Annotated in this window: 52 protein-coding genes and 3 pseudogenes (2 of these 55 running past the window's edge); 24 read left to right on the top strand and 31 right to left on the bottom strand. The window is 63.7% G+C overall.

What is annotated here, in order from left to right; all coding sequences use genetic code 11:
* From AC4FWB_RS16095 to AC4FWB_RS16065, 7 genes are all read right to left on the bottom strand, one after another.
* On the bottom strand, positions 1–1103 hold the 5' portion of the coding sequence (locus AC4FWB_RS16095; protein WP_491027187.1) for a molecular chaperone GroEL. It extends 529 nt beyond the left edge of the window; the window shows 1103 of its 1632 coding nt (coding positions 1–1103); the start codon lies at positions 1101–1103; its stop codon lies beyond the left edge, outside the window.
* Positions 1104–1179: 76 nt separating this feature from the next.
* Positions 1180–1974 (bottom strand): iron-sulfur cluster assembly protein, encoded by a 795-nt coding sequence (locus AC4FWB_RS16090; RefSeq protein WP_491027186.1) that lies wholly within the window; start codon positions 1972–1974, stop codon positions 1180–1182.
* A 5-nt stretch (positions 1975–1979) separates the two neighbouring features.
* Positions 1980–3002, bottom strand: coding sequence for an amidohydrolase family protein (locus AC4FWB_RS16085; RefSeq protein WP_491027184.1), 1023 nt, complete (start codon positions 3000–3002; stop codon positions 1980–1982).
* 85 nt (positions 3003–3087) lie between these two features.
* Positions 3088–3456, bottom strand: coding sequence for an MmoB/DmpM family protein (locus AC4FWB_RS16080; protein ID WP_040968968.1), 369 nt, complete (start codon positions 3454–3456; stop codon positions 3088–3090).
* Positions 3457–3473: 17 nt separating this feature from the next.
* Positions 3474–4532 carry an aromatic/alkene monooxygenase hydroxylase subunit beta gene (locus AC4FWB_RS16075; RefSeq protein ID WP_491027182.1) on the bottom strand — a complete coding sequence of 353 codons (1059 nt, stop codon included), beginning with the start codon at positions 4530–4532 and terminating at the stop codon, positions 3474–3476.
* Between the two features lie 53 nt (positions 4533–4585).
* Complete coding sequence (locus AC4FWB_RS16070) at positions 4586–5644, bottom strand: NADH:ubiquinone reductase (Na(+)-transporting) subunit F (protein WP_491027180.1); 1059 nt, start codon at positions 5642–5644, stop codon at positions 4586–4588.
* 103 nt (positions 5645–5747) lie between these two features.
* Positions 5748–7421, bottom strand: a complete 1674-nt coding sequence (locus tag AC4FWB_RS16065) for an aromatic/alkene/methane monooxygenase hydroxylase/oxygenase subunit alpha (protein ID WP_491027179.1) — start codon at positions 7419–7421, stop codon at positions 5748–5750.
* A gap of 561 nt (positions 7422–7982) precedes the next feature.
* Between AC4FWB_RS16065 and AC4FWB_RS16060 the strand changes: the two genes are divergently transcribed.
* From AC4FWB_RS16060 to AC4FWB_RS16015, 10 genes are all read left to right on the top strand, one after another.
* A complete protein-coding gene (locus AC4FWB_RS16060) occupies positions 7983–8438 on the top strand; it encodes a hypothetical protein (protein WP_491027178.1) in 456 nt (151 codons plus the stop codon).
* Positions 8438–8779: a hypothetical protein gene (locus AC4FWB_RS16055; RefSeq protein ID WP_491027177.1), complete on the top strand. Its 342-nt coding sequence runs from the start codon at positions 8438–8440 to the stop codon at positions 8777–8779. The genes AC4FWB_RS16060 and AC4FWB_RS16055 overlap by 1 nt, the downstream gene beginning before the upstream one ends.
* Complete coding sequence (locus AC4FWB_RS16050; RefSeq protein ID WP_491027175.1) at positions 8776–9900, top strand: WD40 repeat domain-containing protein; 1125 nt, start codon at positions 8776–8778, stop codon at positions 9898–9900. The genes AC4FWB_RS16055 and AC4FWB_RS16050 overlap by 4 nt, the downstream gene beginning before the upstream one ends.
* Positions 9901–9932: 32 nt before the next feature.
* Positions 9933–10106 (top strand): hypothetical protein, encoded by a 174-nt coding sequence (locus tag AC4FWB_RS16045; protein ID WP_491027173.1) that lies wholly within the window; start codon positions 9933–9935, stop codon positions 10104–10106.
* 755 nt (positions 10107–10861) lie between these two features.
* Complete coding sequence (locus AC4FWB_RS16040) at positions 10862–12277, top strand: LLM class flavin-dependent oxidoreductase (protein ID WP_491027172.1); 1416 nt, start codon at positions 10862–10864, stop codon at positions 12275–12277.
* Positions 12274–13506 carry an acyl-CoA dehydrogenase family protein gene (locus AC4FWB_RS16035; RefSeq protein WP_491027171.1) on the top strand — a complete coding sequence of 411 codons (1233 nt, stop codon included), beginning with the start codon at positions 12274–12276 and terminating at the stop codon, positions 13504–13506. The genes AC4FWB_RS16040 and AC4FWB_RS16035 overlap by 4 nt, the downstream gene beginning before the upstream one ends.
* A 10-nt stretch (positions 13507–13516) precedes the next feature.
* The gene (locus AC4FWB_RS16030; RefSeq protein ID WP_491027170.1) at positions 13517–14953 is read left to right on the top strand and encodes an LLM class flavin-dependent oxidoreductase; all 1437 of its coding nucleotides are present in this window, start codon (positions 13517–13519) and stop codon (positions 14951–14953) included.
* Positions 14950–16092, top strand: a complete 1143-nt coding sequence (locus AC4FWB_RS16025; RefSeq protein ID WP_491027168.1) for an LLM class flavin-dependent oxidoreductase — start codon at positions 14950–14952, stop codon at positions 16090–16092. The genes AC4FWB_RS16030 and AC4FWB_RS16025 overlap by 4 nt, the downstream gene beginning before the upstream one ends.
* 30 nt (positions 16093–16122) lie before the next feature.
* Positions 16123–17367: an acyl-CoA dehydrogenase family protein gene (locus AC4FWB_RS16020; protein ID WP_491027166.1), complete on the top strand. Its 1245-nt coding sequence runs from the start codon at positions 16123–16125 to the stop codon at positions 17365–17367.
* A gap of 4 nt (positions 17368–17371) precedes the next feature.
* Positions 17372–18583: a GNAT family N-acetyltransferase gene (locus AC4FWB_RS16015; protein WP_491027165.1), complete on the top strand. Its 1212-nt coding sequence runs from the start codon at positions 17372–17374 to the stop codon at positions 18581–18583.
* A gap of 10 nt (positions 18584–18593) precedes the next feature.
* Here AC4FWB_RS16015 and AC4FWB_RS16010 read toward each other — a convergent pair whose 3' ends face one another.
* The 21 genes from AC4FWB_RS16010 to AC4FWB_RS15910 all read right to left on the bottom strand — a co-directional run bounded on the left by AC4FWB_RS16010 (position 18594) and on the right by AC4FWB_RS15910 (position 40398).
* Entirely contained in the window at positions 18594–20231 is a 1638-nt protein-coding gene (locus tag AC4FWB_RS16010; protein ID WP_491027164.1) for an ABC transporter ATP-binding protein, read from the bottom strand.
* Positions 20228–21064 carry an ABC transporter permease gene (locus AC4FWB_RS16005; RefSeq protein ID WP_491027163.1) on the bottom strand — a complete coding sequence of 279 codons (837 nt, stop codon included), beginning with the start codon at positions 21062–21064 and terminating at the stop codon, positions 20228–20230. The genes AC4FWB_RS16010 and AC4FWB_RS16005 overlap by 4 nt, the downstream gene beginning before the upstream one ends.
* Before the next feature lie 3 nt (positions 21065–21067).
* Entirely contained in the window at positions 21068–22027 is a 960-nt protein-coding gene (locus tag AC4FWB_RS16000) for an ABC transporter permease (RefSeq protein ID WP_491027162.1), read from the bottom strand.
* Between the two features lie 32 nt (positions 22028–22059).
* Positions 22060–23427: an ABC transporter substrate-binding protein gene (locus AC4FWB_RS15995; RefSeq protein WP_491027161.1), complete on the bottom strand. Its 1368-nt coding sequence runs from the start codon at positions 23425–23427 to the stop codon at positions 22060–22062.
* Positions 23424–23633: a hypothetical protein gene (locus AC4FWB_RS15990; RefSeq protein WP_491027160.1), complete on the bottom strand. Its 210-nt coding sequence runs from the start codon at positions 23631–23633 to the stop codon at positions 23424–23426. The genes AC4FWB_RS15995 and AC4FWB_RS15990 overlap by 4 nt, the downstream gene beginning before the upstream one ends.
* A gap of 87 nt (positions 23634–23720) precedes the next feature.
* Positions 23721–25367 (bottom strand): ABC transporter substrate-binding protein, encoded by a 1647-nt coding sequence (locus tag AC4FWB_RS15985; RefSeq protein ID WP_491027159.1) that lies wholly within the window; start codon positions 25365–25367, stop codon positions 23721–23723.
* A 211-nt stretch (positions 25368–25578) separates the two neighbouring features.
* Entirely contained in the window at positions 25579–26322 is a 744-nt protein-coding gene (locus tag AC4FWB_RS15980) for an ABC transporter ATP-binding protein (RefSeq protein ID WP_491027158.1), read from the bottom strand.
* Positions 26319–27188: an ABC transporter ATP-binding protein gene (locus AC4FWB_RS15975; protein ID WP_491027157.1), complete on the bottom strand. Its 870-nt coding sequence runs from the start codon at positions 27186–27188 to the stop codon at positions 26319–26321. Before AC4FWB_RS15975 ends, AC4FWB_RS15980 begins: the two co-directional genes overlap by 4 nt.
* A gap of 3 nt (positions 27189–27191) precedes the next feature.
* Positions 27192–28094: an ABC transporter permease gene (locus tag AC4FWB_RS15970; RefSeq protein ID WP_491027156.1), complete on the bottom strand. Its 903-nt coding sequence runs from the start codon at positions 28092–28094 to the stop codon at positions 27192–27194.
* Complete coding sequence (locus AC4FWB_RS15965; RefSeq protein ID WP_491027155.1) at positions 28091–29104, bottom strand: ABC transporter permease; 1014 nt, start codon at positions 29102–29104, stop codon at positions 28091–28093. The genes AC4FWB_RS15970 and AC4FWB_RS15965 overlap by 4 nt, the downstream gene beginning before the upstream one ends.
* A 118-nt stretch (positions 29105–29222) precedes the next feature.
* Entirely contained in the window at positions 29223–29786 is a 564-nt protein-coding gene (msuE, locus tag AC4FWB_RS15960; protein WP_491027154.1) for an FMN reductase, read from the bottom strand.
* A gap of 145 nt (positions 29787–29931) precedes the next feature.
* Positions 29932–30951 (bottom strand): NADPH-dependent curcumin/dihydrocurcumin reductase, encoded by a 1020-nt coding sequence (curA, locus tag AC4FWB_RS15955; RefSeq protein WP_491027153.1) that lies wholly within the window; start codon positions 30949–30951, stop codon positions 29932–29934.
* Between the two features lie 50 nt (positions 30952–31001).
* Positions 31002–32033, bottom strand: coding sequence for an amino acid ABC transporter permease (locus AC4FWB_RS15950; RefSeq protein ID WP_491027152.1), 1032 nt, complete (start codon positions 32031–32033; stop codon positions 31002–31004).
* Positions 32034–32080: 47 nt separating this feature from the next.
* Positions 32081–33274, bottom strand: a complete 1194-nt coding sequence (locus tag AC4FWB_RS15945) for an amino acid ABC transporter permease (protein ID WP_491027151.1) — start codon at positions 33272–33274, stop codon at positions 32081–32083.
* Between the two features lie 6 nt (positions 33275–33280).
* Positions 33281–34315: an amino acid ABC transporter substrate-binding protein gene (locus AC4FWB_RS15940; protein WP_491027149.1), complete on the bottom strand. Its 1035-nt coding sequence runs from the start codon at positions 34313–34315 to the stop codon at positions 33281–33283.
* 478 nt (positions 34316–34793) lie between these two features.
* Positions 34794–35120 carry a hypothetical protein gene (locus tag AC4FWB_RS15935; protein WP_491027147.1) on the bottom strand — a complete coding sequence of 109 codons (327 nt, stop codon included), beginning with the start codon at positions 35118–35120 and terminating at the stop codon, positions 34794–34796.
* Positions 35117–35908 (bottom strand): ABC transporter ATP-binding protein, encoded by a 792-nt coding sequence (locus tag AC4FWB_RS15930; protein ID WP_491027146.1) that lies wholly within the window; start codon positions 35906–35908, stop codon positions 35117–35119. Before AC4FWB_RS15930 ends, AC4FWB_RS15935 begins: the two co-directional genes overlap by 4 nt.
* Positions 35902–36903 (bottom strand): ABC transporter permease, encoded by a 1002-nt coding sequence (locus tag AC4FWB_RS15925; protein WP_491027145.1) that lies wholly within the window; start codon positions 36901–36903, stop codon positions 35902–35904. The genes AC4FWB_RS15930 and AC4FWB_RS15925 overlap by 7 nt, the downstream gene beginning before the upstream one ends.
* A 9-nt stretch (positions 36904–36912) precedes the next feature.
* On the bottom strand, positions 36913–37944 hold the full coding sequence (locus AC4FWB_RS15920; protein WP_491027144.1) for an ABC transporter substrate-binding protein: 1032 nt from the start codon (positions 37942–37944) through the stop codon (positions 36913–36915).
* A 47-nt stretch (positions 37945–37991) separates the two neighbouring features.
* Positions 37992–39317: an O-acetylhomoserine aminocarboxypropyltransferase/cysteine synthase family protein gene (locus tag AC4FWB_RS15915; protein ID WP_491027143.1), complete on the bottom strand. Its 1326-nt coding sequence runs from the start codon at positions 39315–39317 to the stop codon at positions 37992–37994.
* Positions 39318–39345: 28 nt separating this feature from the next.
* The gene (locus tag AC4FWB_RS15910) at positions 39346–40398 is read right to left on the bottom strand and encodes an isopenicillin N synthase family dioxygenase (protein WP_491027141.1); all 1053 of its coding nucleotides are present in this window, start codon (positions 40396–40398) and stop codon (positions 39346–39348) included.
* A gap of 217 nt (positions 40399–40615) precedes the next feature.
* Between AC4FWB_RS15910 and AC4FWB_RS15905 the strand changes: the two genes are divergently transcribed.
* The 9 genes and pseudogenes from AC4FWB_RS15905 to AC4FWB_RS15865 all read left to right on the top strand — a co-directional run bounded on the left by AC4FWB_RS15905 (position 40616) and on the right by AC4FWB_RS15865 (position 49890).
* The gene (locus tag AC4FWB_RS15905) at positions 40616–40954 is read left to right on the top strand and encodes a BRA0787 family protein (RefSeq protein WP_491027139.1); all 339 of its coding nucleotides are present in this window, start codon (positions 40616–40618) and stop codon (positions 40952–40954) included.
* Between the two features lie 194 nt (positions 40955–41148).
* Positions 41149–41511 carry a DUF3088 domain-containing protein gene (locus AC4FWB_RS15900; protein WP_491027138.1) on the top strand — a complete coding sequence of 121 codons (363 nt, stop codon included), beginning with the start codon at positions 41149–41151 and terminating at the stop codon, positions 41509–41511.
* A gap of 184 nt (positions 41512–41695) precedes the next feature.
* Complete coding sequence (locus AC4FWB_RS15895) at positions 41696–42682, top strand: MsnO8 family LLM class oxidoreductase (RefSeq protein WP_491027136.1); 987 nt, start codon at positions 41696–41698, stop codon at positions 42680–42682.
* A 22-nt stretch (positions 42683–42704) separates the two neighbouring features.
* On the top strand, positions 42705–44054 hold the full coding sequence (locus AC4FWB_RS15890) for an LLM class flavin-dependent oxidoreductase (RefSeq protein WP_491027134.1): 1350 nt from the start codon (positions 42705–42707) through the stop codon (positions 44052–44054).
* Positions 44054–45283: a M20 aminoacylase family protein gene (locus tag AC4FWB_RS15885; protein WP_491027132.1), complete on the top strand. Its 1230-nt coding sequence runs from the start codon at positions 44054–44056 to the stop codon at positions 45281–45283. The genes AC4FWB_RS15890 and AC4FWB_RS15885 overlap by 1 nt, the downstream gene beginning before the upstream one ends.
* Positions 45280–45804, top strand: coding sequence for a GNAT family N-acetyltransferase (locus AC4FWB_RS15880; protein WP_491027130.1), 525 nt, complete (start codon positions 45280–45282; stop codon positions 45802–45804). The genes AC4FWB_RS15885 and AC4FWB_RS15880 overlap by 4 nt, the downstream gene beginning before the upstream one ends.
* A gap of 178 nt (positions 45805–45982) precedes the next feature.
* Positions 45983–47705, top strand: a pseudogene (locus tag AC4FWB_RS15875) (amino acid ABC transporter permease/ATP-binding protein).
* A gap of 111 nt (positions 47706–47816) precedes the next feature.
* Positions 47817–48758 (top strand): ABC transporter substrate-binding protein, encoded by a 942-nt coding sequence (locus AC4FWB_RS15870; RefSeq protein WP_491027128.1) that lies wholly within the window; start codon positions 47817–47819, stop codon positions 48756–48758.
* Between the two features lie 85 nt (positions 48759–48843).
* Complete coding sequence (locus AC4FWB_RS15865; RefSeq protein WP_491027127.1) at positions 48844–49890, top strand: LLM class flavin-dependent oxidoreductase; 1047 nt, start codon at positions 48844–48846, stop codon at positions 49888–49890.
* Positions 49891–49975: 85 nt separating this feature from the next.
* On the opposite strand, the pseudogene AC4FWB_RS15860 reads toward AC4FWB_RS15865, so the two are convergent.
* The 3 genes and pseudogenes from AC4FWB_RS15860 to ssuD form a co-directional block, all read right to left on the bottom strand.
* Positions 49976–50254 (bottom strand): annotated as a pseudogene (locus AC4FWB_RS15860) (hypothetical protein); the annotation flags it as partial.
* 214 nt (positions 50255–50468) lie between these two features.
* Positions 50469–51893, bottom strand: coding sequence for an FAD/NAD(P)-binding protein (locus AC4FWB_RS15855; protein ID WP_491027126.1), 1425 nt, complete (start codon positions 51891–51893; stop codon positions 50469–50471).
* Entirely contained in the window at positions 51890–53062 is a 1173-nt protein-coding gene (gene ssuD, locus AC4FWB_RS15850; protein WP_491027125.1) for an FMNH2-dependent alkanesulfonate monooxygenase, read from the bottom strand. Before ssuD ends, AC4FWB_RS15855 begins: the two co-directional genes overlap by 4 nt.
* A gap of 53 nt (positions 53063–53115) precedes the next feature.
* On the opposite strand from ssuD, the pseudogene AC4FWB_RS15845 reads away from it, so the two are divergent.
* The 5 genes and pseudogenes from AC4FWB_RS15845 to AC4FWB_RS15825 form a co-directional block, all read left to right on the top strand.
* Positions 53116–53277: pseudogene (locus AC4FWB_RS15845) on the top strand (carboxylating nicotinate-nucleotide diphosphorylase); the annotation flags it as partial.
* Positions 53278–53347: 70 nt separating this feature from the next.
* Positions 53348–54349 (top strand): biotin synthase BioB, encoded by a 1002-nt coding sequence (gene bioB, locus AC4FWB_RS15840; RefSeq protein WP_491027124.1) that lies wholly within the window; start codon positions 53348–53350, stop codon positions 54347–54349.
* On the top strand, positions 54346–55485 hold the full coding sequence (locus tag AC4FWB_RS15835) for an 8-amino-7-oxononanoate synthase (RefSeq protein ID WP_491027123.1): 1140 nt from the start codon (positions 54346–54348) through the stop codon (positions 55483–55485). The genes bioB and AC4FWB_RS15835 overlap by 4 nt, the downstream gene beginning before the upstream one ends.
* An 11-nt stretch (positions 55486–55496) precedes the next feature.
* Positions 55497–56132, top strand: a complete 636-nt coding sequence (bioD, locus tag AC4FWB_RS15830) for a dethiobiotin synthase (RefSeq protein WP_491027122.1) — start codon at positions 55497–55499, stop codon at positions 56130–56132.
* A protein-coding gene (locus AC4FWB_RS15825) for an adenosylmethionine--8-amino-7-oxononanoate transaminase (RefSeq protein WP_491027120.1) crosses the window boundary here: on the top strand, positions 56132–57044 show its 5' portion. Its footprint extends 353 nt past the window's final position; only the first 913 of its 1266 coding nucleotides appear in the window; it begins with the start codon at positions 56132–56134; its stop codon lies off the right edge, out of view. Before bioD ends, AC4FWB_RS15825 begins: the two co-directional genes overlap by 1 nt.

Here is a 57044-nt window from a genome sequence, read left to right as displayed (position 1 = left end):
AGCTTGGCCAGGCGCTCGCGCAGCTTGTCCTGCTCGATGTTCGGCGGCGCGGCCTCATATTGCCGCTGCACCTGCGCGCGCCGTGACGCGATCGCGTCATGGTCGCCGCCGCCGCGAATGATCGTAGTGTAGGACGAACTGGTCTTCACCCGGTCAGCGGTCCCGAGATCGTCGACCGTGATGTCCTCGATCCGGCCGCCGAGATCGCGGGCAATCACCTTGCCGCCGGTAATGATCGCCAGATCCTCCATCATCGCCTTGCGCCAATGGCCGTATTCCGGCGGATGGACGACGAGGTATTTGCCAGGCCCCTGCTTGCCGAGCAGTGTGACGACAACTTCCGGCGACACTTCCTCCGACACGATCAGGAGCGGCCGCCCGGCCTCGTCGGCGATGCGACGCGCAGCCTCGAGCGCTTGAGGCTCCTTGATCTTGAGATCCGTCATCAGGATGAAGGGCCGTTCGAGCACGGCCTCCATCTTCTCCTGGTCGGTGACCATGTGATGCGAGAGGTAGCCGCGATCGAAAGACATGCCCTCGACCACGTCGAGCGTGGTTTCTGTGGTTATGCTGAAGTCGGTGGTGATGACGCCTTCGGCGCCGACGCGCTGATGCGCTTCCGCCACGAGCGCGCCGAGCCTGGCATCGGTCGCGGCGATGTTGGCGACCGAGGTGAGGACGCCATTGCCTTTGGCAGGCTTGGCCGAAGCCTTGAGGGCTGAGACCACCGCTCCTACGGCAAGCTCGATGCCCTTGCACAGATCGACGGATTTGGCGCCGCGTTCATTCGCCTCGATGCCGCCCTGGATCAGCGCGTTGGCAAGCACGATGGCGGTCGTGGTGCCGTCGCCGGCGACCTCGTTGGTCTGCATCGACACTTCTCGGACGACCTGCGCGCCCATGTTCTCGAAGCGATCGTGGAGCTCGATCTCAGAGGCGATGCTGACGCCGTCGCGGGTCACCATCGGTGTCCCGATCGGCCGGTCGATCATGGCATTCATGCCTTTGGGACCGAGCGTAGGCTCGACAGCCGTCGCCAGTCGAAAAACGCCACGGGCAAGGGCACGACGGGCCTCTGAATTGTGAAGCATAATTTTGGGCATGACTCCTCCTTCCGCCTTACGGGCGGTTTGTTGGTTGGGGGCCTCGTGCGAAGGAGGCCGTTGCTTTCGGTTCTGCTTAAGCGACCGGCGCGCTTCGCTCCGGCACGCGATCCATGATGAAGTCGACCAGCGTCGGCTCCCCGTCGATCACATCCAGTTCCTTGTATCTTGCCTGCTTGAGCCCACGGCAAAGCGCGCCGTTGAACTCCATGTTGATGCGCACGGCGCGCAACTCCGCGAGATAGGCATCGAGGGCCTCGGACGGAATTTGCTGCCCCTCCCAGGTGACGAAGACGGGATCGCCCTGCCTGCGCTCCGGAAAGCGCTCGACAAGCGCTGCCCGGTATCTCGCTTTCTGGTTGACGTCGCCGGCCCCGAGACGGGCGACGTCATACGCTCCCAGGTCCATGCCGAGGATCTCGCAATCCGTCAGCCCTTGCTTCCTCAGACCAAGCAGCACGGCTTCCTGACGCCGCTTGAACGCCTTCTTGCTGAAGGTCTCGCGCAACGCGCCGATATCCTGGTCTCCGGCAAGCCCGGCGAATATTTCGCCAAAAGTCTTGCCGGCCTCGATGCCGCGATTGACCTCTTCCGCGAACATGTGGTCGTGCAGCTTGACGCGATAGGCGGGCGACCAGGAGAGCTGGTCGAGCGCCTGGCGCACGCCGTCGAGCATGAGGAAGGCGAAATTGGGCGAGCACCAATAGGTCGGCAGGCGGAAGTCGACCTCGACGCTGCCCTCGCCCGTGACCTCGGCCCGCTCGACGAAGCCCATCTCGGTGACCGGTTCGTCGAGCTCCGGGTCGTTGACCTCGCCGAGTCGCCGCCAGAGCTCCTTCTCGCGGCTGCCGGAAACGCTGGCGGTTGCCATGGTCCCTACTCCGCTGCGATGCTGAAGGGCGAGCTTGCGAGCGCCTTCTTCTTGGCATCGATGTCGATGTTGTAGAGGCGCGCGGCATTGAGGCCGAGGATCTTCTCCTTGGTCTCCGGCGTGAGATCGACGCCCCGCTCCTTCTTGATGTCTTCCGGCAGCTCGAAGGCCCAGAAGCGCTCGACCAGCCAGCGCGGCGTCCAGATCGCGTAATCGGAGCCGAACAGGATCTTCTCGGGTCCGATCCAGAACAGCAGCTCGGCGATGACCTCGGCGAAATAGCGGGGGCGCGAGTGGATGAAGGGAAGCGCCACCGCCAGGCCGCCATAGACGTTGGTTTCCTGCGTCGCGATCCAGCAGAAATCGTCAAGGCGCGGCAGCCCGCAATGCTCGACGACCCAGTTGAGACCCTGGAAATCGGTCGCCGCATGGTCGACGTCATGCACGTCGAAGGCGTCCTTGCTGAGCGGGATGATCGTCGGACCCTTATGGACGTGGATATTCCTGATGCCGAGCTTCTGGCACAGCTCGAAGCATTTGTAGGCATCGGGATCGGTCAGCCTCCAGCCCTTGGAGGCGCCGTTCCACTCGGCCGTGTACATCTTCACGCCCTTGATGTCGTAGGTCTCCTTCATGAAGTGGATGTATTCCAGCGCCTTCTCACCATCGCGCGGATCGAAGGCGCCGTTGACGATGAAGCGCTCCGGATAGCGCTTGGCGACCTCGGCGTTGCGCTCGATCGTGTTGAAGCCGTTCTTGTAGAAATCCTTCAGATAGGTCGACTGGACGATCGCCACGTCGTCCGGGCCGTCGATGAACAGGTCGCGGTAGAGATCGTCGGCGCTGTATTTCTCGAACTTGCCCTTCTCCCAGAGCTGCTCTTTCGGGCTCAGGCCCGTGTGATAGGCATAGAAGCAGTCGATGAACTGCTTGCCGTGGATGTTCTTCTGGTTTTCCGGGCTGCCGTCCCAGAAATGGGTGTGGCCGTCGACCACGAAGATATCCTTGCCTTCAGGTGTCCTGTACATTTCTGCCTCCGCAGTCGTTGTCTTATTGGGCGCCGTGTTGACGGGGGGCCGGCGCGCCGCGTCCAGGCAGCGCGCCGGGACTTCCTCAGATGTATTCGAAGACCTCATCCATGTTCCCGAACAGGATCACGGTGTTGTCGTCGATGCGCACCATGCGGCCGTAGTGGGTGGAGGTGTTGACCTCGAAGATCTCGGCCGTCATCTCGCGGCCGAGATATTCGCTGATCTCGTCCATCTTGAAGATCAGCTTGCCGTTGCCGTCGATGCGGATCATGGCCGGCTGGTAGGTGACGATGACCCCCGGCTTCTTGCCCATGAATTCGGCGATGGCGCGGGCCTCGACGGAGTCGTTCATGGTGACGCCGCATTGGTGCGAGATCGTCTGCTCGAAGGTGATGTCCTTCATCGACTTGAAGATGTTGGACTGCGAGGCGTCGCGTGCTGCTACTGACATGATCTTTTCTCCCCTGTTCAGCGCTTGAGGCCGAGTTCGCCGAGGATCCGGCCGATCCGTTCTTCGGATTGGGCGCGAACGTCGGTGAAGGAAACCGGCTTGGAATGCGGCATCGACCAGATCGGCTGGAGGCCGGTGGCTGCCTTGTCGGCGAGCACGCCGTGCTTGTTCACCCAACCCTGGAACAGCTTCCTGTTCGCCGCCCCGTGCTTCTCGTCGTGGGCGAGCAGGTAGATCAGGTCGATGGTGTTGGCGAGGTTGCGCTCGTAGTCGGCTTCGGCGGCCGAAATCACCGGCGGCGTGATGAAATCGTGGTTGGCCGCAGCCGCCTGCATGAGGAAGCCGGAGCGGAACAACTCGCCGACCAGCGGCTCGAAGACGATGTTGATGGCGAAGTACTGCTCGAGATAGTCGGTCGTGCCCATGATGGTCTCGACCGCTTCGCGCGTGCCTTGCCACACGCCATCCTCGAGCCAGTGCTTCTTGCCGAGCTCGTCGTCCCAGCCGGCGATGTCCATGCCGATCTCGGCGAGATAGAGCGTTATGTCCTGCGCGAGACGCAGCTTGTAGGAGGAGTTGGTCAGCGTCGCGTTGTTGATCATCTGCGTGTAGCCATAGCGCTGCGCCTGCATGAGCGACGTGCCCAGACCGAACTCGGCGTGCTTCCATGCCCCGAGATGCGCCTGCAGGAGCTTGGCCCAGACCTTGTCGAACGTCTTCGGAGCGCCGGCCCGGCGGGCGTTGGTAATGACGCTCTGCACCATCGTCTCGATCTTCGACTGGCGCTGGTAGTGCGTGCGTTCCCATTCCTGGTCGGGAGCGCGGAACGCATGCCAGTTCGAGCTCCTGGCGGCCGTGTTGTCCTTGACGTAGGCGCCCTTGCCGTTCGAGAAGTTGATGATCCAGTCCTGGATCAGGTAGCGCTCGGGGTCGGGCTGCACGTCGACCGTGACATCCTCGTAATGGGTGGCGCGCTGACCTTTCGGATCGAAGTACCGATACTTGCGGCTGTCCGAATCGGCGAAGATCGCGGCTCCCGCGGCTCCCGATCCTACTGAACTCGACGTTGCTACCATTGTCTTCACTCCCTTTGTTGCAGTTGCTCTGATGTCGTCGGCTCCGGCCCGCCTCAATGGGCCGGGGTGGCGTTGGACGATGTGGTGAACCGGTCGAAGAAGATGCGTTCGGTCTCGAAGCCGTTCATGAACAGCACCGGCTGCAGCGCATCGATCATCGGCGGCGGACCGCAGGCATAGACGTCGCCCTGCCCGTCGACCGCGAGCTGCTTGAGCTTGGCGTCGACGCTCTGGTGCACGAAACCGCGCTCGCCGTCCCAGGTCTCGCCGTTGACGTGCGAGAGAACGGGGATGAAGTTCAGCTCCGGGTGGCGGCCGGCAAGCTCGGCGATCCTGTCGAGATAGAACAGGTCGGCGGGCGTGCGCGCGCCGTAGAAGAAATAGACCTCCCGCTTCTCGCCGCTCTTCAGGTGATCGTTGAGGATCGACCAGACCGGCGACATGCCGGAGCCGGCGCCGACCAGGATCAGGGGACCTTGCCGCTCTTCACGTCGGAAACAGGTTCCATAGGGCCCGACGACGGTGACCTCGGCTCCGACGCGGATGCCTCCGGAATCGAGCTCTCCGGAGAACTTTCCTTCGGGGTATTTCTTGATGATGAAGGAGAGCTTTTGGGTTTGGTCCGGCGTATTTGCCATGGAGAACGAGCGCGTAATCGTCTCCCCTTTTTGCGTGGTGACTGTGATGTCGACATATTGCCCAGCCCAGAATTTTATCGGCGAGCCGAGTTCGATCTCGATGCCGCGGATGTCGTGGGTCAGATGCTCGAACTTGGAGATCCGGCCCTTGAACGTCTTCACCGCGATCGATTTCGCCAGGACCTCCTCGTCGTAGTTGAGGAGCTCGACCTGCATGTCGGAATAGGCGATCGACCGGCACAACAAGACGTGGCCGCTCTCCTTCTCCATGTCGTTGAGCGCGAAGGTCGAGTATTTCAGCATGTCGACTTCGCCTTCGAGCAGCACGCATTTGCAGGCCGAGCATTGCCCTTCCTTGCAGCCATGCGGCAGCGCGATGCCCTGGCGGAAAGCCGCATTCAGGACCGTTTCGCCGTTTTCGACCTCGAACTCGACGCCGACCGGCTCCAGGCGCACCGTATGAGCACCAGTCATCGATAACCTCCCAATTCCTCTCCGTTCCCGCCCTGCGGGGCGGGAAGTGGCTTTGCTCCGGAATGTCGCGGGGGTCGGAGATCCGGCCCCCGCGCACGGATGGTCAGTTGAAGGGCGTGATGGTGAAGCCCGCCCGGTACTCAGCGAGATGCTTCTCACGGTCCGCCGGCGACATGGCGCGGAGCGCCTTGAGCGGCGATCCGAGGATGTTGCCGCGCACGTCGTCGAGCGTCCACTGCTCGTCGGCGCCGAAGCGCAGGTGCGGCTGCGGGATCAGCGTCTTGCCGTCGGAGCGGACGAAGTTGAGGTCCTTGATGGCGTCCGCGAGGTCCCAGCCGTCATAGAGCGTCTCCCATTCGCGCTTGCCGCTGAAGCGGCCCATCGCGGGTGTCGGACGGCCCTGATACTCGTCGGCGAAGGCTTCGACGGCGGTCCAGCGGTCGAGCTCGTGGGCGAAGGTGTGCAGCTGCCCGTCGATCTCATCGACCACCATGTCCTCGCGGATCAAGCAAGGCACCAGGCATGACCAGCAGCGGTGCGGATAGACGTAGCCGACATCGCTGTTGAACAGCAGCACCTTCTCGCCCTTGTGGCTGAGCTTGGCGTACCATTTCCAGAAATCGCCGAACTCGGCGTACCAGCCTGGATATTTGTGCTCGAACCACTCGAAGTCCTTGTCGGTCTGCGCCTCGATGCGCCAGAAGTTGACCGGCCAGCCGACCGCGAAGAACTGGCCGACCTTGTGGACGTAGTTCTTCTTGGTGATGCGCTCCCAGGCGGCCTGGACGTCGTCATGATGGATCTTGATGCCGTATTTCTCGAGCGGCAGCATGTAGGTGCGGTAGTAATCCTCGTAGATCCAGCGGTGCCACATCTCCGCGTAGGATTCCTTCGACTTGTCGCGGTTGGTGGTGCCGTATTCGATGAAGGTGCCGATCGCGGCGTCGACGATGGCGTGGTTCTGCCAGAAGGCGTAGCGCATGTCGCGCTCGAGCAGCAGGTGATTCTCCGGCTCCTTCAGCGCTGCCATCAGCAGCGAGTGGCCGTTGCCGATGTGCCGGCTCTCGTCGGACTGCACCGACAGGAAGACGGTCGGCAGCGCATAGTCGCCGTTGCGCGCGGCTTCCGAAGGCATGGCTACGAAGAGAGTGTTGGTGAACGCCGTCTCGGCGACGACGGTCAGATACATGCAGGCGGCCGTCATGGTGTCGCCGGTGATGAAGCCTTCACCGAACTGGCGGCCGATCGTGGTCGCATAGCATTTGCCGAAGGCTTCCTCGGTGATGTCGAAGCCCGCCGGGTCGATATAGTTCTCCATGTACCACTTCTTCAGATTCATCTGGATGGTGGAGTGGCGGAACTCATCGACCATCTGCATGGTGAAGCCGGTTCTGAGGTCCTCGCCGGGCGCCAGCCGCGCCACCATCGCCATCGAGCGTGCGGCGGAAATTTCCGGGAAGGGAATGATGGCGAGGAAGAGCTTCATCCACTCCACCCAGCGCGGCTCGACATTGCGGAACATGTCGCCGCGAAGAGCGGCGTCGAGCGCGCCGTAGACGCGATTGTCCTTTTCCTCCTGCATGGGGAAATAGGAGCGCAGCACCTGCTTCATCGGATCGCGCGGCGCCTTGGCGATCTTGTAGTCGGTCGGAAACGTCATCGCTTCCTGGACATAGGTCGGGTTCCAACCGAGGTCGGAAATCTTCTTGGTCGCCTCGCCCACGGAAATACCGCGCTGCGAGGTAATCTTGTTAAGTGTCAACGACGACATCGTCATAAGCCTCCACCAGGTTGAGCCATGGATCCCTCGATCCAGGGCATGAGACGGCACACAACGCCGCCAGTGAGTTTGCGAACGGCATGACAAAGGGTTGCGCCCTCAGGCGCGACACAGGGTCCAACCATTCAAGTGGATCGCGGCAAAGGTTCTCGAGGTGGGCTGCGGGCACTGCGACACCCCAGTCGCATCTTGCGATGGGCGTATCGAAGCGCGTGTGCTGCTGCTTCCTCCGGTCCTTCGTTCTTTTGGCACCGCGTCGGAACGCGATGGGCTTCTTATGCGAATAGGTAAAGCAAGCCCCGTGCCAGTTTGAATTTTGAGCCTGCGGGCGCTCTTTGGCGGAGGCCGCCACTGGTTTAGCCGGCGAATTCCCGGACGACTGTAACGATATTTTACAGTTGTATATTACATATGTAATATTTGTATGTCTTTTGTGCGATGCAATATATACTTTTAGCGACTGCGATATAAATAAAATAATCGACCTCTATTCATTTCAGTCATTTCATACATTATTTGATGACCGATCTCGGGCGAGAGGCAGTGCCGAGAAAGACGATGCCGAGCGACAATGACAGCCCGGGCCTTCCCCGGCCCAACCAGTCGGACGACGTGACCGCCGAGCTCGTCAGGCTGATGCCGCGCGACCTCGTTTTCGTGATGCGGTTCATGGGCGAGAGCCAGCACCGTCTGCAAAGCCATTTCCAGGATTTCATCCGGGCCGAGCTTGCCGCCAGCGGCGTGACCGCCGAGACGCATCCGATGATCCATCTGTTCATCGAAAGCCACGCGATCCTGTTGCGCGACTTCGTGTTTTCCGGCGTTTCGCTGTCGCGCCAGTTCCGCATCGCCGAGATTGAGCATCTTACCGGCGACACCACGTCCATGATCCGCGTCGACATCTGGGACCAACTCAAGAGCCATATCGAAACCGCCGAAAAGCAGTTCCGGACACAGGTTGATGGTCTGCCGGGATTGCTGTCCGCGTTCGAAAAACCGACAGAGAAAAAGTGATGAGCGGCGACACGAGACACGACGCTGGACTGGCCGCGCTGGTCGCTCGCCGATTGGCTCTCGTCGCCGAAGTCTCGGCGCTCACCGCCGAAGCACAGCGGCTCAATCAGAAGCTCTCCGGTATCGAGATGGAGGTGCTGCGCCTGCAGCTCGAGATCGGCAGACATGGCGGCAGCACTGAACTGGTGCAGGATTTGCATGACGCTGAAGAGAGTGCCGCGGCCGCGAGGCAGGCATGCCTGAAGAGCGAGGACCGCATCGTGGCAGTCGAGGGCGAGGTCGCGGATGTGGACCGCGCGCTTGCGCAAGCGACGGGCGGCAGTGGTGGAGACAAGCCGTGAACCAGCAAGCAATGCAAAACCTGACGCCGTTCGACCTCCTGGCACGAAGCTGGCGGCGCCCGGAGGCGGTTGCCGATGTGTGTTTCAGCGCCGACGGCTCAACTGTCGCATTCGCGTCCGTGGACGGATCCGTCGCAATCGGCCAGACGGCTGATCAGGAACCACCGGAATCGCGGGTCAGGGTCAGCGGCGACCTCGGACAGACGACGATCCGACCACGCGAGAGGCAGCCGGCTCCACTAATCGCCACTCAAGTGTTGGGAGACGGTGACGCACCGATCACCAGCTATCTTCGCTCCGACTTCCTGGTCGGCACTGCAACCGGCGAGATAACACACCTGCGGGCCGACGGCCAAGTCTCGCAACCATCCATCAAGATCGAAGGACCGATCGTCGCTATCGCCCACAGCACCCCGACAGCCATGACGGCCATCAGCGATGGACATGATGTCTTCCTGTCGCGCGCCCGCGATGAAGTGGTGAAGCTGCAACAAGCGTCTTCGTCGACGGACGCAGTCGCGTTTTCGCCGGACGGGAAACGGCTCGCCTTCAATTCCGGCAACGGGACGTCAATCTGGATGGTCGACGGCAATCCCGTGCCGATACATGAATTTTCCACTCCCTCACGCCCGACTTCCATCCGCTGGAGTTACGACGGCTCATGGCTGGCATGCGGACTTGAAACAGGAGGCTTTGCCCTGTTCTGCCTGGCGGATGGCCGCTCAGGCATCGTCGGGGGATTTCCTTCGCCGGTCCGGACAGTGTGCTGGAGCACGCCAGGGAATGCGCTGTTTGCGTCGGGCGCGTTCCGCATCGCGGGCTGGTCGATGGCAGCCCCGCCGTTTGACGAAGCGACTTCCGGCGCGTTGGAAACGGGTAGGGCTGGGCTGGTTTCTGTCGAGACGTTGGCGGCGCACCCGGAGAGGAAGCTCATTGCCGCAGGCTACGCCAACGGCTGGATCACTGTCGCCCAGATCGGGTCGCGCGACGAACTTGTCGTGAAGACTTCCGGCAGCACGATTACCGCGCTGGCCTGGTCCGGCGACGGACGGCATCTGGCGGCAGGCATGGCGGATGGCACAGCGGCAATCGTCACCTTCCCGGCAATGCTTTTCAAATAGTCGAAGCGATCCGCATCAAGCAGGAGGATGGAATGCAGACCGAACTCACAGCCGAAGAGAAGAGCAAGGACGATTTTTTCGAACGCCTCGCCAAATTGTCGGAAGAGATGGTGGCCAAGCATGGCAAGGATTTCAGCATGGGGGCATTGGTGCTGGCTGCACGGTGGATTGCCGAAAACCGAGCAGGCCCTCTGAAGACCAATTGAGCTTCAAGGCGTTTTTGACGGGTCACCTTCCGAGTCGCGCTTTGGAAGCGTTTGTAGAATGTTTTCCTCCTGGCGGCGGCCGTGAAGCCATTCAGGTGAACCGCGACAAAACAGTCGACGCATCAAGGCGGTTTGTCGTCTCCGCCGAGGAGAATGCTGTGACATCTACGCTTTCGAGGCAACTGCGCTGCCATCAACGCGACCGGTAGCATCGTCACCCAGATGTCTACTTTCCCGGCGTGTGGCAAAAGTTACCTCCCGGCTGACATGAGGCGCCAAGCAGTCATTCAGGATCTTGCCTGCAGGGGGCGCTATGGACAATTTCCGCAATCGTCAATACGGACTGCCGTGGTGGCGTGTTCCAAGCCGGCGATCGGTCGCGCGATTGGGCTGCCTTCGGACGGATAACTAAAATTCGGGGATCCGAAGCATCCACAGGAATATTCTGTTGGTATTTTTGTTGGGTAGAATTATCAGTAATTAACGTTCAATTATCTGGAAACAAAGGCAGATTTCCATCACTTGGATTCCGCCTCTGGGCACCATCCCCTCTTCTCCCGACAAAATCCAGCTGTCCAGGTCGCACATCGCTCGAAGCGACTGCACCGCAAATTCTCTACTAAGACTATAGATTAGATTGTTTTTGCTCGCTTCGCTCGAAGCTCTCGTCGACTCTTCGTTCTTGCGACCATACTCGAAACGGCTCGACGAAACGCAGTTGCCGTGCACGTCGCTGTTTCGCGGACAGGCAGGACATGACAAGCAGATCCATTATCCTCAACGGCTTCACAATGAATGCCGTCTCCCACGTCAATTATGGCCTCTGGCGGCATCCTGACGATCGGACGTTCCGCTATACCGATCTCGATCACTGGATCGAGTTGGCGCAAATCCTCGATGCCGGCGGCTTCGACTGCCTGTTCATCGCCGACGCGTTGGGTCTGCTCGACGTCTATGGCGGCGGTCCGGCGGCGTCTCTGAGCGGTGGTGTGCAGTCGCCCGTCAACGATCCCCTGCTTCTTGTCGGAGCGCTCGCCGGCGCCACAAAGCGGTTGGGGTTTGGCATCACCGTCTCGACGACCTATGAGCAGCCATATCTGCTGGCGCGAAAATTCACTACGCTCGACCATATCAGCGAGGGGCGCGTCGCCTGGAACGTTGTGACCTCGCAACTCGACAGTGCGGCGCGCAATCTCGGGCTGGAAAAGCAGCTTCCGCACGACGAGCGCTACGACCGCGCCGACGAATTCCTGGAGGTCGCCTACAAGCTCTGGCAAGGCTCGTGGGAAGACGACGCGATCGTGCGCGATCGGGGCAGCGAGGCCAATCCGCATGGCCTCTATACCGATCCGGCCAAGGTGCATCCGATCGGCCATCATGGCCGGTATTACTCGGTGCCTGGCCGCCACCTTTCCGAGCCGAGCCCGCAGCGCGTGCCCGTCATCTTCCAGGCCGGCGGCTCGCCACGCGGCCAGCGCTTCGCCGCGCGCCACGCCGAAGTCGTTTTTGTCGCTGGCGCCGATGCCGGCGGCATCCGCCGCAACGTCGCCGAGATCAAGGCGCTGGCGGGGAAAGCCGGACGGGATCCGGACACGATCAAGTTCGTCAGCGCGCTCTCTGTTGTCACCGATGAGACGGACAGCGGCGCGCAGGCAAAATTTGCCGACTACCGCGCCTACTATGACGTGCGCGGCGCCCTGACCCATTATTCCGCCAGCACCGGCATCGATTACGCCGACCAGGATCTGGACGCACCGCTTCGCTACCAGGAAACCAATTCCAACCGGTCGCTGCTGAAGATGTTCGACGATCCGGCGTCCGGCAGGACGTGGACGCTGCGTGACGCGCTCGCGCCCGCGGGCGGTTTTGGGCGAGGCAAGGCCCTGGTGGGCGGCCCGGTCGCGGTCGCCGACCAGCTCGAACAATGGCTCGAGGAAACAGACACGGACGGGATCAACCTCATCCACATCGTCAACCCCGGCAGTTTCATCGACTTCGCCAACCACGTGGTGCCGGAGCTGTCCAGGCGTGGCCGCGTACGCGAGAACGCCAGAGGCACCTTGCGCGAGCGCTTGTTCGGCACGCCGGATGGCCGGCCGGACCTGACGCATCCAGCGGCTAAATTTGCTTTCCAGCCTGGATCGCAATCGGCCGGGGAGGCCGGACTATGACCGTGCACCAGGGATCGATAGAAGCGAACCTCTTCCAGTCCTGGATAGCCAGAGCGGAAGAAGTGGCGCGGGAACTCAGGCGCACCGGCGCCGAACGCGATCTCGCCGGCCTCGAACCGCGCGCCGAGATCGACCTGCTGCGCAGCGCCGGCCTGCTGACGATCTTCGTGCCGAAGAAATTCGGCGGTGGCGGCGCGACAGCCGCGCAGGTGCTGCAGATCGTCCGCATCATCGCCAAGGGCGACACGTCGGTCGCCCAGCTCGCGATGCTGCATCTGTTCGGCTCGGCGATCGGGCTCGCCGGCAGCAACGAGGCGCTCATCCGCAAGCGTGTCGATGGCTTTCTGCGGCATGGCTGGTTCCATGCCGGCATCGCCCAGGCGGCTTACGAGCCCTTGATCACCGCCAGCCGGTCCGGCGGCGGCTTCGTTCTCAATGGCGCAAAACCTTTTGCCAGCGGCGCGGCGGTGGCCGACACGCTGCAGGTATGGGTGCGTTTCGCCGCTGCAACGCGGATCGGCGATGAAGATGTCGGCAGCCATATCGCCCAGTTCATCGTGGCCAATCCAAGTCCGGGTCTCAGCTTCGGCAACGACTGGAACAATATCGGCCAGCGGCTGACGGTCAGCGGCAGCGCGACGCTCGAAAATGTCTTCGTCTCCGAGGAGGATCTTGTAGGCCACCGGGCTGAAGACGCCGTCCAGACGCCGGCGCAAACGTTGCATGTCGTCATCGGCCAGCAGGCCTTCGGAGAACTCCTTCTCGGCACGGCGCTCGGCGCGTTCGAGGAAGCAGCCGCCTATACGCGCGAGCGCTCACGGCCCTGGCTGACCTCGCCCGCGAAGACGGCCGGCGAGGACACGCTGATCGTCGAGCGTTACGGCCGGCTTTCGATCGCGCTCGCCTCGGCCGTCGCGCTCGCCGACGAGGCTGGACGCGTGCTGCAGCGAGCCGTGGAAAAAGGCGACCGTCTAACCGAGGAGGACCGCGGCGCGGCCGCGGCCATCGCCTACCAATCGAAAGTGCATTCGACCGAGGTCGCTCTCGAAGTGACGTCCCGCGTCTTCGAGCTGACCGGCGCCCGCTCGACGTCGCGCGGCCTCGGTCTCGATCGCTACTGGCGCAACGCTCGCACCATCAGCCTGCACGACCCGGTTCACTACAAGGTTTTGGAAGTCGGCGACTACGCGCTCAACGGCCGTCCTCCTCTTCCCACCTACTATTCATGACAGGCAAGCAATGACCCAGACATCGACTCCGGCCGGCAAGAAGCCGCTGATCCTGAACGGCTTCGGCATGACCGTGGTCGGCCATGTCTCGGCGGGCCTTTGGCGTCATCCTCGTGATAAGGCCGACACCTACACCAGCCTCGAATACTGGACCTCGCTCGCCAGGCTGCTCGACGATGGCGGGTTCGACGGACTGTTCCTGGCCGACGCGCTCGGCCATCTCGATGTCTTTGCCGGCACGCCGGACGCATCGCTGCGCACCGCCGCCCAATCGCCGGTCAACGATCCCTTGCTGCTCGTATCCGCCATGGCGGCGGCGACCAGGCATCTCGGTTTCGGCATCACCGTTTCGACGACCTACGAGCAGCCCTATCTTTTGGCGCGCAAGTTCACGACCCTCGACCATCTGACCAAGGGCCGCATCGCCTGGAACATCGTCACCTCGGTGCTGGAATCGGCCGCCAGGAACCTCGGCCTCGAGCGGCAGATCGACCATGACGAACGCTATGACCGCGCCCAGGAATTTCTCGACGTCGCCTACAAGCTCTGGGAAGGCTCCTGGGAGGACGGCGCGGTGGTGCGCGACCGCGAGCGCGGCATCTACACCGATCCGGCGAAAGTCCACCCGATCAACCATCACGGCCAATATTACCGGGTCCCCGACGCGCATCTCTCCGAGCCGAGCCCGCAGCGCACCCCGCTGCTCTACCAGGCCGGAACCTCGCCGCGCGGCAGAGAATTCGCCGCGCGCAACGCCGAGGTCGTCTTCCTGGGCGGCACCAACCATGCCGCGATTCGCCGCTCGATAGAGGCGATCCGCTCGCGCGCCGTCGAGCTCGGCCGCGCGCCCGACGCCATCAAATTCATCACGGCGGTGAGTGTCATCCCGGCGGCCACCGACGAAGAGGCGCAAGCCAAGTACAAGGACTACCTGTCCTACACCAGCATCGAGGCAGCGCTCGCCCTCTTCTCAGCCTGGACCGGCGTCGACTGGTCGACTTACCCGCTCGACCATCCGCTCGAATACATCGAGACCAATGCCGGACGCTCGGCTCTTGCCGGACTCACCGCGGTCGACGCGGCAAGGCGTTGGACGGTCGGCGACATCGCCGAATATATCGGCATCGGCGGCATTCACCCCAAGCTCGTCGGCTCGCCGACAACGGTCGCCGACCAACTCGAACGGCTGGCCGACGAGACCGGCGTCGACGGCTTCAACATCGCCTATGCGATCAGCCCGGGATCCTTCGAGGATTTCATCGAGTTCGTGGTGCCCGAGCTCAGGCGACGCGGGCGCATTCGCGGGCGGCCAAGCCAGCCCGCGACAATCCGCGAGCGATTCCAGGGAAGCGGCCAGCGGCGCCTTCGCGAGGATCATCCCGGCGCCCGCTATCGCGATCTTTCGGCGCTTGACGCGGGCAGTCAAACACGGACGGCGGCGGAATGAGCCTACATCTGCACTGGTATCTGCCGACCAATGGCGACAGCCGCGAGATCGTCGGCTCGGGCGACGACTCGCATGTGATCGGAGGGCCGTCGAGCTTCCGCAAGCCGACCATCGACTATCTTGGCGAGATTTCGCGAACGGCCGAGCTGCTTGGTTACGAGGCGGTGCTGACCCCGACCGGAACCTGGTGCGAAGACGCCTGGATCACCACCGCGGCACTCAGCCAGGTCACGAAGCGACTGAAGTTCCTTGTCGCCTTCCGGCCTGGGCTGGTGACGCCGACGCTGGCCGCGCACCAGGCGGCGACCTTCCAGCGCATTTCCGGCGGGCGCCTGTTGATCAACATCGTCACCGGCGGCGACCCGCTCGAGCAGCGCCGCTTCGGCGATTGGCTCGATCACGACCAGCGCTATCAGCGCACCGGCCAATTTCTCGATGTGATGCGCGGTGTTGCACGCCAGCCCGGCGAGCCGGCTTTCGACTTCAATGGCGAGCATTACCGGATCGAGGGCGCGCGGATCGATTTCGGACCCTGGCCCTTCCCCGAAATATTCTTCGGCGGCGCGAGCCCGGCCGCCGAGCAAGTCGCGGCGCGACACGTCGATACCTATCTGGCCTGGGGCGAGCCGCCGGACCAGGTGCGCGAGCGCATCGCCCGCATGCGCGCGCTGGCGGATGCGAATGGCCGCAAGCTTTCCTTCGGCATCCGCCTGCATGTGATCAGCCGCGACACCGAGGCGCTCGCCTGGAGCGAGGCGGCCCGGCTGCTGGAAAAGATAACGCCGGAGCGGGTCCAGAGCGCCCAGGCGGTCCTCGCGCGCACCGAGTCGATCGGACAGCGCAGGATGACCGCGCTTCAACAGCAATCCGGGCTGGCGGCGGTGACCGGCGGGACGGCGCGCGACCTCGAAATCGCGCCCAATCTCTGGGCCGGTTACGCGCTGGTGCGCGGCGGCGCCGGCACCGCGCTGGTCGGCAGCCACGAGCAGATCGCGGAGCGCATCGAGGAGTATCACGCGCTCGGCTTCGACCACTTCATCCTTTCGGGTCAGCCGCATGTCGAAGAGGCCTATTTCTTCGCCGAAGGCGCGGCCGCGATCCTCAAGAGCAAAAGACTGATCGCTGCGCAAGCTGCGTGATCAGGCCACTAATAGCAGGAGAATTTACAGATGGCGGCAGTCGAGAACTATGTTGGGGTCGGCGACAAGGAATTCGCCGAATGGCAGAAGATCGCGCGCTCTGTAGCCGACCGGCTGGCCGCAACGGCGCTCGAGCGCGACCGCGCCAACAAAGACCCGCATGAGGAACTGTCCTGGCTGCGCGAGGCCGGGCTGCTGGGCTTTGCCGCGCCGCGCGAATTCGGCGGCGCGGGCGGCAATCTGGTCCAGGCGCTTCAGCTCAGCCGCATCATCGCGGCCGCCGACGGATCGATCGGCCAGCTCATCGCCTATCATTATTCGAACGGCGTCTGGACCTACATACTGGGGACGCCGGAGCAATGGGAAAAGACCGCGCGCGGGGTCGGCGAACAAGGCTGGTTCCAGGGCGGCGTCAGCAACCCGCGCGACCAATGGGCCGATCTCGAGCGCGTCAAGGATCACTATCTGGTCAACGGCAAGCGGACCTTCGCGACGGGCGCGTCCGTGTCGCAGGTGATCACCGTCTCGCTGTGGGACGGCGACAGGCGCGCCCATTTCCAGATCCCGCCCGGTCGCGCCGGCATCAGTTTCGGCGGTGATTGGGACAATCTCGGCCAGAGGCTGACGGCCAGCGGCAGCATCACCTTCGATAAGGTCGAGGCTTTCCCGGACGAGCTGTTGACCGGACTTGATCACTACGAAGGCGATGTCGAACGCCGCGACGGGCTGCGCGTGTTGTTCAGCCAGCTCATTTTCGTGAATTTCTATCTCGGCATTGCCGAGGGCGCCCTTGCCGCGGCCGCCGCCTATGTCCGCAAGGACGGCAGGCCATGGCCGGAGTCTGGCCTGGATAAGGCAGTCGACGATCCCTACTACCATTTGACGCTCGGCCGCCTGTCGGCCGGCATTGCCGCCGGCGTGGCGCTTGCCGACAAGGCGGCCGCACTCTACCAGCATGCGCTCGCCGCCGGTCCCGGTCTCACCGCCGAGCAATGGGGCGAGCTCGCTCTCATCACCGATCAGGCCAAGATCGTTGCCAACGACATCTCGCTTGAGGTCACGTCGCGCATCTACGAGGTGACCGGCGCCCGCTCGACCGCCAACAAATACGGTCTCGACATCTATTGGCGCAATGTGAGGACGCACACGGTGCACGATCCGGTCTCCTATCGCGCGAAGGAAGTCGGCGTCCATGTGCTGACCGGCAAGCTGCCCCAGCCGCGCGTCTACGCGCCGCCGCCCAACACCAAAGCGGCAAAAATCGCCGCGGAATAGAACGATGGCCGACATCCGCATCCTCGACCGGCATGACGACCTGCTGCGCGCCGGGGAGGTATTCCGCGCTGCCATGGTTGGCCTGCCTCTGCCTCCTATCAAAGCAGATGACGTTGCGGCGATCTTCGAGCCGGGACGCGCCTATGGCGCCTTCATAGGCGGCGAGCTGGTCGGAACGACGGACTCCTATTCGGGAGGCCTGCTCGCCCCCGGTGGCGCCCGCCTGCCGCAGGCTGCCGTCACCCATGTCGGCGTGCTGCCGACCCACACGCGCCGTGGCATAGCGACGGCGCTTGCGGCGCGGCAGCTGAAAGACGCGCGCGATCGCGGCGAGACCATCGCCTCGCTCAGGGCATCGGATGCTCGCATCTACGGCCATTTCGGCTATGGCGTCGCGAACTCGTCGGCGACGTTCGAGGTCGACAGGGAACGTGCCCGGCTGCGGCCCGGCGTTGCGCGTCACGGCGATGTCCGGCTTGCCGATGCCGGTAGCGCCTGGGATCTGCTCGCGCAAATCTATGCCGAGCATGGGTGGCGGCGGCCCGGCGTCATCGACCGGTCGACCTATTGGTGGGAATTCCAGAAATTCAAGCAATCGCTGTCCTCGGCTCCCACCTATGTCGCCGTGCACGGAGCCGCAGGGAACGAAGATGGCTTCGTGCGCTATCACCCGGTCGGGCTGGACAGTTGGTTCACCAGTTCGCAGCGGACCATCGTCGTCGATGACATCGTCGCCGCCACGCCGCAGACCTATATCGCACTGGTTTCCTATCTGCTGACGGTCGATCTCGCGCATCGGATCGTGTTCTGGAGCCGCCCGCTGGACGACGCGCTGCCATTGCTGTTCGAAGATCGCCGCTGCGTCGCTATCACCTCGGTTCGGGACGAAACCTGGCTTCGGCTGGTCGATGTCGTGGCCGCCCTCGATGCGAGAACCTATGGCGCCGACGAGACCGTGGTCATCGATATCGCCGATCGCCTGCTGCCCGAGAACAATGGCACCATCCGCCTGTCGGCGAAGGGCGCTGCGGCAACCAACGAAAGGGCGGAGGCCAGTGTAGACGTATCGGCGCTGGCTGCTGCCTATCTCGGGGGAACGAGATGGTGGCAACTGGCCCAGGCCGGTCAGGTGAAAGCGGAACGCCCCGCGACGATCGCCAAGCTCGACGCGTTGTTTAGAGTGCCGGAGCTGCCGCATTCCGGCACGATGTTCTGATCTTGCGCCTTCACTCCGCCGCCGCGCGCGTCTCGCCGTCCTTGCGACCCTTCTCCCAGGCCTGACCGGGAATCGCGGCGAGCAGGGCTTTCGCGTAGTCCGATTTGGGCGCGGACAGGATATCGGCGGGGCTCCCGCTCTCGACGATACGACCGCTTCTCATCACCGCGATGCGGTCGGCGATCGCGGCCGCGACGCGCAGGTCGTGGGTGATGAACAACATGGCCAGCCCCATCTCGCGCCGGATGTCGCCGAGCAGCTGCAGGACCTGTGCCTGAACCGAAACATCGAGCGCGGAGACCGGTTCGTCGGCGACAAGAAGGTCGGGCTGCAGCATCAGCGCCCGCGCCACACCGATGCGTTGACGCTGGCCGCCCGAGAACGCATGCGGAAAACGATCCGCCGCGGAGGGTGGGAGGCCGACCCGTTCAAGCAGATGCAGCATGCGTTCTTCCGCGGTGGCTTTGTCCAACCCGTTGACGATTGCAGCCTCGGTGACGATGCGGCGAACACGATGGCGCGGATTGAGCGAGGCGAACGGGTCCTGGAACACCATCTGGATCCGGCTCCGCAGCGCGCGGTCCCGTTTCAGTTCGCCAATGTCCCGGCCCTCAAAGCGGATCGATCCATCGTCGCGGCGCAATAGGCCGGCGATGCAATGGCCAAGCGTCGTCTTTCCCGAGCCCGACTCGCCGACAAGCGCCACGGTCTCACCCCGACCGACAACGAGATCGACATTATCGACCGCAGCCACCGACGCAACAGTCGCGCCGAACAGTTTTCGGCGCGCGCGATAGGTTTTCGACAGTTGTTTCACCTCGAGCAACGGCGGCGTTGCGGACACCTTCGCCGGTCCGGGCGACAGCACTGGAACCGCGCTGAGAAGCTCGCGCGTGTAAGGATCGGCGGGCGCATCGAGGACGGCAGAGGTCGTCCCCGCCTCCACCACCTTGCCTTCCTTCAGCACCACCACCTTGTCGGCGATTTCGGCGACCACGCCGAAGTCATGGGTGATGAACAATACGGCAAGGCCGAGCCGGTCGCGGATATCGAGGATGAGGCGCAGGATTTCTGCCTGGGTGGTCACGTCCAGCGCCGTCGTCGGCTCATCGGCGATCAGCAGCTCGGGCTCGTTTGCGATGGCGACCGCGATCATGACGCGTTGCCGCTGCCCGCCGGAAAGCTGATGCGCATACCGCCGAGCGATCGCCTCGGGATCCGGCAGCCGGGTCGCGCGGATCAGCTCCAGAACGCGGGCGCGCCGCCTGTCGCGATTGCCATAGCCATGCGCGACGAGAGCTTCCTCGATCTGCTCGCCGACGGTCAGAACCGGATTGAGCGCCGACATCGGTTCCTGGAAGACGAAGCCGATGCGCTTTCCCCGCAATTGCCTGAAGGACGCTTCAGGCAATTGGCTGATATCGGTACCGTCGAAGCCGATGGTGCCTCCGATGAAACGCAGCTCGTCGCGAGGCATGAGACCCGCAATCGCCGCGCCGAGGACCGACTTGCCGGAGCCGGATTCTCCGACCAGGCAAACCACTTCGCCGCGATCGACCGACAGCGAAACTTGATCAAGCGCCAGGTCGCGGTCGGCTCCTTCGGGCAGAGCGATTGACAGCGCATTGACTTCGACCAGCGCGCTCATCGCCGCCCCCGGCTTCGGTTGCGTGGATTGAGCCAGTGGTTGAGGCCGTCACCGACAAGGTTGAGCGAGAGCACCGTCAGGAAGATCGCGATGCCGGGGAAGGTGGAGAGCCACCAGTTGACGCGAAAGGCGGACCGGCCGGTGCCGAGAAGGAAACCCCATGTCACGGCATCGCGATTGCCGAGGCCAAGGAAGCTGATGCCGGATTCGATCAGGATGACCGTCGCGATCATCAGCGACGCCGCCACGATCACCGGCGACAGCACGTTAGGCAGAATATGGCCGGTGACGATGCGCAGATTGGAAAGACCGCCGACCCGCGCGGCCTTGACGTAGTCCAGGTTTGTGCTGGCCAGCACTTGCGCCCGCACCAGCCGCGCTATCTGCGGCCAACTGACGACGGAGATCGCGACGATGATCGAGCTCGGCGTCGGCGCGACGATGGCCACGATCACGACGGTGAGCAGAAAGCTCGGGATCGTCTGGAAGAACTCCGTGAAGCGCATCGCGACGTCGTCGGCCATCCCGCCGAAATAGCCGGCGACCGACCCGACGAGCGTGCCGAAGGCGACCGACAGCGCCGTCACCGACAGCGCGATCAAAAGCGTCACGCGGGCGCCGTGGACGATGCCGGCGGCAAGGTCCCTGCCCAGCATGTCGGTGCCCAGCGGGTAGCCGGGGCTGAACGGCGGCAGGTTGGGCCGCGCCACCATGCGCCAGGGATCGCCCGGATAGATCTGGTTCGCAAACAGCGCCGTGAAGACAATCGCGGCAAGCACCAGGGCGCCCGCGACAGCCCCGGGATGCTGGAGGAGCGGGTTTCGCGCCGCCACGGTTTATGCGCCCAGCTCGATACGCGGATCGGCCGCGACGTAGAGGATGTCGGCGACCAGGTTGATGGCGACGACGATCGCCGCGGAGACGAAGAAGATCGCCAGAAGCAGATTGTAGTCGCGCTGCAGCAGCGCGTCGAAGGCCAGTCGGCCGATACCGGGCCAACCGAACACGGTTTCGATGAGGATGGAGCCGCCGATCAGATTGCCGGCCTGCAGCGAGGCGAAGGTGATGATCGGCAGCAGCGCGTTGCGCAGCACATGGCGCCGCCAGATCGCGCCTGGACGCAACCCCTTCGAGCGGGCGGTGCGCACGAAATCCCGGTCGAGCACCTCGATCACCGCCGTGCGAGTCACCCGCATGTAGATCGCCATGTAGAACAGGCCGAGCGTCAGGGCCGGCAGCAGCAGATGGAGCGCGACGTCGGCGACCAGTGCCGGTCCGGAATGGCCGGCGCCGACAGTGAGCATGCCGTAGGACGGCAGCCAGTTCAGCCATACCGAGAAGATCAGGATCGACATCAGGCCGATCCAGAACAGCGGCATGGCGAAGAACACCAGGGCTAGCGTCGTCAGCAGGCTGTCGAGCAGGCTGCCGACGCGTCGGGCCGCGACCGCGCCGAGCAGCACGCCTGAGAGCAGCGCGAAGGCGAAGGCGGACAAGGTGAGCAGCAAGGTCGCCGGCAGGCGTTCCGCCACGATGTCGATCACCGGCCGCTGGTCGCGATAGGACCGGCCGAAGTCGAAGCGCGCCAGCGATTTGCCATAGATCCACAATTGCTCGGGGATCGACCGGTCGAGACCGAGATCGTGGCGCAGCTCCTCGACGAAGGCGGGATCGGCCGCGCCCTGGTCGCCGGCCAGCACCGACGCCGGATCGCCCGGCGCCAGCCTGAGCAGTACGAAGTTCACGACGATCACGCCGGCGAGGATGAGGATCGCCTTGGCGGCTCGTCCCAACAAGAAACCAAGGCGATCCACTCTCCCGCCCCCGGTCAATGATCGATCCAGACGACGGCGAAGTTGTCGTCGGTGCCGAGCCCCGAGGTGATCAGATCGTGCACCGTCTTGCGATAGAGCGTCGGGAATACGATGTCGTGTGTCCAGATGAGCGGCACGTCCGCCGAAATGATCTTCTGCGCCTGCGAATAGAGCGCCTTGCGTTCGGCGATGTCGTTCTCGTGGCTGGCGTCGGTGAGCAGCCGGTCGACCTCGGGGTTGGAATAGCCGTGGACGTTGCCGCCGGTGGTGCCGGCATTGTCGCCCTGGATCGTCGTATAGGCATAGCTGATGCCGATCGCCGGATCGGGCGTGGTATAGACGAAGTTCTGCCCGAGATCGTAGTCGAACGTCGTCAGGCGCTTGAACCAGCCCGGCACGTCTGTGGTAACGATGTCGACCTTGATGCCGATCGCGGCCAGTGCCTCGCGCGTGTACTCGGCCTGACGCTGCCACAGCTCGCCGTAAGGCAGCGGGACAAGTTTCACCTCGAAGCGAACGCCATTGGCGTCAGGCTTGAGCCCGACCTCGTCGAGGATCGCGTTCGCCTTGGCCGGATCGTACTCGTATTTCGTCTCGACGGAGCTGTCCTTGAATCGCGACAGGCGCGAGATCGGCCCGTTGATCTCATGGCCGAAGCCGGCAAAGATCGTGTCGATGATGAACTGCCGGTCGATGGCGTGGGCGATCGCCTGGCGCACCCTGACATCGTCGAGCGGCTTATGGCGGTTGTTGAGGTGGATATAGCCGACCGGCTGCAGGAATTCCCAGCCGGCCTCGGTCAGCTCGACGCCGTCATTCTGCGCCAGACGCCTTATGTCGAAATTCTCGACATCGCCGGCCCTCAGCACATCCACCTTTCCGGTTTCGAATGCGACGGCGCGGCTGTTGGCGTCGGGGATGACATGGAAATAGATATCGTCGAGATAGGGCTTGCCCGCATCCCAGTAATCCGGGTTCTTGGCGAGATGGATGAAGGACCCCTTGTTCCATTCGACGAATTTGAACGGGCCGGTGCCGATGAACTTCGCATTGGCCGCGGCGTTGCGATAGTCGGTCACACCTTCGTAGAGATGTGCCGGCAGAACGGCCGTGTTGTGGACATAGAGGAAGGCCGGATAGGGCTGCTTCAGCGTGAACACGACCGTATGGTCGTCCGGCGTTGCGATGTCCTTGACCTCGGCGAGATTGAGACGTGAACGCGCCTGCAGCGCCGGCAGGAATTTCCGGAAGCTGAAGACCACATCCTTGGCGGTGAACGGCTCGCCATCGTGCCACTTCACGTTCTTCCGCAGCTTGAAGGTGTAGACCAGCCCGTCGTCCGAGATCGTCCAGCTCTCGGCAAGCCGCGGCAGCGGCTTCAAGTCGGGGGAATAGTCGAGCAGGCTTTCATAGATCTTGTTGCCGACATAGGTCGTCGGCCCAGCCGGTTCACGCCGATATTCAGCGTCGGCGGCTCGGGCTGGACGATGAGGTTCAGCGTGCCGCCGGCCTGCGCGGCCCGTAGCGGGCCAACGGCAAGCAGGATCATCGCCAAGGCTGCGGCAAAGGACGAAAGCAAGCGTTTCATTAACTGGATACCATTGTCGTTTCCTGGATCGGCCTGGCTTCGCCGGAAGGAAACCGGCCTGCCTTGGGGCAGGCCGGGGCCGGCGAATTAATTCTTGGCGGTACGCCAGTAGACCGGCGTGTCCCAGCTCGGGCCAAGGACGAAGCCGTTGACATTGGCGCGCGTCGGCGCCTGCTCGACTTCCTGGTAGAGGACGATGATCGGCGAGTTGTCCCGCACTTCCTTCTGGAGCGATGCGTAGATTTCGGTTCGCTTTGCGGGATCGCTTTCCAACAGGCCCGAATGGGTCTTTTCACTCAATTCGGGGATCAGCCAATGGTTGCGCCAGGCGGCGTTCTTGGCGGAAGCTTTGTCGGAATCGTCAGTGTTGACGGTGAAGAACTCGGCGCTCGAATGCACGTCGAGATAGTCCGGGGACCAGACCGAGATGACAGCCTCGTGCTGGCGCGCGCGATAGCGCGACGTCACCTGTCCGCGATCGATGGCATTCAGCTCGACCTTGATGCCGGCCTGCTCCAACGTCGCCTGGATGGCTTGCGCCGCTTCCTTGTCGGGCGACGAGTTGTAGGCGTCGATCTTCAGCGAAAAACCGTCCTTGTAGCCGGCCTCGGCCAGCAGAGCTTTCGCCTTGGCGATGTCGAGGTGATAGGGCGTTTCATCGAGCGACCCGCCGGAGCCCTTGCCCCAAAAACTCTGGTGGACGAAGAACTGGCCCTTGAGGATGTTGCTGGTGATGCCTTCGTAATCGATCGCCCAGCGGATCGCCTGCTGCACCTTCGGGTTCTTGAGCGGCTCGATCGCCTGGTTGAGCGCGAGATAGCGGATGTTGGTCTTCGGCGAGGAGACCAGCTTGATGTCGGCATTGGTCGACAGCGCCTTGATCTGGTCGGCATTGAGGTTGCGGGCGATATCCACATCGCCCTTCTCGACCAGCAATCGCTGCGTAGCGGCCTCGGGCACATGCCGCACGATGACGTTCTTCAGCGGCACGGCTTCGCGCTTGTAGTTCGGGTTGGCGGAAAGCACGACCACCTCGTTCGGCTTCCAGGTGACGAGCTGGTATGGGCCGGAGCCTGCGGAATGGGTCTTCAGCCAGCCGTAGCCAAGGTCATCGCCCTCCTGGTGCGTCAGCGCCTCCTGCTTGTCGACCACGGCAGCGACAGCCGACGATAGCGCCTTCAGGAAGAGTTCCGGCGCATAGGGCTTGTCGAGCTTGACCACCAGGGTCTTGTCGTCGGGCGCGGTGATCTGGTCCTTGACGTTGTCCTTGGTCCACCCGAACTGGGTCAGGATGAAGGCCGGCGTCTTGCCCAGGGCGACGACGCGCTGCAGCGAGAACACGGCGTCCTGAGCGGTCAGCGCATGGCCTGACGAGAAGACAAGCCCGTCGCGGATCTTGAACGTGAAGTTCAGGCCGTCGTCGGAGATCTTCCACGATTCCACCGCGCCGCCGATCAGCTTGGTGAAGTCGCCTGGATCGAAGGTCAGCAGGCGATCGTAAATGTTGTTGACCACCTCGCCGCCGCTAAGCTCATAAACCTCGGCCGGATCGAGCGTGATGATGTCGTCGATGTTCTTGGCGATCACCAGCGTATCGGGCGGTGTCGCGGCATGAACGGTCTGTGAGAACGTGAAGGTCATGGCCGACGCGGCCAGGAGCAGCCCGGCGAGGCTCGACTTCAGAACCGACCGCCGGCTTGGTGACGCTGATATATTGCTCTTACGGGCGCTCATGTCCCACTCTCCTGAGAAAATCCCTGTTGCAGACAACCCGGGCTTGCCCGGTCCCCCGGTCTCGGCGGCAAGGCAACGGCCAAGCCGCGCCGGCAAAATCAATCTATTAAGTTGATAGACATTGTAGTGTTATGGATTTCCAAAGTTTGGAACGGCCGGGGTTTTTGATTTCAAATCGCGGGCCGTGGCACTGCACCGGCGCGTTCGGACGTCAGGCGGCGCCGTGATGCGCGGAATCAAGAAGCGCTCGATAGGCCTCGTTGGCCGAGCGGCCGGCAAGCTCCGTCCGCGACGTCGTTCCGGCAATCTTTCCGTTCGTCATGACGACGATCCGCTCGCACATATGCGCGACGACGGCGAGATCGTGGCTGACCAGCACGAAATTGATGTCGCGCTCCTCGCGCAGCCGCGTCAGCAGGTTGAGGACCTCCGCCTGGACCGAAACGTCGAGCGCCGAGGTGGGCTCGTCGAGGAGAAGGATGCGCGGTTCCACCAGCAGGGCGCGGGCTATGCAGATACGCTGACGCTGGCCGCCGGAAAGCTGGCCAGGGAAACGAAAGCGAGCGCTTCGCGGCAGTGCGACGGCATCGAGCGCCTCGGCGATCCTGCGCTCGCGATCGGCGATCCCGTGAATGACCAGCGGTTCCCGCAATATGTCGTCGATAGTATGCGCCGGATTGAGCGCGGCGGCCGGATCCTGAAAGACGATCTGCAGCAAGCGCCGCTCAGCGAGCGAACGGGTTGGTGAAAGCGGCGAACCAAACACGCTGATCGCACCGCTCCAATGCTTGTGGATTCCGGCGACGCATTTGAGAAGCGTGCTCTTGCCGCAGCCGGACTCGCCGACGATGCCGACGCTCTCGCCGGCGCCGACCGTCAGCGAGACATCGTCGACGATCGTCGTGCCGCCGAATGCGACGGAGAGACCGCGGATCGCAATCGGCAGACCGTTCATTGCAGCCAGGCCGGGTCGCGCGCCAGCACCGGCAGACGGCCGCCGGGATGCACCAGCGAGGGCCGGCATGCCAGCAGGCCTCTGGTGTAAGGATGGCGCGCGGCGTCGTAACCCTGCTCCGACGCCAGTGTCTCGAGCACCTGTCCGCCATACATCACCAGCACGCGATCGGCATAGCCGGCGACAAGATCGAGGTCATGGCTGATAAGGATCAGGCCCATGCCGCGCAGCCTGACCTGCTCGTCGATGAGCTCTAGGATGCCGTGCTGGACGACCGCGTCGAGCGCCGAGGTCGATTCGTCGGCGATCAACACTTCCGGCTCGCCGGCCAGCATCATGGCGATCATGATCCGCTGCGCCATGCCCCCCGACACCTCATGCGGATGGAGCCCGGCGACGCGTCTCGGGTCGGCGATGTGCACCTCGTCGAGGAGTTCCGGCACCCGCCGACGGGCTTCGCGCTGCGACAATCCCCGGTGCAGGCGCAACATCTCGGCGACCTGATGCTCGACGGTCTTGACCGGGTTCAGCCCCTGGCGCGAGTCCTGGACGATCATGCCGATGCGACGGCCGCGGATGGCGCGCAGCGCGCGGGGCGAAAGCGACAACAGATCATACCCAAGAAACCGCGCCTGTCGCGCGGTCACGATCGCCGGCGCGGCCAGCCCGAGCAGAGCCCTGACCGTCATGGACTTGCCCGAACCGGATTCGCCGACAATGGCCAGGCGCTCGCGCCCGAGTTCGAAACCTAGGCCGCGCACGACGTCCACCGGGCCGGAAGGCGTGGAAAAACGCACATTGAGGCCTTCGACGACAAGCAACGGTTCGACGGGCAGCGGTTCAATGGGCAGCGGTTCGACGGCCATCGCTCACCTCGACCGCGGATCGAGGACGTCGCGCAAGGCATCCCCCAGCATGTTGAAGCCGAGACTGAGCAGCAATATTCCAAAACCCGGGATGGTCGAAACCCACCATGCCTCAAAGATGACCGTCCGGCCGTCGGCGACCATGGCACCCCACTCAGCCTGCGGCGGAGGCAGGCTCAATCCGAGGAAGCCGAGGCCGGAGGTGATGAGGATGATGCCGGCCGCGTCGAGCGCCGCGCGCACGATCGCCGACGGCAGGCAAAGCGGCAGGATATGGCGGAACAGAAGCCTGGACTTCGAGGCACCGAGCGTCTCCGCCGCCTGGATGAACTCGGCGCGCCGATAGGCGATGGCCTCCGCCCGCGCGATACGGGCATAGGGCGGCCAGCCGGTCACCGCTATGGCGATGACGGCGGTGGACATGCCTGCTCCGAGCGTTGCGGCGACGGCGATGGCGAGGATCAGGCGCGGAAACGCCATGAAGACATCGCATGCCCGCATGATGACCTTGTCCAGGGACGGATTGAGGCCGGCCGCGGCGCCGGCGACGACGCCAAGCGGCACCGCCGACAGGAGCACCAGCGCCACGATGGCGAGCGTCGGCCGCGCGCCGAAGATCAGCCGAGCGAAAATATCGCGTCCCAGTGTGTCGGTGCCAAACCAGTGCGTGGCCGACGGTGGCTGGAGCCGCTCGGCCAGCACCTGCAGATCGGGATTGTAAAGCGGCAGATACGGCGCTGCGAGCGCGGTGGCGATCGCCACGCAAACGATGAATGATCCCGCCACACCGACAGGATCGCTCAGAAGGCGAACCACACCCGCATAGACGGCGCCAAGCCGCGCCTGCAGGCGCGAACCTGGCTCATCGCTGACCAGCCAGGCGGCTGCGGCGTTCAGCACGATCATCGCGCCCTCGCGCGAGGATCGAGCGCGGACTGGGCGACCTCCGCAATCATGTTCAGCAGCATGAACAGAACGCCGACGATCAGCGTGCCGGCCAGTACCGCGGGCAGATCGGCGGCGAACAGCGACTGCGTGATATAGAGGCCGAGCCCGGGCCAGGCGAACACGGTTTCGGTCAGCACCGCGCCTTCGAGAAGATAGGCATAGGTCCAGGCGACGACCGCGAGTATGGGTCCGATTGCGTTGGGCAGCGCATGCCGCCAGAGGATCGCGGTTTCGGAGAGACCCTTGAGGCGAGCAACGTTCACATAATCCTGGCGCATCTGCCAAAGCAGGAAGCTGCGTGTCATGCGCGCGATATAGCCGACCGCGATCAGGCTGAGCAGCGCGCCGGGGAGCACGATGTGCGAGACCGCATCGGCGAACGCACTCCAATCGCCGCTGATGGCGGTGTCGACAAGCACAAGCCCCGTCACGTCCGGCACCGTGTACTGATAGGCGATATCTATACGCCCTGGACCGCCGACCCAGCCGAGGCGCGCGTAGAAGACCAGCAGGCCGACGAGACCCAGCCAGAAAACGGGAACGGAGTGGCCTAGCAGGGAGAATATCCGAGCAAGATGATCCGGCCAGCGGCGCACAAAGCGCGCCGAGCAGACGCCAAGCGGCAGGCCGGCCGCGACACCGAACAGGATGGCAAAGGTGGCGAGTTCCAGTGTGGCCGGAAAGAACCGGGCAAGGTCGGAGGCGACAGGGTTGCCCGTCGTGGTCGACCTGCCGAAATCGCCCCGCAGCATGTCGAGCGAGAACAATGCGAACTGCTCGATCAGCGGACGGTCAAGGCGCATCGCCCGGAACGTCTCGTCATAGAGCCCCTGCGGCGCCCGGTCGCCAATCACGGCGAGCACGGGATCGACGGGAAGAATCCGTCCGATCGCGAAGACGATGAACAACAGACCGACAAGGACCAAGGCGACGGTTACGGCGCCGGAAATGAGCCTGCGTACAGCCACGGGAATCCGAAGGCCTAAGGCAACGCTCGCTTTCCGACGAAGCGGCGGCGTCTCGAGAATGGCGCTCATGGTTCCGACCTTCCGGAGCGTGCAGTCGAATTGTCGCCGGGCGCTTCGGCTATTCCGCCGCGATCCGCTGGCCGGCGGCGCGGCGCGAGAGCGCATAGCCTGCCTCGTCGACCGCCTGCGCAACGCGCTTTCGGATTGCCTCGGACACCAGGACGCCGTCGGTGAAATCCTTGTCCGTCGCATAGACCGCCGTCGGCAAGGCAAGCGCTTCGAAGAAGCCGAACAGCGGCCGCAGCTGATGCTCGACGATCAGCGCATGTCGCTCGCCGCCGCCCGTTGCAAGCAGCAGCACCGGCTTGCCCCTCAGCGAGGCCGGATCGAGCAGGTCGAAGAAGTGTTTGAACAGACCGGTGTAACTGCCCTTGTAGGTCGGCGAGCCGACCACCAGCACATCGGCGTTGACGACCTTGTCGAGAACATCGCGGCCCTGCTGGTCGAGATCGCGCGCCCATTTGGCGCTGCCGAGCGAGGCGCCGACGTCTTCGATGTCGAAGGTGCTCGCGGACAAAGTGTTGCGGGCGGCGATGTCCCTGACAACCTGCTCGACAAACCCACGTGTCTTCGACGGCCGGGTGAAATTTCCGGAGAAACCGACAACGGTTGGGTTGGGCATGCTCACTTCCTCGATATGCCGACGCTGGATCTAATGTCTATAATTTTTATAGACTGTGGCATGCCTTAGAAGGAACGATCCGCTTTTCGAGGGCCCCTCCCCGAACAATTTTTCCATTGATCAGGCGAATGACGGTTGCCATCGATCAGGACGAGACGCGCACGATCAGCTTGCCGAAATTGCGTCCTTGCAGGAGGCCGAGGAAGGCATCCGGGGCATTCGGCAGCCCATCGACGATATCTTCCTTGTACCGAACCTGCCCCGAAGCAATCCAGCCGGCCATCGCTTCATAGAAGACCGGGCGCTGTTCCACGAACTCGCGCTGGATGAAGCCTCTGATCGTCAGGCTGCGGCGCAGCACGTCACGCATCACCGATGGGAGACGATCCGGACCGGAAGTCGCCAACTCGCTGTACTGCGCGATCAGCCCGCATACCGGGACGCGGGCAAAGTCGTTGAGCAAGGGGAATACGGCGTCCCAGACATGGCCACCGACATTCTCGAAATAGACGTCGATGCCTTCCGGGCAGGCAGCCCTCAACCGCGCCTCGAAGTCGCTTGCGCGATGATCGACGACCGCGTCGAAGCCGAGCTGGTCGCGCACGAACGCGCATTTGTCGGCCCCACCGGCGATGCCGACGGCGCGGGCGCCCTTGATGCGCGCGATCTGACCGACGACCGAACCCACCGCGCCGCTTGCCGCAGCCACCACGACGGTCTCGCCTGGCTTCGGCCGGCCGATGGTCTGCAGGCCGGCATAGGCTGTGAAGCCGGGCATGCCGAGAACCCCAAGGGCGGTCGTGATGGGAGCCGCTCGCGGATCGAGCTTGCGCAACCCGGTGCCGTCAGAAACGGCAAAGCTCTGCCAGCCCGAATGGGAAAGAACGATGTCTCCTTCAACAAAACCGTCAAGACGGGAGCTTACGACGCGGGCGACGGTGCCGCCTTCCATGACGCCATCGATCTCGACCGGCTTGGCGTAGGACTTGGCGGCATCCATGCGGCCACGCATATAGGGATCGAGCGACAGATAGAGGACCTGCAGCAGCAGCTCCCCCTCGCCGGGCTCCGGCAGCTCTACCGTTTCGATCCTGAAATCGCCGGGCTTCGGCTGCCCCTTAGGTCTTGCAGCGAGCACGACTCGGGTATTCGTCCCGACCGGCATTGGCGTCTCCTTTGAAATGGACTCGAGCAATCCTCGGCCGGCCTTGAGGTTCAATGCCGTTCCGAGCCACGCAGATATCGTTCGAGCCACAGACTGTAGCGCGAACCGCCGAAACACAGGACAAAATAGATCACCGCGGCGAGCAGATAGGCCTCGTTGTAGAAACCCAGCCACTTCGGATCGGAGGCGGAGGATTTCGCCGCGTTGAGAAGATCGAAAATGCCGATCACGGCAAGCAGCGATGTGGCGAGCAGGAAGCCGATCGCCAGGTTGACCATGCCCGGGATGACCAGGCGCAGCGCCTGTGGCAGGACGACGAGCTGCATGGTCCGCCAGTAACCAAGGCCCAGCGATGCGGCAGCCTCTGTCTGGCCGGGCGGAATGGCTTGCAGGCCGGCGCGTACGACCTCGGCCAGATAGGCGGACCAGAACAGCGTCACCATGACGATGGCCCGAACGGTCTTGTCGATGAGCTGGCCGCCGGGGATCGCCATCGGAATGATCAGCATGGCGACATAGAGGATCGCCACCATCGGCGTGCCGCGCATCAGCTCGATGAAGACGACAGCGAGTGTGCGCAGGCCGCCCAGCTTCGATTGCCGGGCCAATGCAAGGAGGATGGCCAGCGGCGCGGCGCCGGCGAAACACACCGCCCATACCAACAAGGTTATCGGCAAGCCGCCCCACTGGTTGGACGGCACGATCGGCGGGAAGAGCGTTCCCGACATCAGCGTCCAGATTGTCCCGATCACCAGCAGCCAGGCGATCAGCAATTCGCGGCGCCAGAAGCGCGGCAACGCGGTCGTGGCGAGAAGCACGACGATGAGCACCATGGCGAGCAATGGCCGCCACTGCAGCTCGGGCGGATAGAAGGCGAACAGGATGAAGCGGAATTTTGCCGACACGAACGCCCAGCAGGCGCCGGACCCAGACGAACAATCTGCAGCGCTCCCGGTCCAGGTGGCCTCGACAATCGCCCAGCGCAGGAACGGCGGCACGAGCCAGATCAGGAAGGCCGTCGTGAGCACGGTGAGCGCGGAATTGAGCGGCGTGCCGAAGAGCCCGGTCTTCAAGGCATCCAACGAAGCCCTCCGGCGGGCGGGCAAGGCAAGAAGTGCTTCCGAGATGCTCATGCGCGCACCGTGCCCCGCAGCGCCACGCGCCGGTTGTAGACATTCATGGCTGCCGACACCGAAAGGTTGATGGCCAGATAGATGGCAATCAGGATGGCCAGCGCTTCGAACGATTGCCCGGTGGTGTTCGCTGTCGTGCCGACGATGCTGACGAGGTCCGGATAGCCGATGGCCACCGCCAGGCTCGAATCCTTGATCAGATCGAGATAGGATGAGGTCGTCAGTGGCGCGATGATGCGCAAAGCCTGGGGCAGCACGATCAAACGCATGATCTGTCCGTTGCGCAGACCCAACGCCCGGGCTGCCTCCCACTGGCCGCGATTGACCGACAGGATGCCCGCTCGCACGATCTCGGCGATAGCGGCCGAGAACTTGACGACAAGCCCGGTCAGCAGTGCCGCGAATTCCGGTGTCAGATTGTAACCGCCGCGGATGTTGAAGCCGGCCATGACCGGAAGCTCGATCCCGGCACGGGCGCCCGTGAGCGCAAAAATCGCGACGATGCCGATAGCCAACGCAAGAATGCCCACGCTGAAGCGCTTCACCGTCAGTTGCCCGCCTCGCCACAAGAGCCAGGATCCAACGCCGAAGACGAGGACCAGGCCGATGGTGGCCGACCAGGTGATCGCGGTCGCATCATGAAGGACGAGACCCGGAAGGAAGACGCCCCGGTTGCTCAGGAAGAACGAATGGAAAGCCGAGACCGCCTGCCTTGGCGGCGGAAACGACTTGGCAAGCGCGATCCAGAAGAAGAGCTGCAGGAGCAGCGGCGTGTTGCGGATGACCTCGACATACCACCGCACCAGCACTGCCAGCAGCAAATTGCCGGACAGGCCGGCGATGCCAAGGAGGACGCCCAATAGCGTTGCGAAGACACAGCCAAGCACCGCGACCCGTATGGTGTTGAGGAAGCCTGCGAGGATCGCCCGCGCGTAAGGATCGCCGGCGGCAAACGCGATCGGCGCTTCGCCGATCTCGAAATTCGCCGGGCGCGCCAGGAAATCGAAGCCCGGCGTGATGCCGACGCGGGCCATCGTCGCGGCCGTGTTGTGGCCAAACAGCCAGAACAGCGCGATAACCGTCAAGATCACGGCAAGCTGCGTGAGCGGCCAGTCTCCCCACCAGCGGGAGATCCGACGCAAGATGCCGGGCCCTTGCGGGCCCGGCACGGGATCAAGCGTCAATGCCATCGGTGCTCAGCGGAACGGCGGCGAATAGAGAAGCCCGCCGTTGGTCCACAGGCTGTTATAGCCGCGCTCCCAGCCGAGCGGCTTCAGGTTGCGCTCGTAGATTTCGCCGTAGTTGCCGACGGTCTTGATGATGTTGTAGGCCCATTTGGGATCGAGCCCGATGGCCTGCGATAGCGACGGGTCGACGCCGAGGAAGCGCTGGATCGCGGGATCCGGCGATTCGAGGAATTCGTCGATGTTCTTGCTGGTGATGCCCCACTCCTCGGCCTGGATGGTGGCGTTGACCGTCCAGTTGACGATCTCGAGCCAGCGGTCGTCGCCGCCGGCAATCGCCGGCGCAAGCGGCTCCTTGGACAAGCGCTCGGGCAAGATGATGTAGTCGTCAGGTTTCTTCAGTTGAGTACGCTTGCCGACAAGGTCGGACGAGTCCTGCGTGATCGCGTCGACGCGTCCAGTCTCCAGCGCGTCGATGAACTGACCGGTGTCCTCGATAGTCACCGGCGTGAACTTCTTGCCGGTCTTGCGGAAGAAGTCGGCAATGTTCAGCTCACCCGTGGTTCCGCTCTGGACGCCGATCGTCGCGCCGTCGAGATCGGCCGCCTTGGTCACGCCGAGATCCTTGCGGACCAGGATGCCCTGGCCGTCATAGAAGATGGTCGGGCCGAAATGGAAGCCGAGCTGAAAAGCTCGCGTGATCGTCACCGTCACGCCCGACAAGAGGATGTCGAACTCGCCGGACTGCAGCGCCGGCAAGCGCTGCTGCGGCGAGGAGTTGGTGAATTCGACCTTTTCCGGATCACCGAAGACGGTGATCGCCAGCGCCCGACCATAGTCGGCGAAGAACCCCTGCCAGCGGCCATTGCTGTCGGGCGAGAAGAAGCCGGGCGTCGTTCCGACCCCAACCTTGATCAGGCCCCGCTCCTTGATCTTGTCGAGGGTCGGCCCCGCCTGGCCCGCCGTTGAGAACAACCCGGCCGCCACCACCAGCGTTGTCGCCAGCGCGGCCTTCCACAGCGCGCCGGAACGCTTTGCTACTGTCATGTCAGTCAACTCCTGAGATTCTCGATGTTGCCAGTCGACCGCGGAACGTCCCCCGCCTCTCGACCTGGCGTGAACTTAACTCTACAATTTTTATAGACTAAGGAACGGCAATCCAATTTTCTGCCTCTTCGGGAAGCAGATTGCCTCGCCGGCGCGCACAAGCGGGGATTTCACCCGAGGCCTTTGAGATGGAAGCCGCGGCGAGTTCTGCAGCCTGAAAAAGAAAAAAGCCGGGCCCGAATACGGCCCGGCCAAAAGAAGGGTCAAACCTTCAGAGGGAACACAGTCCAGAAGCTTGGGAGGAAACCATTGAACATCCTCCTTATGGCTTAAATCTAATCGACCTTCCACGAAGACAATTCCAAAGCTCAACCGGAAGCCGGAATATTCTTGTGACAATTGTCTAACTTCGGAATCAGATGAAACTTTGACGAAGCAACCGACCGCTCCCCCGTGAGTCGAAGGTCAATGCCGTGAACTAGTCCCGTGTCGGTTTGGAATGTGTTGGCAGATAACCGGACAGCAATGTCAGCGCTGAAAGGAATGCTCCCACCCAAAGCAGCTCTTCCGAATAGCGTCGTATCCCCAGGAAATGCCAGTTGCTGCACAGCGCCATCGCCAGCGAGCAGCGGTCCGAGGTGTAGAGAAGACAAGGCAGCGTCCGCTCGACCGGGAAATTGGTGTTCCGCATCACCTGGGCATAGACGATCACCCACCACACGACAGCGATCGCGATCAGCGAGGTGCTGGCTATCTCGAGCCACCGCGTGACGCGGTCTCGGCGATCGAGCGCTGGCGCGGTCATTCGCCGAACCCCAAAATTTCGAGCACCTGCTGCCGCAACTTCACGACGCGGCTGTCGTCGCGGTGCCGGGGATAGGGCAGATCGACTTCGACGATAGCCTTGATGCTGGCCGGACGCGGAGAAAGAACGACCACACGCTGCGAAAGCAGCAAGGCCTCCTCGACATCATGCGTGACGAGGATGACGGCATGACCGGCTTGGCGCCAGAGCGAGAGCAGCTCCTGCTGCATCGATAGCCGGGTCAGGGAATCCAGGCGGCCCAGCGGCTCGTCGAGCAGAAGCACGCGCGGATTGTTGACCAGGGCGCGCGCCAGCGCTGCGCGCTGCGCCATGCCGCCGGAAAGCTGGTGCGGATATGCGCCGGCAAAGCCCTCGAGCTTGACCAGTTTCAGGGTCTCGTCGATACGAGTGCCGCTCGTCGCCAGACGCCCCTGAGCCTGGGGACCGAGCGCGACATTGTCGCGAACCGTGCGCCACGGAAACAGTGTCGGATCCTGAAAGACGAGCACACGCGACGGGTCCGGCTTATGGACCGGCGCTCCCGCCGTCAGCACCGCCCCCCGCGAAGGCCGATCGAGCCCGGCGGCCAGCCGCAGCAACGTCGATTTCCCGCAGCCGGAGGGGCCGACCAGCGCGACGAATTCGCCAGGAGCGACCGTGAGGCTTATGTCGTGAAGCACCGGAAGCGCCTGGCCGTCGAGTTCATAGCGATGCGAAACACTGCGGAAATCGATCGCTGAATGCAAGCCGTCAGCGTCCCGCCTGACCGTTGCCGCTGCCGCTACCACTGCACCACTCCCTTTTGCCAGGAGAGCAGCCTGTCGCGGACGACGAACAGAAGCTTCACCAGCCCAGAGCAGATCAACGCCATGACGATCAGAGCGGCATAGACGTTGGCATAGGCCGAATAGGCCGTCTGGAACTGAAGGTACCAGCCGAGACCGTATTTGGCGCCGAGCATTTCCGCGACCACCAGCACCGCAAAGGAATAGTAAAGGCCCATGAACAGACCGACGAATACGCTAGGCAGCGCCGCCGGGATCGCGACGCACAGCACCAGAAAGCGGCTGTCGGCTCCAAGCGTGCGCGCAACATCGTAATAGGCGCGGTTGACGGTGTTGACGCCGGAGGCGGTGAGGATCGCGACCGGAATGCCGGACGCCAGCGCCACGAGAAAGATGCTGGCCTGAAAGGTCGTGGGAAACAGGAAGAAGGTTGCCGGTATCCAGGCGCTTGCCGGCACGGGCCCGATCAATTTGAGGACCGGCATGCCCCAGTAGGAGAAGGTCTTCGACCAGCCGAGCGCGACACCGCCGATGAAGCCCAGGACGATGCCGCTGCCGAACCCGATCGACCATAGGCGTGCCGTGTAGGCGACACAGATCAGCAGGCGTTGCCAGTCTACGATATAGACATGCAGCAGCCCATGCGGCGGCGAAAAGAACGGCTTCGGCAGCCAGCCGAGCTTTGCCGTGGTCAGTTCCCAAAGACCAAACCAGACACCGAGCACGATGAACCAGGGGCCGTAGTGGATCAGCCAGGGGCCGAGCCGGCCAAGCCGGCCGATGGTGACGGCAAGCACTGCAAGGATCGCCGCGCCGGCCAGCAGCAGTCCCGCGAAAAGGTCGCGGCTTCCCCACGGAACGACATCGGGTAGCGCCGTGGTGACGATCGCGGCGGCAATCCAGGCCGCAGCCGCGATCAGACCGTGTTTCCAGATGGCGCCGCCAAGCACGGAAGCCAGCACTGCGCCGTCCTCTTGCTTGTCGGCCGCCACACTCATGTGCTGCGCCTAGGCCAGGATATCGACGGTGACGCGCGAGGCGAGTTCCGCGGGCACGGTGGTCGGATCCAGCACCTTGATCAGCGCCAGATCTTCCGCCGAGCGCTTGACCTGCGCTTCCAGGTCCTTGCCGACCGGATGCGTGTGCAGGGCCCAGGACGCGATCTCGTCGTGGATGTCCTCGACGGGGAAGCCGGGATTGAGATTGTCGACGAACCACTTCGCCACCTCGTCCGGATGCTGCGAGGCGTATTCGTGGATTTCGATGTCGGCTTCCGCAAGGCGCCGGATGGCGTCCTTGTTTGCGTCGAGGAACGCGGAATTGACGCCGAGTACGCAGCAGACCGTGCCTTCGAAGACGCCCGTCTGGGTGTTGGCGACCTCGACAAGGTCGAACTTCTTCTTCTGCGCATAGGCCCAGGGATCGAGATGGGCGAGCGCATCCGCCTGCCCCTTGCCCACGGTCTCGCCGACGAGGTCGAACGGCACGTTGGTCCAGTTGACGTCGTTGTTCGGATCGAGCCCGGCCTTGGCCAGCGCCACCTGGAACGAATGCTTGGGCGGGCTGGCAACGTCGTAGGAAACGATCGTCTTGCCCTTCAGGTCCTCCAGCTTCTTGACCCCGGAAGCCTTCGACGCGAGCAGCCTGGTGCAGCCGCCATGCGAGCCGGCGAACAGCTTTACGTCGAGCCCCTGTTCGAGCGGCTTGACCCAGTCGTAAAGCAGGCCGGCGCCGGCGTCGGTCTTGTTGGTGGCGATCGACTGGATCAGCGTCAGCCCGCTGGCGCCCTGGTAGTAAAGCTCGATGTCGAGGTCATGCTTGGCGTAGATGCCCTTCGACAGCGCAAATGCGATCGGCGAGTGGCAGGCAGCGAATTCGGTCCAGGATAGCCTGACCTTTGTCGCGTTGCCTGCGATGGCATAGCTGGTCGGTCTCGCAAGCAGGCCGACCGCGGCGGCGCCGATGCCCAGCGCACCGGCGGTCTTCAGCACGCCGCGCCGGGAGATTTTCGAGCTTCCAATGTCGTTGCTGGAACCCATTGCCCTCTCCTCTTTGGATTTGAAGCCGACGTTTGCCGGCGGATGCCTCACGCAGCCTTCAGCTCGCGGTCGCCGGCGACCTGATCGAGCGCCTGTTCGAGATCGCGGATGATGTCGTCGGGATGCTCGATGCCGATGGAAAGCCGGACATAGCCAGGCGTGACTCCGGTCGCCAGCTGCTCCTCGGGGGAGAGCTGCGAATGGGTCGTGGTCGACGGATGGATCGCCAGCGAGCGCGCATCGCCGATATTCGCCACGTGATAGAGCAGCTTCAGCCCGTTGATAAAGGAACGGCCCGCCTCGCGGCCGTCCTTCAGTTCGAACCCGACCAGTGCGCCATAGCTGCCGGACCGGAAATAGGCGTCGGCGCGGCGCTTGTTCTCGCCGGTCTGATAGCGCGGGAAGATGACGTTCGAGATCTTCGGGTGACCTTTGAGATATTCCGCCACCTTGATGGCATTCTCATTGTGCTGGCGAATGCGCAAAGGCAGCGTTTCCAGACCCTGCAACAACTGGAAGGCATTGAACGGGCTGATGGCGGCGCCGACATCGCGCAGCAGAACGGTGCGGACGCGCAGCACATAGGCCACCGGCCCGAGCGGCTTGGCTGCTTCCACCCAGACCTTGCCGTGATAGCTCGGATCGGGCTGATTGAGCGTCGGGAATCGCTCGGCATGCTCTTCCCAGGGGAAGTTGCCGCCGTCGATGACGATGCCGCCGATCGAGGTGCCGTGGCCGCCGATATATTTGGTCGCCGAATAGACGACCACCGCGGCGCCATGATCGAAAGGCCGGATGCTGAGCGGCGCGGCCGTGTTGTCGACGATCAGCGGCACGCCCAGCGAACGACCGATATCGGCGACCTCCTTGATCGGGAACACCTGAAGCTTCGGGTTGGGCAAGGATTCGGCGTAATAGGCGCGGGTGCGCGCGTCGGTTGCGCGCCGGAAATTCTCCGGATCGGCCGGATCGACGAAGCGCACTTCGACGCCGAGATGTTTGAGTGTCGCCGCAAACAGCGCCCAGGTGCCGCCATAGAGGTCCGTGGAGGAGACGATGTTGTCGCCGGCGCCGGCAAGGTTCAGGACCGAATAGGCCGAAGCCGCCTGGCCGGAGGAGAGCAGAAGCGCCGCAGCACCTCCCTCCAATGCGGCGATGCGGGTTTCCAGCACGTCCTGCGTCGGATTGGAAACACGCGTGTAGATGTGGCCGATCTCGTCCAGTGCGAACAGCCGATCAGCATGAGACGTATCCTGAAACTGATAGGACGTAGTCTGATAAATCGGCACCGCGACGGCGCCGCTAACCGGGTCGGCGCGCCAATTGCCGCCGTGCAGGGCGAGAGTCTCGGGGGATAGATTTTCCAGCGTCATGTGACTTCCTCCTGTTTGAGCCCTGCGATCAGGCAAACGGTGCGACTTCGGCCCGGGCCTGGGCGGCGAGCAGGTCGGCATGGTGTCGCTGCGCGACGTCGGGGTGCGAGCGCAGGCGGCTCTTCAGCGCGTTCTGGCCGGAGTTGCGATAAAGCGGATTTTGCGGATCGCGCGTGACGCCGTTGGCCTGCGCCTTCAAATGCGGGGTGAGGTCCAGCAACGGGATCTCGGCGTCGAACGGCGCACCCAGGAAAAAGGCGACGGACAGCCGGTCGATGCCGGCCGGCGGCGTCACCACCCGGTGGACCGTCGCTTTGAGGTAGCCATCGGTCGCCATCTCAAGGAGTTCGCCGATATTGACCACGAAGGTTCCAGCGCGCGGCTCGGCGTCGATCCAGCTGCCGTCGGCGGCCTCGACCTGCAAGCCCCTCTGCCGCTCCTGCAGCAGGAGGGTGAGGAAGCCGCTGTCCTTATGCGCGCCGACACCCTGCTCGCTCTCGGTGGAGTCGCGCCCCGGGTAGCGGATGATCTTGATGAGATGATTGGGCGTACCGGCGTAGATCGCTTCGAAGGCGTTCTCATCCTGCTCGAGGATGGTGGCGAATGCCTTGAGCACCTTGGTCGACAGCTCGGTCAGGCGCTCCTGCCACTCCAGCAGCAGGGGCTTCAACTCCGGTAAAGCGTTTGGCCACTGGTTCGGCCCCTGCAGTCGCCGCCATGCGGGCTGTCCCGCATCGCGCGACAGTGCCGGCGCCTCCGAGCCGATATCGACCTGCTCGCGCCAGTCCCTCTGCCCCTTCGTCAATTCCTGGCCGACGCGGTTGTAGCCGCGGAAATGCGGCGAGTTGACCATCTCGATCTCGAGCTTGTCCTCATCCGGCAAAGCGAAGAAGCGGCGCGAGGCGCCCAGCACGTCATCGATCAATGACTGCGGAATTCCGTGGCCGGAGAGATAGAAGAACCCCACATCGCGCGCCGCGCGCCGCAGTTCTTCGAGGAACCGCCTGCGGGAGTCCGGATCGGAATTGTAGCCGGAAAAGTCCAGCACCGGGATTGTTCTCGCGTCGGCGGCCTTGCTCATTTCCATCCTCTTTCTCTGAGGACGAAAGCCTTGCACCGCCAACATGGGAAACAAAGAAAATGCCGACCTTTTCAGACAGGGCCGGAAGAATTCGCGTATCGCGGACGCGCCCGCGGAGGCGAATTTTTGTTAATTCTATAAAACTTATAGACTTTGACCCTGATCGCACGCAATATCAGAACGAGGTGTGGAGCTGCCGCTTCGAGGAGGAGACCTTATGACCACACGCCAATTGCCTTCGCTGCATGAGGGTCATGCGCCCGTCCTGCTGCATGGAGCGTTCGACGAGGCGCTGGAGGCCTATCAGGACTGGGCGCCGGGGGCGGACGAGCCTCAAGTGGAATTCGAGGGCCGGCTGGTGCCGATCAGTTCCGTCTTCGGCCGCATGCGGACTTGCACGGACATCCTTCCATGGCGCATCGAGGGCGACGTCTCGTCGATCGTCGGCGACACATCGATCTCAAACGGCGACAGGCCGGCCACTTACGCCGATGCCGCTCTCATTCTTCGCTCGCTGTGCGTCGACAAGCTGCGCGCCTTCGGTGCCATCCGATAGGCGGACCCATTTGCAGCCGCCGAGGTCGGCCTGGGCCGGCTTCGGCGGTAGCATCGGCTTTCGGGGCGGGTACGGTTGAGGAGACGATTATTGTCCAAGCAGGCGTCTGCTTCGAAAATCCCCGCCTTCTAGCAAAACCACTCGCGAGGATAGGCTTCAGCCGCAGTGACATCTCGCTCGAAGTGGAAGCTCCATTGACCTCAGCCAATACAGACAAAGCCACACTCTTCCTGCTTGCCCCCGACTTCGAGGACGCCAAGTTTCCGGGCCAGCGCTTTTTCTGCCGGCACTGTGCTCTGGTGGAAGGCGTGCTCGCCTCCTTCCCGAAACTCCTCGAGACGATCGATGTTCACCGGATCGCCTTTCCTCGCCCGCGCGGGCAAGTGATCGAGCTCATCGGCGAGGCCAACCAGGCGCTCCCGGTGCTGATCCTTCCTGCCGGTCAGTCCTCGGCCCATGCCAGCGGCGAAGCCAATGGCCGACAGTTCGTCTCCGGAGCGGAGCGCATCATCGACGCTCTTGTCGAAGACCGGCTGATCCCGCCGCCCCACCCGTGAGGCCTGGCACGCGGAAACGCGCGGAGTTGCCGGGCGGAACGTTTCAAACCCGGCATGGGATGAGCAAGGGTTTTTCTCTCGCGCCGTGAAATTCGGCATACAGTCTATAAAGTTTGTAGATTAAATAGACTAATCTCTGCAGCCAACGGCCATATCGTCTTTCGGCCCGCGATGCGGAGATCTCATGGCATATGCTCTAAGCCTCCTCGACAAGAGTCCCCTGGCCAAGGGCGAAAGTGCGACCGATGCGCTCAAGCGCACAATAGCGCTGGCGCAACTGGCCGAGAAACTTGGCTACCGCCGCTTTTGGGTGGCCGAGCATCACAACGTCGCGGAACTGGCAAGCTCCTCGCCCGAAGTGCTGATCGCGCATTTGCTGGCGCTCACCAGCCGCATCCGGATCGGTTCGGGCGGCGTGATGCTGCAGCACTACAGCGCCTACAAGGTTGCCGAGAATTTCAATCTGCTGGCCTCGCTCGCGCCGGGCCGTGTCGATCTGGGCATCGGCAAGGCGCCCGGCGGCCTGCCGTTGTCGACACGAGCCCTGCAGGGTGATCGCGATCCTGCGAAAAAGCCCGATTTCGGCCAGCAGGTCGCAGAGCTCGGCGCCCATCTCGACGCCACCGGACCGATAGCCGGGCTGAGGGCGACGCCTCGTCCCTCCATCGCGCCGCAGCGCTTCCTGCTGGGCGCGAGCGTCGAGAGCGCTGAGCTTGCCGCGGCGCATGGATGGGAGTTCGTCTTCGCCCGTCACCTCAACGGCGACGATACTTTGCTTGACGAAACGGTCTCGGCCTATCGCGAGGCGACCGGGCGCGTGCCGATCGTCGCGGTCTCGGTGATAGTCTCCGACCACGCTGGGGAAGCCGAGGCCGAAGCCTCGAAGACGAAGCTGTTCAAGGTCCATGTTCCAGGCGCGCAAAGCGTCACCGTCGGCAGCGAAGAGCAAGCCAAGGATTACGCGCGCCAGCTGGGGGCGAACGAATACCGCATCGAACCCAAGCAGCCGAGCGTGATTGCGGGCACGCCGGATCAGGTCCGTTCCGAGCTCGACCGCCTGCATGCCCGCTCCGGAACCGGAGAGTTCATCGTCGAGCCCGCCGTCGGTGGGCTGTGGCGCCTTGCAACCATAGAGGCGCTGGTGCGGCAACGGCCCGCCGCCGCCGCTTGAACGATCAGACCAAGGAGCTGTCATGAGCAGCCAGCGAATTCCCTTCGGTATCATGCTGCAAGGCCCCGGCGGGCACATGAACGCCTGGAAGCATCCGAGCGTACCCGCCGACGCAAGCATCAATTTCGATTATTACGTCGGTATCGCGCGCCAGGCTGAAGCGGCGGGCATAGCCTTTGCCTTCGTCGCCGACGGCCTCTACATCAACGAACAGTCGATCCCGCACTTCCTCAATCGCTTCGAGCCGATCGTGCTGCTTTCGGCGCTTGCGGCGGCGACCAAGAGCATCGGACTGGTCGGCACGCTATCGACCTCATACAGCGACCCCTTCACCGTCGCCCGGCAATTCGGTTCGATCGATGTGGTGAGCGGCGGACGCGCCGGCTGGAACGCGGTCACTTCGCCACTCGAAGGCTCCGCGAAAAACTACGGCCGCGATAAGCATCCCGAGCACGCGCTGCGCTATCAGATCGCCGCCGAACATATCGAGATCGTCAAGGGCCTGTGGGATTCCTGGGACGACGACGCCTTTGTGCGCGACCGGCAGAGCGGCCGCTATGCCGATTTCTCGAAGATGCACCGGCTGAATTTCAAGGGCCGCTTCCATTCAGCCGAAGGGCCGCTCAATCTCGGCCGCTCGCCGCAAGGGCAGCCGGTTCTCTTCCAGGCCGGCGGCTCGGACGACGGCATCTCGCTTGGCGGTCGGCATGCCGATGCCGTCTTCGCCAACGCCGCCTCCTTCGAGGAGAACCGCGAGCTGTCGCGGCGGCTCAAGGAAAGCGCGGTGGCGCATGGCCGCAGCGCCGACCATATCAAGATCTTCCCCGGCATCGCGCCGATCGTCGGTTCGACGGAGGAAGAGGCCGAGCGCAAGTATCGCGAGATACGCGACCTGGTCACGGTTCATGAAGCGCTGCTCTATCTCGGGCGCTTCTTCGACCATCACGACTTCACCGCCTATCCCGTCGACGAGCCGTTCCCGGAACTCGGCGACATCGGCAAGAACAATTTCCGCTCCACCACCGATCGCATCAAGCGCGTCGCCAGGGAAAAGAAGCTGACGCTGCGCGAGGTCGCGCTGGACGCCGCCACCACGCGCAGTGCCTTCATCGGCACGCCGGAGAAGATCGCCGACGAGCTGATCCGCTGGGTGGACGGCGGAGCGGCGGACGGTTTCGTGCTGGGCTTCCAGGTCATCCCAGCCGGGCTCGACGATTTCGAGAAGCATGTCCTGCCCATCTTGGAAAGGCGTGGCCGCCACGTGCGCGACCAGATCGGCACGACATTGCGCGATCATCTCGAACTGCCGTTCAAGGAAAGCCGTTACACGCAGCATGCTTCTTCCACGACGACCACCGAGGAAGCAGCCTGATGACGGTCCGGCCCGCTCCACCTTCGGCGGCGATCGCCGAAGCGATCCTGGACAGCGCCGACGAGTTCGTCGCTCTGCGCCGCAAGCTGCACAGCGAACCGGAATTGGCCTACCAGGAGAAAAAGACCAGCGCGCTGGTTGCCGAGCGACTGCAATCCTGGGGCTATGAGGTCGCCCAAAACATAGGCGGCACCGGTGTCGTCGGAACGCTTCGCAACGGCAACGGTGAGAAGTCCATCGGCATCCGCGCCGACATGGACGCATTGCCGATCGTCGAGGCGACAGGCTTGCCCTACGCCAGCACCAAGCCAGGCGTGATGCATGCCTGCGGGCATGACGGGCATACTTCGATCCTGCTTGCCGCCGCCAGGCATCTCGCCGAGACACGAGATTTCTCGGGAACGGTTCGGCTGATTTTCCAGCCCGCCGAGGAAGGCGGCGCCGGCGCCAAGGCGATGATCGCCGACGGGCTGTTCGAACGCCTTCCCGTCGACGCCGTCTTCGGCCTGCACAATTGGCCTGGCGTGCCGGCCGGACAGTTCGCTTTCCTCAGCGGCCCCGCCATGGCGTCCGTCGATCTCGCCATCATCAAGATCGTCGGCAAGGGCGGTCACGGCGCGCGGCCGAGCCATGCCGTGGATCCCATAGTCGCCGCCGCCTCGCTTATCATGGCGCTGCAGACGATCGTCTCGCGCAATGTCGACCCGCTGGAAACGGCGGTCGTCACCGTCGGCACCATCCATGGCGGCATCGCCGCCAATGTCATCCCCGACAGCGTCGAATTGAAGGTCACCGTCAGGACCTTCAGCGAGGCTGTCCGCGAGCAGATCAGGACGCGCATCATCGCGCTCGCCGAGACACACGCGCAAAGCTATGGCGCCACCGCGGAAGTCGCCTATCCACGCGGCTATCCGGCACTCATCAATCACGCCGACGAAACCGAGTTCGCGAGACAGGTCGCGCTTCGCCATTTCGGCGCCGAACGGATCCATTCGGACTTCCGCCTGATCACCGCCAGCGAGGACTTCGCCTTCATGCTCGAAGCGCGTCCGGGCAGCTATCTCTTCATCGGCAATGGCGACAGCGCCGACCTGCACAGTCCCAACTACGACTTCAACGACGACATCCTGCCCGACGCGGCCCGCTACTGGGTGGCCCTAGTGCAGGACTACCTCGCCGCGAATGAGGCTCCGCGGACGAACGAGCCGGCAACAGGGCCCACGCCATGACAGACAGCTTTCTCTACACTACGCCGGTCGATCCGCGCGCAGCCCCGCTCATCGAAGCGCTGACCTGGGAATACACGACCCGCTACGGCGACTATTTCGGCGAGCCGGGCGAAGAGATGCGGCGCTATCCCGCCGAGCTCTTCGCTCCGCCGCACGGGAATTTCCTGCTTTTGACCCGCAACGGCACGGCGATCGCCGGCGGCGCCTTTAAACGCTACGACGAACAGACCGCCGAGCTGAAACGAGTGTGGACGCATATCGATCTGCGCCGACAGGGTCTTGCCCGAAAAGTCTTGGCCGAACTTGAGCTTCAGGCGGCGCGCCAAGGCTACAGCCGCCTCTATTTGACCACGGGATTCCGTCAGCCGGAAGCCGCCGGGCTCTACCTCAACAATGGCTACACCGCGCTTTTCGACACCAACGTCGATCCGGAAATTCATGGCACCTTGCCGTTTGAAAAGGACATCAGCGCCCTCGCGCTGAGGATCGGGTCGCCCTTGCTCGAACGAAAGGCGAGCTGACCGGCTTTGATCATCCAAATCAATGCGTTCACAAAAATGGAAATACTTAGGGAAAATAACTAAGCAACGTTCAAAATATAAAAGAAATTGTCATGATATAGTTCTCCGAGCAGCTAGTGTTATATGGACATACTTTATTTCTGAAGTATTTCCCTTAACATTGGAGCAGCGACGATAAATGACGGCAGCGGATGTAGGGGAAGCGGCAACCCTCCCGAGCGCGGTGCTACCAGGGGACAGCCAGGGATATAGGGTGATCCCCGCGAGGCACCCCTGGCGAGTGGTCGGCACGGTCGTCGCCATCCTGCTCATCTTCTTCACGCTGCGCTCGATCCTGACCAATCCGAGATGGGGCTGGGACGTCTTTGCAAGGTTCTTCCTGTCCGAGCCCATACTGGTCGGCCTCGGCCGAACGCTGCTGCTGGCGGGCGTATCATGGGCCTATATCTGGCTGCTGCGCTCCATCCCGCTCATCGTGCTGCTGCTGGTCCTCAACAATCTCGGCTATCTCTATCCGACCATCGATTTGGGCCTGCCTTTCACCGGCCAGTTGTTCGCGCAATACAACACCGTCGAGGTGTTCAGCCCGTTCTGGGTGGGCGTGGTCGGTCTCAGCCTCAACCAGGCCGCCTTCTCGGCCGAGATCATCCGCGGCGGCATCCTGTCGGTCGACCAGGGCCAGCATGAGGCCGCCGCCGCGCTTGGCCTGTCGCGCCGCCGGCAGGCGCTGGGAATCGTGCTGCCGCAAGCGATGCGGGCGATCCTGCCGAGCGGCTTCAACGAGATCATCGGTCTGGCGAAATCCACCTCCATGGTCTATGTCCTCGCCTTGCCTGAGCTCTTCTACACCGTGCAGGTCATCTACAAGCGGAACCTCGAGATCATCCCGCTGCTGATGGTCGCGACCATCTGGTACCTCATCATCATGAGCGTGCTCTCGGTGATCCAGCTCGGCATCGAGCGGCACTTCTCGCGTGGCGCCCTGCGCACGGCAAGCGGCCCGCTTCTTCGCAATCCCCTCGCCTTCCTGTCGGGAGGCAATTCTACGCCGCGAGTTCACTCCGCGCTTGCCACGGCCACCTCCAGCGATGTGGGTCGCAAGCCTCTGGTGACGACGGCCGAAAGGCTTGCGCGTCGCGGCGTCGGACGCATCGAAATCCGTGGTGTCTCGAAGCGCTTCGGCTCTTTGACCGTGCTCGACGGCATCGATCTCGACCTCCAGCCGGGTTCGGTGACGGCAATCATCGGCCCGTCCGGCGCCGGCAAGTCGACGCTGCTGCGCACCATCAATCATCTCGAACGGACGGACACCGGCTTCGTCACCATCGACGACGAACTGGTCGGCTACCATCGCGACGGGCACACGCTCTACGAACTCAAGGAAGCAGCGATCCGCCGGCGCCGCGCCGCGATCGGCATGGTCTTCCAGAACTTCAACCTGTTCCCGCATCTGACCGTGCTGGAGAACGTCATCGAAGCGCCGGTGTCCGTGCAGGGCGTTCCGCGCGCCGACGCGATCGAGTTGGCGAAGGATCTGTTGGCCCGCATCGGCTTGCCCGAGAAGGCGGATGCCTATCCGCGCCATCTGTCCGGCGGCCAGCAGCAGCGCGTCGCCATTGCCAGGGCGCTCGCCCTGAAGCCAAAGGTCCTCCTGTTCGACGAGCCCACTTCAGCGCTCGATCCAGAGCTCGTGGGCGAGGTCTTGGACGTCATCAAGGAGCTCGCGACCTCCGGCACGACGATGGTGATCGTCACGCACGAGATCGGCTTCGCCCGCGAGGTCGCCGACACCATCGTCTTCATGGAGGCCGGAAGAATCCTCGAGGTCGGAACCGCCGGCCAGGGTGTTCACGGCGCCGGCCCATCAGCGCACGCGCGAGTTCCTCGCCAAGGTTCTCTAGCGGCCACAGGCCTTCTCACACATTCGGCATGGCGGCATGTGCGAACCGCCGACCTTTCCAGGCTCCGCGCCGGAAGTGAAGACCGCACATTCGTCATGCAAGGAGAGATCCATGACATTCCACAGAAAGCGCATATCGCTTGCCTTCGGCGCGGTCCTTTCGACCGTCGCCCTGGTGTCCATCGCCTCGGCGGCGGAATTCGACCTGACACCGGAACAGCCCGGGCGCATCCACACCGAAAAGAGCGAAAAGCCAGTCGCCGCGATTCCGGCGAATTTCAAATTCGCCAAGGAAGGCTACCTCACCGTCGCCACCAGCCCTTGGGATCCGCCGGTCGGCACTTACGCAACCGATGCCAAGACCGTGGTCGGCACCGATCCCGACATCACCGTGCTGATCGCCGAGACGCTCGGACTGAAGCTCGACCTGGTGCCGGTCGCCTGGGCCGACTGGCCGCTTGGCCTCGCCTCCGGCAAATATGACGCCGTCATCAGCAACGTGACGGTGACGGAGGAACGCAAGGAGAAGTTCGACTTCTCGACCTACCGCCAGGACGTGCTCGGCTTCTACGTGAAATCCGACAGCAAGATCACCTCGATCAAGGAGCCGAAGGACGTTGCCGGCCTCAAGGTCATCACCGGCGCCGGCACCAACCAGGAAAAGATCCTACTGGAATGGGATCGCGAGAATGTCGCGGCCGGCCTGAAGCCGGTCGAAGTACAGTATTATGATGATTCCGCGGCCAGCCAGTTGGCCCTGCAGTCGGGACGCGCGGACGCCGAATTCAACCCGAACGCCACGCTCGCCTATGCCGCCGCGGTCAACGGCAAGACCAAGCTGGTCGGCATCGTCAGCGGCGGCTGGCCGCTGACCGCCGAGATCGCTGTCGCCACCAGAAAAGACAGCGGCCTGGCCAACGCCATCACGCTCGCCATCAACGAGCTGATCGCGAGCGGCAAATATGGCGAAGTGCTGAAAAAATGGAGCCTCACCGCCGAAGCCATCGACCAGTCGCGCACCAATCCGCCCGGCCTGCCGAAGCCCAATAGCTGAGCCAGCTTGGCCCTTTGGACTGGCGCCTCCGTTTTGGGCACCAGTCCGCACGTTCAGGCTGGCAGTTTCAGAAGAGCAAAACGCAATGGCGCCGACCCCGGTTTCGATCGATCGACTGGCTTTCCTCACGCCTGGCAACTACCCGCATGGCGATCCCCACTCGGGCCTCGAAAAGACGCTGGAGCTGTTCGAGCTCGGCGAACGCCTGGGTTACGACGGCGCCTGGGTGCGGCAGCGACACCTCGAGCCGGGCATCTCATCGGCCGCCGCCTTCCTCGCCGCGGCCACGCAGCGTACCAGCAGGATCGAGCTCGGCACGGCCGTGATCCCCATCGGCTACGAAAGCCCTTACCGGCTGGCCGAGGATCTTTCGACGGTCGATGTGCTTTCGCGCGGCCGGCTGAATGTCGGCGTCAGCGCCGGCTTCCCGCTGCATGCCACTATTCTCGGACCGCTCGTCTTCGACGGCGACTGGCGCAATTTCGATTTCTCGCACGCGCGCGTCCTTCGCCTCGTCGACAATTTGCGCGGCGAACTGCTCGGCGAACCCGGCGCCGTCATTGAATTCCCCGGCGGCCGCGTACGGCCCCGGCTCCAGCCGCATGCTCCGGGTTTGCCGGACCGTATCTGGTACGGCGGCGGCTCGTTGAGATCGGCCGAATGGGCGGGCCGCAACGGCCTCAACCTGCTCCTCAGCAACGTCACCTCCGGCGAAGGGACCGACAACTTTTTCGAGGCTCAGTTGCATCAGCTCGAGACCTTCGCCGCGCAGCACAACGGCAAGCCAGGACGGGTGGCGTTGGGACGGGTCATCGTCCCTTTCGACAGCGCCGACGCTTCGACCCGGAAGCGCTACGCCGATTACGCCGCCGGACGTCACGATCGCACCTTGCGAGCCCATGGCGAGCGCCGCACGCTTTTCGCCAGCGACATCGTCGGCACCTCGGAGCAGATCCTGGAGCAATTGTCCAAGGACCCAATTCTTGCCGGGGTGCGGGAGCTGCGGCTCGAGCTGCCTTACGACTTCGAGCAGCACGAATACGAACAGATCATCACGGACTTCATCGACCTCATCGCGCCGGCGCTCGGCTGGCGACGATACCCGAAGGCGGCGGCTTCGGCAGCCGAATAATGGCCAAGCCGGGAAAATCGGTCGGTCAGGCGCCTCAATGCAACAGGTGACGGAATGCCCAGGATTTACGACAGCATCACGGATCTCATCGGGAACACCCCACTGCTCGTGGCCGTCCTGCCCGACATAGGGGAGCGGTACCTTGCCTCGTATGCGTGAGAGCCAACTGCCGGCAACCCGTTCGCCGACTTGGACCGTTCAGGATCGGCTCAGACCTCCGCACGCCATCAGTGAAGTCGTTGTCGGTCGCATAGACCGCCGTGGGAAGTGCAAAGGCCTCGAAGAAACCGAACAGTGGCCTAAGCTGATGCTCGACAATCAAGGCATGGCGCTCGCCTTCCCCGGTCGCCGTTAAAAGCACGGGCCATGGCGTGTGGCGATGTCATGGACGACGAGGTCGACGAAGGCGCGCGTCTTCGACGGGCGGGTGATGTTACCGGAAAAGCCGACGATTGCTGGGCTGGACATGGAACGGGACTCCGAGGGTGTTTCGGATTGAGAACTGGGCGGCCCCGGCGGGCCGCCTCTTGGCGAAAAAGCTTTGTGCCGGACCGCGAAGTCCCGGCGGGCTGATCCGATCAGCTCGGGACTTCGGTCGCAGCACAGGCGCCAAGCTGGCTGCCGATCCCGGACGCGACGGCCTGCGCATGGCGGGCGACTTCCGGCAGGCCCATCAGTTCCCCGAACGTGCCGCGCGCCAGCGGACCGGCGATGAACAGCCCGGCAAGCGCTTGGCCGTCCGGGCCGATGGCATGGCCGTCGTGCCCGGTTTCGATGCCGAGCCCATGGCGATCCACCCGGATCAGGCCGGCATCGGCAAGCGAGCGCAAGGCGGGATTGCTTTGCAGCGCCCTGCCATGCGCGGGGCCCGTGGTGTTGATGACGACATCGAAACGCCTGGTCTCGGCTTGCCTTTGGCCGCGCCGCCGCAGGCTGACGGTCAGGACGTCTCCTTCGAGGCGCGATCCCGTGGGCCTTGCCGCGATGTTGTCGAATGTGCCTTCGGCGTGGCGACGATCGAGTACGGCCTCGACCTGCGGCGCTATCCTGAAGCGGTGCACGTCCCAGAAGGCGCGCAGCCGCCGCACCAGTCGCGTTCGCTCATCGAGGCCGAGAGCCGACCACAGCAAGGGACCTTGCAGCCGCAACTGGTCGAAGACCGACTGCCAATTGACATCGGCGGCCTTCGCCGCCGCCAAGGTCGAGCGGATGTTTGCGAGCAGGCCGAGCGCGGTGCTCGCCGGCGTCGAAACAAAATCGCCGAAAGGCGCGCCGCGCATATCCGGGTGTCCACGCGAGCGAAGTCCGTGACGAGACACCGCCAGGATGCGGCCGCGATGGCCGCGGCGGTCGAGCTCCGCCACCGTGTCGGCCGAAGTCAGCCCCGACCCGACGATCAGCACGGATGCGCGGGGATAGATCGCGGCGAGCGCGCCGGCGGCATAAGGATCGGCGATGAAGCCGGCGGCGTCCGCGATCGGCGCCAGCGCGGCCGGAACATCCGGCAAGGGATGCGTCATGGCAAGCACGACGATATCGGCCAGGATCCGCCGCTCGGGCGTCCGGACGACCCAGCCTCGACCGTCGGCGGCTCGCGTCACACCGGTGGCGCTGTCGCGGACATGGTCGATCGCGCCAGCCGCGATGAAGGGTTCCAGATGCTCGGCGACATAACGGCCGAACACCCGTCGCCTTGGATAGATGTCCTCATTGCGCCAGACCGCATCCGGGTCGTGCTCGACCTCGCCGCTGGAGCCCAGCCAGCGTAGGAAGTGTTCCGGGTCGTCCGGCGCCAGGCTCATCCTGGCCGCCGGCACGTTGACCCGGTGCGACGGCTCTTCGCTGGAATAGGCCAGCCCTCCGCCCAGCAAGGCGCGCGGATCGATCACGCTGATCGAGGGGCGCGCCGGCAGCCGGGCAAGGTGCCAGGCCAAGGCAGCTCCAGTGAAGCCGCCGCCGAGAATGACGACATGGCTTCGTGGCTGGGGCGGCAGCGCGTTCACGAGGCGCTGGCGAGCGATTTCGGACGATGGTCGCCGGCGATCGTTTCGCCGAACGGACCGGTGTTGACGGACGAGCCAAGCGTCTTGACCGGATGCTCGGTCGGCAGATGCGGCAGCACCAGTTCGCCGAAGCGGTAAGCCTCCTCGAGATGAGGGTAGCCAGACAGAATGAAGGTATCGATGCCGAGCCGCCTATATTCGTCGATGCGCTCGGCGATCGTGGCCGGATCGCCGACCAGCGCCGTGCCGGCGCCGCCGCGCACCAGGCCGACGCCGGCCCACAGGTTCGGCGCGATCTCAAGCTTGGACCGGTCGCCGCCATGCAATGCGCTCATCCGCGCCTGGCCGACCGAGTCCATGCGCGCGAAGACCTTCTGCGCCGAAGCGATGGTCGCGTCGTCGAGCCGGCTGATCAGCCGGTCGGCGGCGGCCCAGGCTTCCTCGGTGGTCTCCCGGGCTATGACATGCAGCCGGATGCCGAAAGAGAGCTTGCGGCCAGCCTTTTCCGCCAACGCGCGCACGGCGTCGAGCTTGCGCGCGACATCTGCGGGCGGCTCGCCCCAGGTCAGATATTTGTCGATCTCCTGTGCCGCCACGGTCGATCCCGCATTGGAAGAGCCGCCGAAATAGAGCGGGGGATGGGGCGTCTGCACCGGCGGGAACAGCAGGCGGCCATCCTCGATGCGGAAATGCTTGCCCTGATGCTCGACCGTCTCGCCGCTCAGCACGCGCTTGTAGACCTGCAGGAATTCCTGCGTCACCTCATAGCGCTCGGCATGGGATAGGAAGATGCCGTCGCTCTTGTTCTCCAGCGGGTCGCCGCCGGTGACGACGTTGATCAGCAGCCGTCCGTTCGAGATGCGGTCGAGCGTCGCCGTCATGCGCGCCGCAAGCGTCGGCGACTGCAGGCCAGGCCGCACCGCGACCAGGAAACGCAACCGCTCTGTCAGCGGCGCCAGGGCCGACGCGATCACCCAGGAATCCTCGCAGGACCTGCCCGTCGGCAGGAGCACGCCGTAATAGCCAAGCGTGTCTGCCGCCTGCGCCACCTGGGTCAGGTAGTCGAGATCGACCGCCCTGCCGCCTTCCGAGGTGCCAAGATAGCGACTGTCGCCATGGGTCGGCAGGAACAAAAGGACTTTTATGCGGTCGGGGGTTTCGTGGACCATGCCTTCTATTCCCATGACGAGAAGCCGCCTCGGCCCTGAGTATGAGTCTTTCGGTGACCATGGTCGCGGGCCGCGCTATTACCGAGGCTTCCGGCCGAGTAACCGCGGTGACGGCACCGGCGATCGCCGCAACCGGTGTCGACCTGATTTCCATCGGCTGGTTGACTCACAGCGCGCCCATCCTCGATATCGGGCTCGACTATCGGGAACTCTGATCGCGACTCCTCTCGACGCGGTCCGCCCATTCAAAGCGGGCCCATGTCGCTACACTGCAAGGAACAGGGAATGCAAATAGCGAGTTTGGAAAAGACTGTGCCTGAAGTTCAAGCCGCCAGTGACCGCCGAACATGGACCCTGGAAGACGCTCGGGCTCTTCACGACGCGCCTTTCAATGACCTTTTGTTTCAGGCGCAGACCATTCACCGCCAGAATTTCGATCCCAACAAGGTCCAGCTCAGCCGGCTTCTCAGCATCAAGACCGGCGGCTGCCCGGAGGATTGCGGCTATTGCAGCCAGTCGGCGCATCACGAAACCGGCCTGAAGGCTTCGAAGCTGATGGAAGTCCGGCGCGTCATCGCCGAAGCGACCAAGGCGCGAGACGCCGGCGCCACCCGCTATTGCATGGGTGCTGCCTGGCGCAACCCCAAGCCGCGCGACATGGATGCGGTGGTGGCCATGGTCGAAGGCGTCAAGGCGCTCGGCATGGAGACCTGCATGACGCTCGGCATGCTCGACCTCGACCAGGCAGCGCGACTGAAGCAGGCGGGCCTCGACTATTACAACCACAACATCGACACGTCGGAACGCTATTACAGCGAGGTCATCAGCACACGCAGCTTTGCCGATCGGCTCGATACGCTGAAGAACGTCCGCCAATCGGGCATCAAGGTCTGCTGCGGCGGCATTGTCGGCATGGGCGAGGAGCCGGTGGACCGGATCGACATGCTCGTCACCCTTGCCAACCTGCCGGAACATCCCGAAAGCGTTCCGATCAACATGCTCATCCCGATCGCCGGCACGCCGCTTGCCGAAGCCAGGCCGATCGAGCCGATCGAGTTCGTGCGCGTGATCGCGCTGGCGCGCATCATGATGCCGAAATCGCATGTCCGCCTTTCCGCCGGCCGCACCGCCATGACCGACGAGATGCAGGCGCTGTGCTTTTTTGCCGGCGCCAATTCGATCTTCGTCGGCGACACGCTGCTGACGGCGGACAATCCCGGCGAGGACAAGGATACGCTGCTGTTCCGGCGCCTCGGCATCGAGCCGATGGACCTCGAGGCGCAATGAACGGAGCGACCCTCGCCCGCTATGACGCGACCCTGCAGGGGCTGGCGCGCAAGGACCGGCTGCGAACGCTGTCGCCACGTGCCGGCCTCGACTTCTCGTCGAACGACTATCTCGGGCTTGCCGGCTGCAAGCGGCTTGGCGATGCGGTTGCGGCCGCGATTGCCAGCGGCACGCCGGTCGGCGCCACAGGGTCCCGGCTGCTGCGCGGCAACGCGCCGGAGCATGAGGAACTGGAGGCCGACGCGGCTGCGTTCTTCGGCGCCGAGCGCGCGCTATTCTTTGGTGGCGGCTACATCGCCAATTTCGCTCTCCTGACCGCGCTGCCGCAGAAGAGCGACCTGCTTATTCTCGATGACCTCGCCCATGCCAGCATGCATGAAGGCGCCCGCGCCGGCCGCGCGGATTTCGTGTTGGCCGCGCATAACGACGTCGACGCTTTTGAGGATGCGATCAAGCGCTGGCGCGCCGGCGGCGGCGTTGGGCGGGTCTGGATCGCGGTGGAAAGCCTCTACAGCATGGATGGCGACCGCGCACCGCTGGAGCGCCTGATCGCGCTCGCCGATCGGCACGAGGCGTTCATCGTTGTCGACGAGGCGCACGCTACCGGCGTCTGGGGATCGGACGGCCGCGGCCTCGCCGCTGCGTTCGAGGGTCGCGACAACATCGTCGCGCTTCATACATGCGGGAAGGCGCTCGGCGCTTCCGGCGCGCTCGTCACCGGCCCAAGGACATTGTGCGACTATCTCATCAACCGCTGCCGGCCGTTCATCTACGCCACCGCGCCGTCGCCGCTGATGGCCGTGGCCGCGCGCGAGGCGCTCGCCATGCTGTCCGACGAGCCGACGCGCCGCGTCCAGCTGCACGAGCGCGTTGCATTTGCGGGCCAGTGCTTGGCCGAGCGCTGCGGCGTGACGCCCAGCGGCTCGCAGATCCAGCCGGTCTTGATCGGCGATAACCGGCGCACCATGGCGGCGGCGTCGGCACTGCAGGGACGCGGCTTCGACATACGCGGCATTCGTCCGCCGACCGTGCCGGAAGGGACGTCGCGCCTGCGCATATCGCTGACGCTTAACGTCGACGAAGCCGACATTTGCGCCATGATCGAGGCGCTGGCCGAGGTGTTGGCCCAGACATGACCCGAGGTGACATGATCAGAGGCATCGTCATCACCGGAACGGACACCGGCATCGGCAAGACGGTGTTTTCGGCCGGGCTCGCCGGCCTGCTCGACGGCTTCTATTGGAAACCGGTGCAATCGGGCCTCGACGGTGAGACCGACAGCGATGTCGTTGCCCGGTTGTCCGGTCTACCGCCGGGACGCGTCCTGCCCGAAACCTACCGGTTGAAGAGCCCGTTGTCGCCGCATCGTTCGGCCGAAATCGACGGGGTCTCGATCGAGGTGGCGAACCTTGCCGTTCCCGCCGTGCCGGGTCCGCTGGTCATCGAGGGCGCCGGCGGCCTGATGGTGCCGCTCAACCGACGGATGCGGTTCATCGATGTGTTCGAGCAGTGGCAACTGCCCGTCATTCTTTGCGCGCGCACCGCGCTCGGTACTATCAACCATACGCTTTTGTCGATCGAAGCCCTGCGGGCCCGCTCCGTTCCCCTCATTGGGGTCGCCTTCATCGGCGAGGAAATGGCGGACAGCCAAAGCACGATCGCGGAGTTCGGCAATGTGCGGCAACTCGGCAGGCTGCCTTACCTTGATCCGTTGACGCCACAAACGTTGCGAGAAGCGATGATCGCCGGCTTCGACCTCGCGCCGATTGCACGGGGTCAATGATGTCGCAATCCCGCGTCTGGCACCCATTCACCCAGCATGCGCTCGAGCCGGCGATCCCCGAAATCGTCCGGACGGAAGGCGCCTATCTCCACAAGGCCGGCGGCACGCGCATCCTCGACGCCATCTCCTCCTGGTGGGTCGTCACCCATGGCCACCGCCATCCCCGCATCATCAAGGCCATCGAGACGACTGCCGCGAGCCTTGACCAGATCATCTTCGCGGGCTTCACACACGAGCCGGCGGAACGCCTCGCCAGCGCGCTTGTCGACCTTGCGCCGCCGGGACTCGACCGGGTGTTTTATTCCGACAGCGGCTCGACCTCGGTCGAGGTCGCGCTGAAGATGGCGCTCGGCTATTTCCGCAACATCGGCTCGCCACGTTCGCGCATCGTCGTCATGGAGCACAGCTACCATGGCGACACGATCGGCACGATGAGCGTCGGTGCCCGCGGCGTGTTCAACGCCGCCTATGAGCCGCTGCTGTTCGAGGTGGATACCATCCCCTTCCCCGCTCCCGGCCGCGAGCAGGAAACGCTGGATCGGTTCGAGGCAGTTTCTCGTGACCGGCACGCAGCCGCGCTGATTGTCGAGCCGCTGGTGCTCGGCGCCGGCGGCATGCTGATGTATCCGGCCTGGGTTGTGGCCGAATTGAAGAAGATCGCGGAAACCTCCGGCACGCTAATGATCGCAGATGAGGTGATGACCGGCTGGGGACGGACCGGAACCATGTTCGCCTGCGAGCAGGCGAACATCTCGCCCGACATCCTCTGCACCTCGAAGGGTCTGACCGGCGGCACCATTCCGCTCGCCGCGACGCTCGCGACCGACGCCATCTTCCAGGCCCATTATTCGACGGACCGGAAAAAGACCTTCTTTCATTCGAGCTCCTACACCGCCAACCCGATTGCTTGCG

The sequence above is a fragment of the Mesorhizobium sp. LEGMi-168a genome, assembly GCF_058312955.1.
The sequence above is the reverse complement of the archived record's forward strand: the minus strand, read 5'-3'. Positions and strand labels throughout refer to the sequence as shown.

What these genes read in the sequence shown, in the direction of transcription:
- AC4FWB_RS16060 (WP_491027178.1), top strand. Translation starts at nt 7,983, where the DNA reads ATGCCGAGCGACAATGACAGCCCGGGCCTTCCCCGGCCCAACCAGTCG.
- AC4FWB_RS15880 (WP_491027130.1), top strand. Translation starts at nt 45,280, where the DNA reads ATGACAGACAGCTTTCTCTACACTACGCCGGTCGATCCGCGCGCAGCC.
- AC4FWB_RS15970 (WP_491027156.1), bottom strand. Translation starts at nt 28,094, where the DNA reads ATGATCGTGCTGAACGCCGCAGCCGCCTGGCTGGTCAGCGATGAGCCA.
- AC4FWB_RS16080 (WP_040968968.1), bottom strand. Translation starts at nt 3,456, where the DNA reads ATGTCAGTAGCAGCACGCGACGCCTCGCAGTCCAACATCTTCAAGTCG.
- curA (WP_491027153.1), bottom strand. Translation starts at nt 30,951, where the DNA reads ATGCCGGTCGGGACGAATACCCGAGTCGTGCTCGCTGCAAGACCTAAG.
- AC4FWB_RS15865 (WP_491027127.1), top strand. Translation starts at nt 48,844, where the DNA reads ATGGCGCCGACCCCGGTTTCGATCGATCGACTGGCTTTCCTCACGCCT.
- AC4FWB_RS16055 (WP_491027177.1), top strand. Translation starts at nt 8,438, where the DNA reads ATGAGCGGCGACACGAGACACGACGCTGGACTGGCCGCGCTGGTCGCT.
- AC4FWB_RS15935 (WP_491027147.1), bottom strand. Translation starts at nt 35,120, where the DNA reads ATGACCGCGCCAGCGCTCGATCGCCGAGACCGCGTCACGCGGTGGCTC.
- AC4FWB_RS16015 (WP_491027165.1), top strand. Translation starts at nt 17,372, where the DNA reads ATGGCCGACATCCGCATCCTCGACCGGCATGACGACCTGCTGCGCGCC.
- AC4FWB_RS16085 (WP_491027184.1), bottom strand. Translation starts at nt 3,002, where the DNA reads ATGTACAGGACACCTGAAGGCAAGGATATCTTCGTGGTCGACGGCCAC.
- AC4FWB_RS15895 (WP_491027136.1), top strand. Translation starts at nt 41,696, where the DNA reads ATGGCATATGCTCTAAGCCTCCTCGACAAGAGTCCCCTGGCCAAGGGC.
- AC4FWB_RS16045 (WP_491027173.1), top strand. Translation starts at nt 9,933, where the DNA reads ATGCAGACCGAACTCACAGCCGAAGAGAAGAGCAAGGACGATTTTTTC.
- AC4FWB_RS16075 (WP_491027182.1), bottom strand. Translation starts at nt 4,532, where the DNA reads ATGGTAGCAACGTCGAGTTCAGTAGGATCGGGAGCCGCGGGAGCCGCG.
- AC4FWB_RS15885 (WP_491027132.1), top strand. Translation starts at nt 44,054, where the DNA reads ATGACGGTCCGGCCCGCTCCACCTTCGGCGGCGATCGCCGAAGCGATC.
- AC4FWB_RS16010 (WP_491027164.1), bottom strand. Translation starts at nt 20,231, where the DNA reads ATGAGCGCGCTGGTCGAAGTCAATGCGCTGTCAATCGCTCTGCCCGAA.
- AC4FWB_RS15940 (WP_491027149.1), bottom strand. Translation starts at nt 34,315, where the DNA reads ATGACAGTAGCAAAGCGTTCCGGCGCGCTGTGGAAGGCCGCGCTGGCG.
- AC4FWB_RS15945 (WP_491027151.1), bottom strand. Translation starts at nt 33,274, where the DNA reads ATGGCATTGACGCTTGATCCCGTGCCGGGCCCGCAAGGGCCCGGCATC.
- AC4FWB_RS16090 (WP_491027186.1), bottom strand. Translation starts at nt 1,974, where the DNA reads ATGGCAACCGCCAGCGTTTCCGGCAGCCGCGAGAAGGAGCTCTGGCGG.
- AC4FWB_RS15910 (WP_491027141.1), bottom strand. Translation starts at nt 40,398, where the DNA reads ATGAGCAAGGCCGCCGACGCGAGAACAATCCCGGTGCTGGACTTTTCC.
- AC4FWB_RS16065 (WP_491027179.1), bottom strand. Translation starts at nt 7,421, where the DNA reads ATGACGATGTCGTCGTTGACACTTAACAAGATTACCTCGCAGCGCGGT.
- AC4FWB_RS16020 (WP_491027166.1), top strand. Translation starts at nt 16,123, where the DNA reads ATGGCGGCAGTCGAGAACTATGTTGGGGTCGGCGACAAGGAATTCGCC.
- AC4FWB_RS15980 (WP_491027158.1), bottom strand. Translation starts at nt 26,322, where the DNA reads ATGAACGGTCTGCCGATTGCGATCCGCGGTCTCTCCGTCGCATTCGGC.
- AC4FWB_RS15920 (WP_491027144.1), bottom strand. Translation starts at nt 37,944, where the DNA reads ATGGGTTCCAGCAACGACATTGGAAGCTCGAAAATCTCCCGGCGCGGC.
- AC4FWB_RS15870 (WP_491027128.1), top strand. Translation starts at nt 47,817, where the DNA reads ATGACATTCCACAGAAAGCGCATATCGCTTGCCTTCGGCGCGGTCCTT.
- AC4FWB_RS16070 (WP_491027180.1), bottom strand. Translation starts at nt 5,644, where the DNA reads ATGACTGGTGCTCATACGGTGCGCCTGGAGCCGGTCGGCGTCGAGTTC.
- AC4FWB_RS16040 (WP_491027172.1), top strand. Translation starts at nt 10,862, where the DNA reads ATGACAAGCAGATCCATTATCCTCAACGGCTTCACAATGAATGCCGTC.
- ssuD (WP_491027125.1), bottom strand. Translation starts at nt 53,062, where the DNA reads ATGGTCCACGAAACCCCCGACCGCATAAAAGTCCTTTTGTTCCTGCCG.
- AC4FWB_RS15890 (WP_491027134.1), top strand. Translation starts at nt 42,705, where the DNA reads ATGAGCAGCCAGCGAATTCCCTTCGGTATCATGCTGCAAGGCCCCGGC.
- AC4FWB_RS15975 (WP_491027157.1), bottom strand. Translation starts at nt 27,188, where the DNA reads ATGGCCGTCGAACCGCTGCCCATTGAACCGCTGCCCGTCGAACCGTTG.
- AC4FWB_RS15915 (WP_491027143.1), bottom strand. Translation starts at nt 39,317, where the DNA reads ATGACGCTGGAAAATCTATCCCCCGAGACTCTCGCCCTGCACGGCGGC.
- AC4FWB_RS15905 (WP_491027139.1), top strand. Translation starts at nt 40,616, where the DNA reads ATGACCACACGCCAATTGCCTTCGCTGCATGAGGGTCATGCGCCCGTC.
- AC4FWB_RS15925 (WP_491027145.1), bottom strand. Translation starts at nt 36,903, where the DNA reads ATGAGTGTGGCGGCCGACAAGCAAGAGGACGGCGCAGTGCTGGCTTCC.
- AC4FWB_RS15985 (WP_491027159.1), bottom strand. Translation starts at nt 25,367, where the DNA reads ATGAGCGCCCGTAAGAGCAATATATCAGCGTCACCAAGCCGGCGGTCG.
- AC4FWB_RS15990 (WP_491027160.1), bottom strand. Translation starts at nt 23,633, where the DNA reads ATGAAACGCTTGCTTTCGTCCTTTGCCGCAGCCTTGGCGATGATCCTG.
- msuE (WP_491027154.1), bottom strand. Translation starts at nt 29,786, where the DNA reads ATGCCCAACCCAACCGTTGTCGGTTTCTCCGGAAATTTCACCCGGCCG.
- AC4FWB_RS16035 (WP_491027171.1), top strand. Translation starts at nt 12,274, where the DNA reads ATGACCGTGCACCAGGGATCGATAGAAGCGAACCTCTTCCAGTCCTGG.
- AC4FWB_RS16025 (WP_491027168.1), top strand. Translation starts at nt 14,950, where the DNA reads ATGAGCCTACATCTGCACTGGTATCTGCCGACCAATGGCGACAGCCGC.
- bioB (WP_491027124.1), top strand. Translation starts at nt 53,348, where the DNA reads ATGCAAATAGCGAGTTTGGAAAAGACTGTGCCTGAAGTTCAAGCCGCC.
- AC4FWB_RS16030 (WP_491027170.1), top strand. Translation starts at nt 13,517, where the DNA reads ATGACCCAGACATCGACTCCGGCCGGCAAGAAGCCGCTGATCCTGAAC.
- AC4FWB_RS15835 (WP_491027123.1), top strand. Translation starts at nt 54,346, where the DNA reads ATGAACGGAGCGACCCTCGCCCGCTATGACGCGACCCTGCAGGGGCTG.
- bioD (WP_491027122.1), top strand. Translation starts at nt 55,497, where the DNA reads ATGATCAGAGGCATCGTCATCACCGGAACGGACACCGGCATCGGCAAG.